51 protein-coding genes are annotated in these 49,089 nt (G+C 66.0%); 29 read left to right on the top strand and 22 right to left on the bottom strand.

Annotated features, from left to right (window positions below; genetic code table 11):
• Positions 1 to 386: 386 nt before the first annotated feature.
• The 3 genes from Q7T26_03350 (at position 387) to Q7T26_03340 (ending at position 3,127) form a co-directional block, all read left to right on the top strand.
• On the top strand, positions 387 to 692 hold the full coding sequence (locus Q7T26_03350; protein MDO8531194.1) for a hypothetical protein: 306 nt from the start codon (positions 387 to 389) through the stop codon (positions 690 to 692).
• A 117-nt stretch (positions 693 to 809) separates the two neighbouring features.
• Positions 810 to 2,102 (top strand): hypothetical protein, encoded by a 1,293-nt coding sequence (locus Q7T26_03345; GenBank protein ID MDO8531193.1) that lies wholly within the window; start codon positions 810 to 812, stop codon positions 2,100 to 2,102.
• An 83-nt stretch (positions 2,103 to 2,185) separates the two neighbouring features.
• Positions 2,186 to 3,127, top strand: a complete 942-nt coding sequence (locus Q7T26_03340; protein MDO8531192.1) for a putative DNA binding domain-containing protein — start codon at positions 2,186 to 2,188, stop codon at positions 3,125 to 3,127.
• Positions 3,128 to 3,254: 127 nt separating this feature from the next.
• Here the strand turns inward: Q7T26_03340 and Q7T26_03335 are convergent, their stop codons facing one another.
• The 4 genes from Q7T26_03335 to rpmB all read right to left on the bottom strand — a co-directional run bounded on the left by Q7T26_03335 (position 3,255) and on the right by rpmB (position 4,953).
• Positions 3,255 to 3,485: a hypothetical protein gene (locus tag Q7T26_03335; protein MDO8531191.1), complete on the bottom strand. Its 231-nt coding sequence runs from the start codon at positions 3,483 to 3,485 to the stop codon at positions 3,255 to 3,257.
• Positions 3,486 to 3,494: 9 nt separating this feature from the next.
• Positions 3,495 to 3,743 (bottom strand): hypothetical protein, encoded by a 249-nt coding sequence (locus tag Q7T26_03330; GenBank protein MDO8531190.1) that lies wholly within the window; start codon positions 3,741 to 3,743, stop codon positions 3,495 to 3,497.
• A gap of 60 nt (positions 3,744 to 3,803) precedes the next feature.
• Complete coding sequence (locus tag Q7T26_03325) at positions 3,804 to 4,505, bottom strand: queuosine precursor transporter (GenBank protein MDO8531189.1); 702 nt, start codon at positions 4,503 to 4,505, stop codon at positions 3,804 to 3,806.
• A gap of 262 nt (positions 4,506 to 4,767) precedes the next feature.
• Entirely contained in the window at positions 4,768 to 4,953 is a 186-nt protein-coding gene (rpmB, locus tag Q7T26_03320; GenBank protein MDO8531188.1) for a 50S ribosomal protein L28, read from the bottom strand.
• A gap of 103 nt (positions 4,954 to 5,056) precedes the next feature.
• Here rpmB and Q7T26_03315 point away from each other — a divergent pair, with 103 nt between their 5' ends.
• The 4 genes from Q7T26_03315 (at position 5,057) to Q7T26_03300 (ending at position 10,989) form a co-directional block, all read left to right on the top strand.
• Positions 5,057 to 6,712 carry a DAK2 domain-containing protein gene (locus Q7T26_03315; protein MDO8531187.1) on the top strand — a complete coding sequence of 552 codons (1,656 nt, stop codon included), beginning with the start codon at positions 5,057 to 5,059 and terminating at the stop codon, positions 6,710 to 6,712.
• A 67-nt stretch (positions 6,713 to 6,779) separates the two neighbouring features.
• Positions 6,780 to 7,619 (top strand): DegV family protein, encoded by an 840-nt coding sequence (locus Q7T26_03310; GenBank protein MDO8531186.1) that lies wholly within the window; start codon positions 6,780 to 6,782, stop codon positions 7,617 to 7,619.
• 14 nt (positions 7,620 to 7,633) lie between these two features.
• Entirely contained in the window at positions 7,634 to 10,288 is a 2,655-nt protein-coding gene (gene recG, locus Q7T26_03305) for an ATP-dependent DNA helicase RecG (protein MDO8531185.1), read from the top strand.
• A gap of 128 nt (positions 10,289 to 10,416) precedes the next feature.
• Entirely contained in the window at positions 10,417 to 10,989 is a 573-nt protein-coding gene (locus tag Q7T26_03300; protein ID MDO8531184.1) for a LemA family protein, read from the top strand.
• 615 nt (positions 10,990 to 11,604) lie between these two features.
• Here Q7T26_03300 and Q7T26_03295 read toward each other — a convergent pair.
• Positions 11,605 to 12,621 (bottom strand): methionine synthase, encoded by a 1,017-nt coding sequence (locus tag Q7T26_03295; protein MDO8531183.1) that lies wholly within the window; start codon positions 12,619 to 12,621, stop codon positions 11,605 to 11,607.
• Complete coding sequence (locus Q7T26_03290) at positions 12,618 to 13,595, bottom strand: methylcobamide--CoM methyltransferase (GenBank protein MDO8531182.1); 978 nt, start codon at positions 13,593 to 13,595, stop codon at positions 12,618 to 12,620. The genes Q7T26_03295 and Q7T26_03290 overlap by 4 nt, the downstream gene beginning before the upstream one ends.
• A 315-nt stretch (positions 13,596 to 13,910) precedes the next feature.
• On the opposite strand from Q7T26_03290, the gene Q7T26_03285 reads away from it, so the two are divergent.
• Both Q7T26_03285 and Q7T26_03280 read left to right on the top strand, forming a co-directional pair.
• On the top strand, positions 13,911 to 14,237 hold the full coding sequence (locus Q7T26_03285; GenBank protein MDO8531181.1) for a hypothetical protein: 327 nt from the start codon (positions 13,911 to 13,913) through the stop codon (positions 14,235 to 14,237).
• A 456-nt stretch (positions 14,238 to 14,693) separates the two neighbouring features.
• Positions 14,694 to 15,116 carry a nuclear transport factor 2 family protein gene (locus Q7T26_03280; GenBank protein MDO8531180.1) on the top strand — a complete coding sequence of 141 codons (423 nt, stop codon included), beginning with the start codon at positions 14,694 to 14,696 and terminating at the stop codon, positions 15,114 to 15,116.
• On the opposite strand, the gene cbiB is transcribed toward Q7T26_03280, so the two are convergent.
• From cbiB to Q7T26_03245, 7 genes are all read right to left on the bottom strand, one after another.
• Positions 15,106 to 16,050: an adenosylcobinamide-phosphate synthase CbiB gene (gene cbiB, locus Q7T26_03275; protein MDO8531179.1), complete on the bottom strand. Its 945-nt coding sequence runs from the start codon at positions 16,048 to 16,050 to the stop codon at positions 15,106 to 15,108. The genes Q7T26_03280 and cbiB overlap by 11 nt on opposite strands.
• Before the next feature lie 62 nt (positions 16,051 to 16,112).
• Positions 16,113 to 17,003, bottom strand: coding sequence for a trypsin-like peptidase domain-containing protein (locus Q7T26_03270; GenBank protein MDO8531178.1), 891 nt, complete (start codon positions 17,001 to 17,003; stop codon positions 16,113 to 16,115).
• Between the two features lie 16 nt (positions 17,004 to 17,019).
• Positions 17,020 to 18,225: a DNA replication/repair protein RecF gene (recF, locus tag Q7T26_03265; protein ID MDO8531177.1), complete on the bottom strand. Its 1,206-nt coding sequence runs from the start codon at positions 18,223 to 18,225 to the stop codon at positions 17,020 to 17,022.
• Between the two features lie 68 nt (positions 18,226 to 18,293).
• Positions 18,294 to 19,028, bottom strand: coding sequence for a twin-arginine translocase subunit TatC (tatC, locus tag Q7T26_03260; protein ID MDO8531176.1), 735 nt, complete (start codon positions 19,026 to 19,028; stop codon positions 18,294 to 18,296).
• 18 nt (positions 19,029 to 19,046) lie between these two features.
• Positions 19,047 to 19,397, bottom strand: a complete 351-nt coding sequence (gene tatB, locus Q7T26_03255; protein MDO8531175.1) for a Sec-independent protein translocase protein TatB — start codon at positions 19,395 to 19,397, stop codon at positions 19,047 to 19,049.
• A gap of 47 nt (positions 19,398 to 19,444) precedes the next feature.
• On the bottom strand, positions 19,445 to 20,146 hold the full coding sequence (locus tag Q7T26_03250; GenBank protein ID MDO8531174.1) for a Maf family protein: 702 nt from the start codon (positions 20,144 to 20,146) through the stop codon (positions 19,445 to 19,447).
• A 119-nt stretch (positions 20,147 to 20,265) separates the two neighbouring features.
• Positions 20,266 to 21,528 carry a pitrilysin family protein gene (locus Q7T26_03245; protein ID MDO8531173.1) on the bottom strand — a complete coding sequence of 421 codons (1,263 nt, stop codon included), beginning with the start codon at positions 21,526 to 21,528 and terminating at the stop codon, positions 20,266 to 20,268.
• Between the two features lie 268 nt (positions 21,529 to 21,796).
• Between Q7T26_03245 and Q7T26_03240 the strand changes: the two genes are divergently transcribed.
• Together Q7T26_03240 and Q7T26_03235 are read left to right on the top strand one after the other, a co-directional pair.
• Positions 21,797 to 22,741, top strand: coding sequence for a carbamate kinase (locus Q7T26_03240; GenBank protein MDO8531172.1), 945 nt, complete (start codon positions 21,797 to 21,799; stop codon positions 22,739 to 22,741).
• Positions 22,719 to 24,113: a cyclic 2,3-diphosphoglycerate synthase gene (locus Q7T26_03235; protein ID MDO8531171.1), complete on the top strand. Its 1,395-nt coding sequence runs from the start codon at positions 22,719 to 22,721 to the stop codon at positions 24,111 to 24,113. The genes Q7T26_03240 and Q7T26_03235 overlap by 23 nt, the downstream gene beginning before the upstream one ends.
• An 18-nt stretch (positions 24,114 to 24,131) precedes the next feature.
• On the opposite strand, the gene Q7T26_03230 is transcribed toward Q7T26_03235, so the two are convergent.
• Together Q7T26_03230 and Q7T26_03225 are read right to left on the bottom strand one after the other, a co-directional pair.
• A complete protein-coding gene (locus Q7T26_03230; protein ID MDO8531170.1) occupies positions 24,132 to 25,298 on the bottom strand; it encodes a MaoC family dehydratase N-terminal domain-containing protein in 1,167 nt (388 codons plus the stop codon).
• A gap of 90 nt (positions 25,299 to 25,388) precedes the next feature.
• Positions 25,389 to 26,615, bottom strand: coding sequence for a MaoC family dehydratase N-terminal domain-containing protein (locus Q7T26_03225; GenBank protein MDO8531169.1), 1,227 nt, complete (start codon positions 26,613 to 26,615; stop codon positions 25,389 to 25,391).
• Positions 26,616 to 27,028: 413 nt separating this feature from the next.
• Between Q7T26_03225 and Q7T26_03220 the strand changes: the two genes are divergently transcribed.
• Both Q7T26_03220 and Q7T26_03215 read left to right on the top strand, forming a co-directional pair.
• Complete coding sequence (locus tag Q7T26_03220; protein MDO8531168.1) at positions 27,029 to 27,676, top strand: MBL fold metallo-hydrolase; 648 nt, start codon at positions 27,029 to 27,031, stop codon at positions 27,674 to 27,676.
• A 236-nt stretch (positions 27,677 to 27,912) separates the two neighbouring features.
• Entirely contained in the window at positions 27,913 to 28,320 is a 408-nt protein-coding gene (locus tag Q7T26_03215) for a PPOX class F420-dependent oxidoreductase (protein ID MDO8531167.1), read from the top strand.
• A gap of 14 nt (positions 28,321 to 28,334) precedes the next feature.
• On the opposite strand, the gene Q7T26_03210 is transcribed toward Q7T26_03215, so the two are convergent.
• The 4 genes from Q7T26_03210 to lysA form a co-directional block, all read right to left on the bottom strand.
• Complete coding sequence (locus Q7T26_03210) at positions 28,335 to 28,967, bottom strand: phosphatase PAP2 family protein (protein ID MDO8531166.1); 633 nt, start codon at positions 28,965 to 28,967, stop codon at positions 28,335 to 28,337.
• Positions 28,968 to 29,008: 41 nt separating this feature from the next.
• On the bottom strand, positions 29,009 to 29,929 hold the full coding sequence (gene ricT / locus Q7T26_03205) for a regulatory iron-sulfur-containing complex subunit RicT (GenBank protein ID MDO8531165.1): 921 nt from the start codon (positions 29,927 to 29,929) through the stop codon (positions 29,009 to 29,011).
• 84 nt (positions 29,930 to 30,013) lie between these two features.
• Complete coding sequence (holB, locus tag Q7T26_03200; protein ID MDO8531164.1) at positions 30,014 to 31,087, bottom strand: DNA polymerase III subunit delta'; 1,074 nt, start codon at positions 31,085 to 31,087, stop codon at positions 30,014 to 30,016.
• Between the two features lie 11 nt (positions 31,088 to 31,098).
• A complete protein-coding gene (gene lysA, locus Q7T26_03195) occupies positions 31,099 to 32,433 on the bottom strand; it encodes a diaminopimelate decarboxylase (protein ID MDO8531163.1) in 1,335 nt (444 codons plus the stop codon).
• Positions 32,434 to 32,640: 207 nt separating this feature from the next.
• On the opposite strand from lysA, the gene Q7T26_03190 reads away from it, so the two are divergent.
• The 3 genes from Q7T26_03190 to Q7T26_03180 all read left to right on the top strand — a co-directional run bounded on the left by Q7T26_03190 (position 32,641) and on the right by Q7T26_03180 (position 34,994).
• Positions 32,641 to 33,639 (top strand): beta-ketoacyl-ACP synthase III, encoded by a 999-nt coding sequence (locus tag Q7T26_03190; GenBank protein ID MDO8531162.1) that lies wholly within the window; start codon positions 32,641 to 32,643, stop codon positions 33,637 to 33,639.
• An 89-nt stretch (positions 33,640 to 33,728) separates the two neighbouring features.
• Complete coding sequence (locus tag Q7T26_03185; protein MDO8531161.1) at positions 33,729 to 34,349, top strand: biotin transporter BioY; 621 nt, start codon at positions 33,729 to 33,731, stop codon at positions 34,347 to 34,349.
• A gap of 6 nt (positions 34,350 to 34,355) precedes the next feature.
• Positions 34,356 to 34,994 carry an MBL fold metallo-hydrolase gene (locus tag Q7T26_03180; GenBank protein ID MDO8531160.1) on the top strand — a complete coding sequence of 213 codons (639 nt, stop codon included), beginning with the start codon at positions 34,356 to 34,358 and terminating at the stop codon, positions 34,992 to 34,994.
• Positions 34,995 to 35,103: 109 nt separating this feature from the next.
• On the opposite strand, the gene Q7T26_03175 is transcribed toward Q7T26_03180, so the two are convergent.
• Positions 35,104 to 36,339 carry a Glu/Leu/Phe/Val dehydrogenase dimerization domain-containing protein gene (locus tag Q7T26_03175; GenBank protein ID MDO8531159.1) on the bottom strand — a complete coding sequence of 412 codons (1,236 nt, stop codon included), beginning with the start codon at positions 36,337 to 36,339 and terminating at the stop codon, positions 35,104 to 35,106.
• A 395-nt stretch (positions 36,340 to 36,734) separates the two neighbouring features.
• Between Q7T26_03175 and Q7T26_03170 the strand changes: the two genes are divergently transcribed.
• The 11 genes from Q7T26_03170 (at position 36,735) to Q7T26_03120 (ending at position 42,872) form a co-directional block, all read left to right on the top strand.
• Positions 36,735 to 37,970, top strand: coding sequence for a YeeE/YedE family protein (locus tag Q7T26_03170; protein ID MDO8531158.1), 1,236 nt, complete (start codon positions 36,735 to 36,737; stop codon positions 37,968 to 37,970).
• A gap of 29 nt (positions 37,971 to 37,999) precedes the next feature.
• Positions 38,000 to 38,221 carry a sulfurtransferase TusA family protein gene (locus tag Q7T26_03165; GenBank protein MDO8531157.1) on the top strand — a complete coding sequence of 74 codons (222 nt, stop codon included), beginning with the start codon at positions 38,000 to 38,002 and terminating at the stop codon, positions 38,219 to 38,221.
• A gap of 51 nt (positions 38,222 to 38,272) precedes the next feature.
• Complete coding sequence (locus tag Q7T26_03160) at positions 38,273 to 39,280, top strand: sulfurtransferase (GenBank protein ID MDO8531156.1); 1,008 nt, start codon at positions 38,273 to 38,275, stop codon at positions 39,278 to 39,280.
• Between the two features lie 21 nt (positions 39,281 to 39,301).
• On the top strand, positions 39,302 to 39,550 hold the full coding sequence (locus tag Q7T26_03155) for a sulfurtransferase TusA family protein (protein MDO8531155.1): 249 nt from the start codon (positions 39,302 to 39,304) through the stop codon (positions 39,548 to 39,550).
• The gene (locus Q7T26_03150) at positions 39,547 to 40,089 is read left to right on the top strand and encodes a DsrE/DsrF/DrsH-like family protein (protein MDO8531154.1); all 543 of its coding nucleotides are present in this window, start codon (positions 39,547 to 39,549) and stop codon (positions 40,087 to 40,089) included. The genes Q7T26_03155 and Q7T26_03150 overlap by 4 nt, the downstream gene beginning before the upstream one ends.
• A gap of 9 nt (positions 40,090 to 40,098) precedes the next feature.
• Positions 40,099 to 40,350: a sulfurtransferase TusA family protein gene (locus tag Q7T26_03145; GenBank protein ID MDO8531153.1), complete on the top strand. Its 252-nt coding sequence runs from the start codon at positions 40,099 to 40,101 to the stop codon at positions 40,348 to 40,350.
• 11 nt (positions 40,351 to 40,361) lie between these two features.
• Entirely contained in the window at positions 40,362 to 40,658 is a 297-nt protein-coding gene (locus Q7T26_03140; protein MDO8531152.1) for a hypothetical protein, read from the top strand.
• A complete protein-coding gene (locus Q7T26_03135) occupies positions 40,651 to 41,019 on the top strand; it encodes a DsrE family protein (protein MDO8531151.1) in 369 nt (122 codons plus the stop codon). The genes Q7T26_03140 and Q7T26_03135 overlap by 8 nt, the downstream gene beginning before the upstream one ends.
• 3 nt (positions 41,020 to 41,022) lie before the next feature.
• Entirely contained in the window at positions 41,023 to 41,280 is a 258-nt protein-coding gene (locus Q7T26_03130; protein ID MDO8531150.1) for a hypothetical protein, read from the top strand.
• Between the two features lie 99 nt (positions 41,281 to 41,379).
• Positions 41,380 to 42,048 carry a response regulator transcription factor gene (locus Q7T26_03125; protein ID MDO8531149.1) on the top strand — a complete coding sequence of 223 codons (669 nt, stop codon included), beginning with the start codon at positions 41,380 to 41,382 and terminating at the stop codon, positions 42,046 to 42,048.
• On the top strand, positions 42,045 to 42,872 hold the full coding sequence (locus Q7T26_03120; GenBank protein MDO8531148.1) for a cobalamin-binding protein: 828 nt from the start codon (positions 42,045 to 42,047) through the stop codon (positions 42,870 to 42,872). The genes Q7T26_03125 and Q7T26_03120 overlap by 4 nt, the downstream gene beginning before the upstream one ends.
• A 398-nt stretch (positions 42,873 to 43,270) precedes the next feature.
• Here Q7T26_03120 and Q7T26_03115 read toward each other — a convergent pair whose 3' ends face one another.
• Both Q7T26_03115 and ffh read right to left on the bottom strand, forming a co-directional pair.
• On the bottom strand, positions 43,271 to 43,912 hold the full coding sequence (locus tag Q7T26_03115; protein MDO8531147.1) for an MBL fold metallo-hydrolase: 642 nt from the start codon (positions 43,910 to 43,912) through the stop codon (positions 43,271 to 43,273).
• Positions 43,913 to 44,170: 258 nt separating this feature from the next.
• On the bottom strand, positions 44,171 to 45,502 hold the full coding sequence (gene ffh / locus Q7T26_03110) for a signal recognition particle protein (protein ID MDO8531146.1): 1,332 nt from the start codon (positions 45,500 to 45,502) through the stop codon (positions 44,171 to 44,173).
• A gap of 148 nt (positions 45,503 to 45,650) precedes the next feature.
• On the opposite strand from ffh, the gene Q7T26_03105 reads away from it, so the two are divergent.
• Together Q7T26_03105 and Q7T26_03100 are read left to right on the top strand one after the other, a co-directional pair.
• On the top strand, positions 45,651 to 47,249 hold the full coding sequence (locus Q7T26_03105) for an MBL fold metallo-hydrolase RNA specificity domain-containing protein (protein ID MDO8531145.1): 1,599 nt from the start codon (positions 45,651 to 45,653) through the stop codon (positions 47,247 to 47,249).
• Positions 47,246 to 49,089 (top strand): SMC family ATPase (locus tag Q7T26_03100; protein MDO8531144.1); only part of this gene is annotated, 1,844 nt, incomplete at its 3' end. The genes Q7T26_03105 and Q7T26_03100, both read left to right, overlap by 4 nt.

Raw genomic sequence — 49,089 nt, 5'->3', positions numbered from 1 at the left:
ACGCTTTTCTGAACCGCTCCTCGCTCTCTCGCAGAGCGTCCTCCGCCCGCTTGCTGACGGTGGCGTCGCGGGATAAACCGCCGCCACTATTGATGCTCCTCTTCCTCTTCGGCACGTCAACCTCTCCTGCTACACCGAGTTACAGTCATGTCTTTCCATGAGGAGCAACGAAAAACCACACAGTCGTCTGAGATTATGCCTGGCCCGCGTATTATACTCCCCAGATACTCCCCCGCCAATTGTCCGGTAGAAAACGCCGCTCGCATTGACTTCCCGCAAGGTGTTAGCTACAATGCCGCTGCGTAATCACCGCAGCGCAGCCGTTGGCGACGTCTGTCCCGTGTCTGCGCGGCTGGATCATCCCCCTGCTCTAAAGGAGGGCAAGCATGTCCGGAGAGCTGAAGACCCAGGCACAGGTTATAGACCTCATGAACCCTATCGCGGAGACAGACCAGCTTGACATCGGGCTGGCGCCGCGTCTGACCACGCTGAACGGCAAGGTGGCCGCCATCGTGGACAACGGCAAGGAGGGCGCGAATGTCTTCCTGGGACAGGTGGAGAAGCGCCTGCTGGAGCGCTACAACTTCTCCAAGGTGCTGCATGCGCGCAAGCGCCGCTCCAGCAGCAAGGCGCCGGGCCTGGAGGAGATAGCGAAGGAGGCGGACTTCGTCATAGACGGCCTGGGCATCTGAGGGGGCTGCACGACATGGACTGTCGTTGACACTACCACCGTCGAGAAGCTGGGCAAGCCCACGGCCACCATATGCTCCACCGGCTTCAACGTCCTGGGCCGCGCCGAGGCCCGTCACATGGGCGTCCCCTCGCTGCCCATCGTCTCCATCCCGCACGAGCTGTTCGGCCTCTCCGACAAGCAGATCGAGGAAGCGGCGGACAAGCTCATTGACGAGATCGTGCGAGTCCTGACCACGCCCCGGGAGAAGCTTATCGAAGAGTTCCGCTCCAAGAACAATATCGAGGAAGTGGAGCAGAAGCTCTCCCGCCCACGGGTGATGCCCACCCAGGAGAAGGTGAAGTCACGGGCCAACGCGCGGGAGGCCACCGCTGCTTTCTACGAGCGCGGATGGACGGACGGTCTGCCCATCATCCCGCCGACGGAGGAACTGGTGGAGGAGATGCTCCAGTTCACCGACCGGAAGCGGGACGAGACAATCGTCAAGCTGGCGCCCCGCTGGGGCAAGGCGACTCCGGAAAAGATCGCGGTGAACGCGGTGATGGCGGGCTGCCTGCCGGAGTACATGCCGGTGCTCGTCGCCGCCGTCGAAGCGCTCGGCGACCCGCAGTTCAACCTCTTCGCGCTGCAGGCGACGACGAATCCGGTGGCGCCCCTGCTCATCGTCAACGGACCGGTGCGCAACGAGCTGAAAGTCAACTACAGCTTCGGCGCGTTCGGCCCCGGATGGCAGGCCAACGCCACCCTCGGCAGGGCGATTCGTCTGATGCTGGTGAACATCGGCGGCGGCATGCCGGGCACGACGGACAAGGCCATTCATGGGCATCCCGCCAAGTTCACATTCTGCGCCGGGGAGAATGAGGAGGAGAGTCCCTGGGAGCCGCTCCACGTGAGCCGCGGCCTCAAGAAGGAGGTCAGCGCCGTCACGGTGGTCGGCGTGCAGGCGGAGCACAACTTCGTGGTATGGGACGGCACGGGCGAGAGCTTCCTGAGCGTGGCCGCCAACGCCATGTCGGCCTTCGCGACGAACAACGCGTTCCACGCGGGCACCGCGGTGCTGGTGATGAACCCCGGCCACGCGCAGATCGTCTCGCGGCTGGGGTACAGCAGGGCGGACGTGCAGAAGTACATGTACGACAACGCGCACATCTCGCTGGGCGATCTCCACAGGCTGGAGGTGCCGCACTACCAACTGCGCCGGCCGAAGTTCGGCTGGGACGTGCACGACGCCTTCATGTCCATCACGGACAAGCCGGACGACATCATGGTGGTGGTCATCGGCGCCGTGGGCGCGCACGGGCAGTTCCTGCCCACCTTCGGCGACCCGACCATTCCGACGACGCGGCCTATCGCGTTCAAGGATGGCACGCCCGCCGCGTCCGTGTACGATTTCAAGAACCGCAAGAAGTAGGGCAAAAGGGAGCGAATACGAGGAGGCTGGACACACGGTCTGGCCTCCTCTGCTTTTAGAATCACGTGTCTGTGGGGGATGAAATGACTCAGGAAGAGTTGCTAGCTCTCATCAAGCAAGGTGAGGGACAGCAATTGGAGTTCAAGGAAAGTCTTAAAGAGACGAAACAAGCTATTGAGGCGCTGTGTGCATTTGTGCATGCGGTCGGCGGGACAGTGCTCATTGGGGTCACAAATGATGGGCACATTTGTGGGGTGCAACTGGGGAAAAAGGGAATCGAAGTTTTTGCTAACACGATCCGTCAGAACACCAAACCACCATTGGCTCCCTTCCTGTTTCAAGTGGAGAGTGGGGGCAATACTGTGCTCGCTGCACAAATAGTACCAGATATGCATAACACGCTATATCAGTCTTATGGGAAGTCTTTCATCAGAATGGGAAAGACAACTCAAGTAATGAGTCCTGAAGAGATACAGTCTCGTCTCCTCGGTTCGCCTGTCGAGTCCTTGTTGAAACAAAAAGGGGTGGTTTTTGAGGCTAGGAGTGACGGGCCGAATAGGTTTGCATGTGATGTAGCTGCAACTCTGAGGAAGGCCTTCTCGATCCCAGCAGAGTGGGGGGTCAAGTTGAAAGGTGTCCCCGATGGCAGTTTTGATGTTATCGCATTATCCGGTTCGAGGCTTTGTTATATTGAATGCATAGAAGATATGTCGGAGGTCATTGACAAGGAGCTTGAAGCATTTCTGAGGCGTGTCAACATTCTGGGAGCCGACATGGCCATCTATCTCGTTAGCACTGATGAAGACCTTGCACCACTGGTTAGCAAATTAGGGACTCTTTTCCAGGCAAACTCCACTAGGATGGATAGAGCGAAACCCGCGGAGCTAGCGTGTCTGGTATCTGCTTCCCACGCCGGTTATCTCTTCGTCAGCAACACCAAACCAACCGTTGCAACTAAACTGCGATCATGTTTTTGGTACATGGGAAAGCCGGTCAGCACCACGCAGTTTCCGCCACTCATATAGCGCGAACTGGGAAGCACTTGCTCGGTCCAACGCCAGCATTCATGGCTTTTCTGGCTTTGGGAGAGTGAGGGGCCAAACTGTGAAGAGTCCGGCCCCTCTGTCCAGCGTTTACGGCAAGATGGCGGCGCTACGACGCGGGAAGCTGTCGCACCGCCCGCGTGACGCCCTCCGTGTCCGGGCCGCTGAAGCGCGCCGTCTCGCGTCCCCGCCCGTCAATGACCAGAAACGTGGGCACCAGCTCCACGTTGCGGGACTGCGCCATCGCCTGGCCCGTGGGGCTGAGGATGTCCAGGCGCAGCACGCGCGCATGGGAGGCCAGGTCTCGCTCCAGCCCATCCACGACGGGCTTGCTCCTCATGCACACCAGTCAGAAGTTCGAGTAGAACTCGACGACGGTCGGCTGGCCGCTCCGCAGCGTCGCCTCCACGGCGGCGGGTGAGTCCGGGGCCGTTGGTGCGGTGCGGAGCGTCAGCGGGATGGCCACCAGCGCGGCGGTCAGCGCCGCCAGCACAGCCACCTTCCACGGCAGAACGCCGTTCTGCAGGAGCGCGTAGCCGACGCCCAGCAGAAGGACGGCGCCGGCGAGCGCGAACGAGTAGTGGTTGAGGAACGACACGAGATACTCCTTGCGTGCTATGGGCTGACTGCCCTGTCGGTGGTTGGATGCGGCGCGCCGCTAGGGGGATTCAGTCCCGCGCCCGCCGGATGCGAACACGGCCAGCGGGTTGAGGTTGGTCCTGTCGTCGTACACGTCCTGCCCCTCGGCCCGCTTCAGCGCTCGGACGACGACGTAGGTCAGGGGAGTGACCGCCGCCTCGTACACGGATTTCAGCAGCCAGTGGGTGACGATGGTGGTCGCCATCTGCGCGCCGGGGAGGACGCCGGAGAACGCCACGGTGATGAATACCAGCGTGTCCAGGCCCTCGCCGACCAGCGTGGAGCCGATGGTCCGCGTCCACAGGAAACGTCCCCTGGTCCAGACCTTCATCTTGGCCATGACCATGGAGTTGGCGAAGGAGCCGACCAGGTAGCCGAGGAAGGACGCGAGCAGCAGTCGCGGGGCGTAGCCCAGGATGCGCTCGTAGGCGGGCTGGGCGTCCGCCCAGAAGCTCGCCGGGGGCAATACCTGGCCGACCATGATGCCCGCTACCGCCAGCAGGTTGCAGAAGAACCCCAGCCAGATGACTATGCGCGCCCGCGAGTACCCGTACACCTCGGTGAGCACGTCGCCGAATATGTAGCTGATGGGGAAGATGATGATGGCCGCCGGAAGGACGAGGCCGAACACGCTGATGAGCTTCACCGCGATGATGTTGGCGGTGATCAGCGTGGTGATGAACACGGAGGTAATGACGACGAACCAGGGTGTGACGCGCATGGCTTCACATGCTACACCGGCGGTGGAGAAACGGCAAGACAACGGAGGGCGCGGTAGTGTCGAAGTCTGACGTGCCAGGGATGGGGGCTTTATCCGTCACACCGGCGGAAGCCGGTGTCCAGAAACCGGCGAGAGGGAGACGCTCTCTGGATTCCGGCCTTCGCCGGAATGACAAGAACCTAACTGATACACCACCGAGGGCGCGGTCAGAAGGCGAGGCCGTTTACGCTCTAACGGGCGGGAACGGAGAACCGGCTAGAGGCTACTTGACGCTCTTGGCGCGCGTGCGGAGGCAGCGTGTGCAGATGTTCACGCGCTGGGGCTGCCCGTCCAGCAGGATGGAGCGCCTCTTCATATTGGGTTCCCACATGCGCCGCGTGTGCCGCTTGGAGTGGCTTATGGCGTTTCCGAAGCGCGGCCCCTTGTTGCAGATCTTACAGACGGCCATAGCTATATCCCTTTGACGCTCCAGGGTAATTTCGTTAGAATGCGGTCAACGTCAAAACAATACGTTATCACATCTTTGGAGAGTTGACAAGGATGCGGTCGCCGTGACCCCGGATGCGATAGCCCGACCCTTCAGGACATTGTCGGGGTGGGATCTGCTGGAAATGGTCAAGGCTGGCTCCGCGTGGGTCGCCGCGTCCGCCTCTGAGATCAACGCTCTGAACGTCTTCCCCGTGCCGGACGGCGACACCGGCACGAACATGACGCTCACGCTGCGCGCCACCACGGAGCAGGCGCTGGCCTGCCCTCAGGGCGCAAGCGCCGGGGCTGTTGCGCGGGCCATGGCCCACGGCGCGCTCATGGGGGCGCGGGGCAACCGCGGAGTTATTCTCTCTCAGCTTTTTCAGGGCCTGGCCCAGGCCCTGGACGGCAAGGAAGCAGCGACGGGGAGCGACATCGCCGATGCGCTCGATCAGGCGACCAGGCTGGCGTACAAGGTGGTCAGCAATCCGGTGGAGGGGACCATCCTCACCGTCATGAAGGATGTCACCGCCGCGGCGCTGGACGCAGCCCGACAAGGCGGGGGCGTCCCGGACGTGCTCAATGTCGCCGCCACCGTTGCCCGTGCGTCCGTCGCCCGCACCCCCGACCTCCTCCCCATTCTGCGCGAGGCGGGTGTGGTGGACGCGGGCGGCCAGGGGCTGGCCGTGTTTCTGGATGGCGGAATGCACTTTCTACGTGGTGAGCGTACGCCTCCACCGGCCCGTGAGTTGGGGGTCGCCGCCCCTCGTCCTTCCGTGGAAGGAGCCACGCGGCCTGGGACGGTCACCTACGGCTACTGCATCGAGTTCATGCTGGAGGGCAAGGGTCTAGACACGGAGCACATACGTCGCCAGGTGCGGGAGTTCGGCGACTCCACTATCGTCGCGGGCGCCGAGGGGCTGGTCAAAGTCCACCTGCACGGCAGCGACCCGGACGCCGTGCTGGCCTTCGCGCGGGGGCTGGGCGTCGTCGTGCACACGAAGGTCGAGAACATTGACCAGCAGCACCGCGAGTTCTCCGGTCGCCGGAGCGCCTCCGAGGCCCACCCTTCCGTGGAAGGGGGCCAGGTGGGGCTGGTCGCCGTAGCGCCGGGCAGAGGCCTCGCCGACGTGATGCGGAGCCTCACGGCGCAGGTCCTGACGCCGGACGAGCGCTCCGGCAAGCCCAGCGTGCAGGACCTGCTGCGCGCCATCGAGATGTGTCACGCGGAGACGGTCGTGCTTCTGCCCAACTCCGGCGACATCCTGCCCGCGGCGGAGCAGGCCGCGCGAATGGCCCCCAAGCAGGTCAAGGTCGTGCCGACGCGCACTGTCCCGCAGGGCATCGCGGCGCTGGTGGCGTTCCGCGCGGAGGTCAGCCTCGATGCGAACTGCGCCGCAATGACGCGGGCGGCGGGCCGCGTCCGCTCGGCGGTGGTGACCACGGCGAGCCGCCCGGCGCACATAGGCGGTCGCGAGGTCGTCGCCGGACAGGTCATCGGCCTGGTGGACGACGAGTTGGCGGCGGTGGAGGCCACGCCGGAGGCTGCGGCCCGCGTCACCATCGAGAGGATGGGCGTCGAGGCAGGGCGACTGCTCACGCTGTACTATGGGGCGGACGCCACGCGGGAGGACGCGGAGGTGCTGGCGCGGTGGGCGCTGGCGCGTTTCCCCGGCTGCGAGGCGGAGGTGGTGATGGGCGGGCAACCGCACTATCATTACCTTATCTCGGTGGAGTAGGGCGAAGGCCTCGTTGGTCTGATATGCTGCGTAGTGTCAAGAACCGGACGGAGTGCGAGAGCCGACCGTGACCGTGCGCGTCGTTACCGATAGCAGCTCTGACCTGCCCGCCAGCCTGGCGCGGGAGCTGGGCATCACCGTCGTGCCCCTGCACGTCCACGTGGGCGACCGCACGTTCACCGAGGGCGTGGACCTGGACGCCGAGACGTTCTATCGCGACATCCTCCCTGGCCCTGTGCTGCCCACGACCTCGCAGCCCTCCGTGGGCGCGTTTGTGGACGTGTACACGGCGCTGGCCCGCGAGACGGACGAGATTATCTCCATCCACATCTCGTCGAAGCTCAGCGGCACCCACCAGGCGGCGCTCCTGGGGCGGGAGAGAGCGCCGAAGGGGTGTCGCATCGAGGTGGTGGACTCCCAGCACCTTTCAATGGCCCTGGGCCTGCAGGTCTTGCTGGCGGCGCGTGCGGCGCGCGACGGCGGGCGGCTGGAGCACGTCTCGCGGCTGGTCCGCGACGCCATTCCCTGCACCCACATTTATGCCGTCCTGGACACCCTGGAGTACCTGCGCAAGGGAGGGCGCATTGGCAACGTGAAGGCGTTCCTGGGTGCCCTGCTGCATATCAAGCCGCTGCTCTCCTTCCGCGACGGCGCGCCCTGGCCGCTGGAGCGGGCGCGCACGCGGGCGCGCGCTCTCGACCGCCTGTGCGAGCTGGCGCAGGGACTGCCCCGCATCCGCGACATGGCGGTCATGTACAACACCACGCCCGACGAGGCCGCCGCCCTGGCCGACCGCCTGGCAACCGGTCACTCGCGGGAGAGCATCGTGATGGCGCGGATGGGGCCTGTGCTCGGCACCCATGTCGGCCCGGGCGCGCTGGCCGTCGCGGCGCTCACCGACGCATAGGCGGCGGGCGTTTCGTGGAGCGGCAAGAGGCACGCGCCTCGCTGGACGGCCCGGTGGTCTCGCTCGGCAAGGTGCTGAAGCAGGAGCTGTCGAAGGGCTGCGCCGACCGAATCGTCTTCGGCGGTCTGGACGCCTTCCTCTCCCGCTGGATGGAGTCCAACGCGGCGAAGCTCCCTCCGGCGCAGGCCTCACGCCTTGACGCGATAGGCCCCGGCAGGCGCTCCTACGCCGCCATGACGCTCGACGAGCGTCGCGCGTTCATCACCGCGCTGCTTGCGTGGGCGAGCGACGTGAGCGGCCCCCGCCCCCCGGCGACCTCTCCCGCGTCGGGAGAGAAGGAGCGACAGAAGGTTCGGGGAACTCCCCCGAGTCCTCCGTCAACGGAGGCCGCCCCCTCGGGACTTCTCCGGAAGGGCGCAGCGCGGCGTCCAGTCGCAAGGGCGGAAGGGCGCGACGCGGCGCAGTCGCCAAAACCGCAGCGGCCACGAGCGCCCGTCGCGGGCAAGTCCCGCGTGCAGCCCGGCCCTTCCACGGAAGGGCAGCCCGCCTCCGGCCTCCTCGACAGGCCCATCGCCGTGCTGGGCGGCGTGCAGTCGGCCACCGTCGCCAAGTTCAACAAGCTGGGCGTGCGGACGGTGGGCGACATGCTCTACTTTTTCCCGCATCGCCATAACGACTTCGCGCATATGAAGAGCGTGGCGGAGCTTGAGTTGGGGAGAGACCAGACCGTGGTCGTCTCGGTCTGGGAGGCGTCCCAGGCGCGCCTCAGGAGTGGCCGGAAGGCGACGGAGGCTGTCGTCGGCGACGCGACGGGCAACATGCGCGTCATCTGGTACAACCAGCCGTACCTTGCGCAGCGGCTGCGGCCCAACACACGGGTCGTCCTCTCCGGCCGCATCACCGTGGACTTCCGGGGCCGCCGCGTCTTCGAGTCGCCGGAATATGAGATCGTTGACCAGGAGACGGACAATCTGATACACACGGGCCGGCTGGTGCCCGTCTATCCGCTGACGGCGGGGCTGCCCGCCCGCACGGCGCGGCGGCTGGTCAAGTCGGCGGTGGACCGCTTTGCGCCCGCTCTGGCCGATTTCCTGCCCGACGCCATCCGCGAGCGCGATGCCTTGCTGCCGCTGCCGGAGGCCGTCCGGCAGGCCCACTATCCCGACAGCGCGGAGGGCAACGACCTCGCGCGTCGCCGTCTGGCCTTCGACGAGCTGTTCCTGATGCAGATAGCCGTCATGGGCCGCAAGCAGCAGTGGCAGATGGAGAAAGGCAACCCCCTACCCGTCAACAGGGAGGTGCTGGACGCGTTCTTGGAGGCATTGCCGTTCCCGTTGACGGGCGCACAGCGGCGCGTGCTGGACGATGTGCTGGCCGACATGGCGCGCGAAAGGCCCATGAGCCGCCTCTTGCAGGGGGATGTGGGCAGCGGCAAAACGGTTGTCGCGCTGGCCGCCCTGCTGACGGCTATCGCGAACGGTTTCCAGGGTGCGCTCATGGCGCCGACCGAGGTGCTGGCGGAGCAGCACTTTCTGACGGTGCGCCGCCTGCTGGGACGCCTGCCGCGCGCGGAGGAGCGGGACAACCTGCTGGTGACCTACTTGGACCCGTGGCCGAATCCCATCGCCGTGGGCCTGCTGACAAGCGCTACCACGAAGAAGCAGAAAGCGGAGCTGTACAAGCGTGTCGCCGCGGGGGCGGTGCAGCTTTTGGTGGGCACGCATGCGCTCATTCAGGAAGGGGTGGCCTTCGAGCGGCTCGGCCTGGCGGTGGTGGACGAGCAGCACCGTTTCGGCGTGGAGCAACGCTCGGCGCTGCGACAGAAGGGCTACAATCCGCACCTGCTCGCCATGACGGCCACGCCCATTCCGCGCACGCTGGCGCTTACGGTCTACGGCGACCTGGACCTGTCGGTCATTGACGAGATGCCGCCGGGACGGCAGCGCGTCCGCACGCGGGCCATCGGCCCGGACAAGCGCGAGGCGGCCTACCGCTTCATCCGCGAGCAGGTGTCCCAGGGGCGGCAGGCGTTCACCATTTGCCCGCTCATCGAGGAGTCGGAGGCCATCGAGGCGAAGGCGGCGGTCAAGGAGTTCCAGCGTCTCTCCGTGGACGTGTTCCCGGACCTCCGTGTGGGGCTGCTCCACGGCCGCATGAGCTCACGGGACAAGGAGGAGGTCATGCGGCGCTTCCGGGAGGGAGAGCTGCACATCCTGGTCTCGACCGCCGTTGTGGAGGTGGGCATTGACGTGCCCAACGCCACGGTCATGCTCATCGAGGGAGCGGACCGCTTCGGTCTCGCTCAACTCCACCAGTTCCGCGGCCGCGTCGGTCGGGGTGAGTACGCCAGCTACTGCATCCTGGTGTCCGATTCGCCGTCCGAGGAGGCGCGCGAGCGCCTGGCCGTGATGGAGACGACGCACGACGGGTTCAAACTCGCGGAGGAGGACCTGCGGCTGCGCGGCCCTGGCGAGTTCTTCGGCACGCGGCAGAGCGGTCTCCCTGACCTGCGCATGGCCCGCCTTTCGGACCTGCCGCTGCTGGAAACGGCGCGCAAAGAGGCGCAACGGCTCTTCGACGCGGACCCGCGCCTGGCGCGAGCGGAGCATCGCCTGCTCCGGGACGAGATGGCGCGGCGCATGCCCGGCGGGGCTACGGAGGCCAGCTAGCGGCGCGACTGCTCATGTGAGGGGAGTCCAGTCCTTCCCTGGAAAGGCGTCGCGCGGAATGACAGGGCATCATGACCTCGGCGTGCCCTATAATGGAGTCAATACGGCGCAAGGAGGTATCCACTCTGATGAAGACGCTTCTCCCTGTTCTCATCACCGTCGGCGTTATCCTGGCCATCGTCCTCATCGGCGTGGCCATTGTCTCGGGCACCTACAACTCGATGGTGTCACAGTCGCAGGCCGTGGACGCCCAGTGGGCGCAGGTGGAGACCCAGTACCAGCGCCGCTACGACCTCATCCCGAACCTGGTGAACGCGGTGAAGGGCGGCATGGCGCAGGAGCGCGCCGTCTTCGACGCCATCGCCGAGGCGCGCACGCGCTACGCCGGCGCGCCGACGCCGGACGCCAAGGCCGCCGCGGCGAGCCAGGTTGAAGGCTCGCTGGCGCGCCTGCTGGTGGTGATGGAGAACTACCCGCAGATACGGTCGCTGGAGGCGGTGCAGGGGCTGATGGCGGAGCTGGCGGGCACCGAGAACCGCATCTCCGTGGAGCGCCGCCGCTTCAACGAGACTGTGCAGCGGTACAACACGTCCATCAAGACGTTCCCGACGGTCGCGTTCGCGGGCATGTTCGGGTTCAAGGAGCGCGCGTACTTCCAGTCCGTGACCGGCGCCGCGACGGCCCCCAAGGTGGAGTTTTAGAGCAGGGGCTTGGTCTTTCACCTGCGCGGGACCATCCCCCTCGCTCCCCCTTCCTCGCAGGAAGGGGGAGCGAGAAATCTGGGGGACGCCCCCATTGCTCCGTCAAAGGGAGCTTGCTCCGTCTGAACTCCCTGGTGCCGGAAGTTCAGACGGGGTCTCACGGCAAGGCTTTGGAGGCGCGACCTCCTCCATGAGCAGGCGCAGCGGCTCCAGCGTGTCCGCGTCCGGGAAGCCGAAGATCAGGTAGTCCGCGCCCGCCTCCAGCAGCCTGGCGCACTGCTCCACGCACTGCACAGGCGTCCCCACCCGTGTGGCCAGTCTGCATCATGTGGTCCATGAGCCAGAAGGAGTCGAAGCCCGCGCGCTCGGCATCGACGGCGATGCGCTCAATCGCGGGGTACATGCCTTGCGGGTCGCCTCCGGTGATACCGACGTGACGGTTCAACGAGCGGTCCCCATGGTTCGGGACGAGGCGGACGTCATTGTGTCCCAGGGTTCTCGAACCAAGAGCGGCCCGCTCGCTCGTCCTGATCGTGTCGAAGGACGAGCGGAAGACTATTCCCCGCTCATGGTGAGCTTGTCGAATCCATGAGCGGGCCTTCTCGCGGGGCGGGCCTATCGGCGGGCGGCCTCCGGCAGCTTGCCGGGCAGCGGGCCGTCGCTGATGCCCATCTCTTTCTTGACCTCGCGCACCGCCTGCGCGATCAGTTTGAGCTTGGCCTTGGCCTCGTCCACCTGGCGCGTCTTCAGCCCGCAGTCCGGGTCCACGAAGATGCGCTCCGGCGGAATGACCTCCATCGTCAGCTTGATGCCGCGCTTGACCTCCTCCACCGTCTCCAGCTTGTGCGTGTGCACGTCCACGACGCCCAGGCCGATGTACTTGGTGAAGGGCTGCTTCTTGAAGTAGGCCAGGAGGTCGTAGTTGCTGTTGGCCATCTCCAGGTCAATCTGGTCCACCGCCAGGCGCAGGATGCCGGGATAGACCAGGTCGAAGTTGCCGTAGCACATGTGCGTGAGGGTGTGGGCCTTCAGCCCTTTGGTCACGACGGCCATAGCCTTGACCGCTATCTCCATCTCCTCAGGCCGCACGCTGACAGCCGGCTCGTCTATCTGGATAAATTGGGCGCCCGCCTTCTCCAGGTCGGCGGCCTCGTCATGGATGGCCCGCGCCAGGTCCATGATGAACGCCTCGCGAGTGGAGTAATGCTCATCGAACGACCAGTCGGCGATGGTGTACGGGCCGGTGAGCATGCCCTTGACCGGCCGGGACGTGAGGCTTTGCGCGTAGCGCCACCACTCGACGGTGATAGGCCCCTTGCGGCCCACGGCCCCCTTGGCGATGGGCTTGCGGTAGTAGCGATTGCCGTAGGAGCGCACCAGGCCGCTGGTGGTGAAGCCCTCCATGTTCTCGGCGAAGTAGGCGGCCATGTCGCCGCGATACATCTCGCCGTCCACGGGCAGGTCCATGCTTAGCTCGTCCTGGAAGCGCATCCACATCTCGGTGGCCTGGCGCTCCAGCTTGTTCAGCTCGGCGGGGGTGATCTCCTTGCGCGCGGCCTTGTTGCGTGCCTGGAGCAGATAATCGGGCTTGGGGTAGCTTCCGACAGCCGTCGTCCAGAGTCCCGTGGTCATGCCAACACCTCCTGGGCCTTGCGCGCGCCCTCCACCAGCCGATTCAGCTTCTGACGGGCGCTCACACGGGGCAGGAACTCCAGCCCGCAGCTTGGGTTGACGGAAAGGCGGGACAGCGGCATGATTTTGGAGAGCCGCCGCACCGACTCCGCGACCTCGTCCACCGTCTCCATGCGCGTGTTGCGGGCGTCCATGATGCCGGCTGCCAGCTCTTTGTCTTGCGGGAAGTCGCGCAGCACGGCCCAGTTCGCCGCGCCTCCCACGAAGTCCAGGCCGAGGATGTTGAACGGCAGCTTCAGGAAGTCCGAAGCGATGCTCTGGATGTCGCCGTAGTAGGTGTACAGGGCGGTCCGGGCCGTGAGTCCCGCCGTCAGCGCGGTCATGGCCTCCTTGAACAGCCCGATGTCTCCCTTGTTCCGTACGATGGCCGGCTCGTCGAATTGGATGAGCTTGGCGCCCGCCTTCTCCAGCGCCTTGGCCTCCCGGTTCAGGACCTGGGCCAGGGCCAGCGTAAAGGCGCGCAAGTCCTTGTAGCAGGTGTCCACCGAGAGCTTCGCCAGGGTGTACGGTCCCGTCAGGACGGCCTTCACGGGCCGGGGGCTGTGCCCCGCCGCGAACGTGTAGTCGCGGACGGTGATGGGGCCCTTCCACGTCAGCTTGCCCTGGCAGACGGGCTGGCGGTAGTAGGTGTTCGAGTCGAACCAGCGGACCAGGCCGGTGAGCGCGAAGCCGTCTATCGCGCCCGCGAGGTAGGTCATGGGGTCGTCCCACCGCACATGGCCGTCCGTGACCAGGTCAATGCCGGCCTGGACGTGCTCGTTGATGACGTCAACGGTGTTCTGTTCCTGGACCGCCCGAAGCTGGGCCTGGGTAAGCTTGCCCTGGTCGAGCAACTGGATGCTCGCGCGCAGGCTGGGGACTCCCTGCCCGGACGGGGGTATCTTGGGGTAGTTGCCGACGACGGTGGTGATCACACCCGGGGCTCCTTTCACAGTGGTGAAGGCGACGCGCTCCTTCCGCGGAAGGACGCGGGCCAGCCAAACGACTATTCTACGCCATAGGGTGTGGGTTCCGCAACGGCGGGACGAGGCAGGCGGAGGATAGTGGGTCGGTTTGTATTTGCACCACTTTGGGAGGTGGTACGCAAGTCATGCAAGTGCAACGTTTGGATGCAATAGAGTACGTTTTGCAAAGTAACCTGTTGGCAATGAACACATAGTGTATAATATCTGGCATGACATTTTGATCCTGTAACGTTGATTAGTTCCACTATTATGGAGGGTGCGCCAATGCGAGCGACGTTTTCGGTCATTCGGTTCAAGGGCGGCGGCAAGTCTATAGAACAGATCATCCTTACTGCTGAATTCAGAGAGGAGGCAGGGGAGTGGCTAGCCGAATGTCTTGAATTGGGCACGGCGACATATGGCAGCACCTTGAAAGTAGTGCGTAAAGAGCTTACCGGCGCGGTACTGCTTCAATTGAACCAAGTAGAGCAGATGGGTTTCAGCAAGGAGTTTCTTGCGGACCACGGAGTCCATCCAAGCGTTATTCGTCCACCAAAATCATCGTCCTCACGCAAGGCCTCTTGGGCAGCGCCAGTGGCTGCGGCTGTGTAATCTGCGTGCATGAACATTAGCGGCAAGGGTCTGATACAGCTTCTCAAAAAGGACAAATGGCAACGCCGTGGGCAAGCTACCCACGGCGTTTTTCTTTTCAAACAGTTTCCAGGCGAGAGATATCCACGCACTACTGTGATACCAGATAAGAACGACGGCCTTCCTAACGGCACACTTGCAGCCATCCTGAGCGTCAAACAGACTGGCTTGGGCAGGTCCGGGCTACAAGAATTGATATCCAAATACAAGCGTTAGGGCGAGATTGCATTTGCTTTGTTGCAATCCGTCTTGAGAGATTGATAGCTTGTGGCGCACGTGTCATGCTTACTATGTGCCTAAGCGTTCGAGTAAGACAAAGCCACAAGACAGTAATCGACTGGCGGCCTTCCCCGCGCTCCCTTGCCTGCGGTGCGCCTATCCCCCATAATGGCGGCACATCGGCGCGGGAGGCAGCGTATGAGCGACTATCCGTACCTGGACGTACTCAAGCGCTACTACCAGGGATGCAGCGCGGGCGACGTGGTCCTGATGAAGAGCGCGTTCGCGCCGAACGTCGTCCACTACTTCCCCCTGCGTGACCCCGTCCGCGGCGCCGACGCCCTCGCGGCCCACTGGCTCGATCTGCACCAGCGCCTCGGCGCTACGTGGGCCATTGACCGCACCGTGGTACAGGGCAACGAGGCGGTCATGGAGTGGACCATGCGCTTCATACCTCGCGGGGCCAGCCATGCGGTGCTTTGGCGCGGCGTGGACTGGTGCGTCTTCCACGAGGGGCGCATCAGCGAGATCCGCGCCTTCTACCATCACCCCATCGAGCCGCGCATCACATCGGAACTGAAGGATTTCCCGTACCGCCAGCGGGGCTATCCTACCCTGTAGCCAGCGCTCGCAGCGCGGCGGCCATCCCCAGCGCAATGAGCAGGCCGAGCGTTGCCGCCACCCACATGATGCGCGTCGCGGAGCGGATGTCGTCGGGCCGCGGCGGGCGCCCTTCCACGGAAGGGCCGAGCGCGTAGTGGCCGACTTTCTCCAGTCGCACGCCGAGCGCGCCCGCCATCGCGCTCATGGTCCAGCCCGCGTTGGGACTGGCGGTCACGCCGTGGTCGCGCCACATGACGCGCCATGCGCCCCGGCCGTCGCAACCCGCCACGACGCTGGCGGCGACGATGAGCAGGCCGGTCAGCCGGGCCGGAACGAGGTTCGCCGCCGTGTCCAGCATGGCCGACGCCTTGCCCAGCCACTCGTACCTTCCCCGATGTCCCACCATGCTGTCCAGCGTATTGATGGCGCGGTAGATGACGGCGCCGGGCACGCCGAACAGGGCGAAGTAGAGCCACGGGCCGATGAACGCGTCCGTGCTGTTTTCCGCCACCGACTCGACCGCAGCCGACGCCACCATCTCCGGCGCAAGCTGCGCCGTCTCCCGTCCGACGATGGCCCTGACGGCGTTGCGCGCGCCCTCAAGGTCGCCCGCGGCCAGCGACGCGCGCACCCGCTCCGCGGAGGCCGCCAGCTCCCGCACGGCGGAGACGCCTTTCAGGAGCAGCGCGCCAACGATCACGTAGGCGACCGCGCTCACGCCGCGCGCCGCCGCCACGGCGACAGCGGCCACGCCGCCCGCCACGACGGTCACGATGATGGCCATGCCCAGCCCGTACACGAACTCTCGCGGTGGGCTGGCGCGCGGGGCCAGCCGCTCCAGCAGGGAGATGGCCTTGCCCATCCATACGACTGGGTGCAGCGGGCGCGGCGGCTCGCCGAAGGCCGCGTCCAGCGCGGCGGCCAGTCCCAGGATGAGCAGGTCGGTCAGCATGGGGGTCTACCTACGCGCAGGCGAGGATGGGGCGCGCCATTGAAGGGGGATGACCGTGGGGGCTAGTTCCCGCGCAGCAGGTCGGGCAACACCGCGCGGATGCCGTCTATGGCCGTCGCGAAGTTCAGCCCCTCCGCGGTCTGGGCGGTTCCCGGCGGCGCGAGGACTCGCTGCGTGATGATGCCGATGACTTCGCCGTCCAGGTTCACCAGGGGGCCGCCGCTGCTCCCCGGGTTGGCCGCGGCGTCTGTCTGGATATAGGTCAGGTTCGGAGTCCGCTGCACGCGGATGGCCGAGACAACGCCGTAGGAGACCGTGGGCGGGCCCGCGATGCCCAGGGCGTAGCCCACCGCGACGACCTCCTCGCCGGGCCGCACCGGCGCGGACAAGCCCAGCACCGCGGGCGTGAGGCCGCCCGCGGGAATCTTCACGATAGCCAGGTCCCTGACCGTGTCTCTTGCTATCACCTGTCCCGTCACCGGCGGCGCGTCCTCCATCACGATCGTGACAACGCTGGCCGAGACGACCACATGATTGTTGGTCAGGATATGTCCGGCCCCGTCCAGCACGATGCCTGAGCCGGTGACGCGCGCCTGGTTGTTGATTATCCGCACCACGGACGGGCGGACCTTCACGATGGTCTTCTCCAGAACGTTTCCCAGCGTCACGGGCCGCGGCGTCGGGAGCGGCGTAGGAGTTGGAATGGGAGTCGGTGTCGGGGTGGGCACGGGTGTGGGTGTGGGTATGGGAGTGGGGGTTGGGATGGGAGTGGCGGTGGGAGTCGGTGTCGGGGCGGTCACGGTGGCCATGACAGCCTCTATCCGTGCCAACTGCTCGTTCTGAAGCGTCAGTTGCTTCTGCATGTCGGCCAGGCGGTCGTCGGCGCAGCCAGCCAGAAGCGCTACCGCGCTGATGAGCGCCGCAACTTCCAGAGGCAGCCGCAGAGCCGTCAAACTTTCCCCTCCCGCATCACGGCGACCGCTCGCGCACCTCGGCGGGGAGGCGTTGCGCCTCCACACGGCCATCCTGCACCCAGTATACAGTAGCGCGCTCCAGGAACGCATCATCGAAGGGGTCCATATCCGTACATGTAATGAGCACCTGCTCAAATCGGCCCATCGCGCTCATCAACTGCCGGCGGCGTGGCGTGTCCAACTCCGAGAAGACGTCGTCCAGAATGAGCACCGGCTTGTCGCTGCGGCGCGCCTCCATGAACGCAGCCTCCGCCAGCTTCATGCTCAGGGCGATGGTCCGCTGTTGGCCCCGGGAGCCGTACATGGCCATGTCCACGCCCTCCACAAGAAAGGAGAGATCGTCCCTGTGCGGCCCGACGAGCGACATGCCCGCCGCGATGTCCCGCGCCACGCCTTCCGCCAGGGCGCGACGGAAGGCCGCTGCCACGGACGCTGCGCTGGGTACAGTGGGCAGCGGAAGGGCGGGCCGGTACTCCGCGTCCAGGTCTTCCCGCCCCTCGGTCAGATGCGCGTGGACCTCCCGCGCCCGGGGGCTGACCTCGGCTACGAGGTCGCGGCGCATCAGCATCAGGGCCGCTCCCTGCTGCACCATCTCGTCGTCCCAGAAAGCAAGCTCCTCGCGCCGGGCGCGTCCCTCCTGCACCGCCTTCAGCAGGCTGTTGCGCTGCGCGACCACCTGGCTGTAGCGGGCCAGTACCTGCCGGTAGCGCCGGTCAACCTGGCTCGCCGCCGTGTCCAGATAGCGGCGCCTGTCGGATGGCGAGCCGTCCACCAGATGTATCTCCGTGGCGCTGAACAGCACGGCGATGAGCTCGCCGACGGCGTCGCTGGCGCGTTTGGTCAGGCCGTTCACGCGGACGCGCTTCTGCACCAGTGGCCGCTGGCCTTCCGCCGGTGCTGGGGGCGCCTCCCGTCGGGCCGCGTGCAGCACCACCTCGATGGTGGTAGGGCCGCGAGTCGTTGCTATCTGTCCCATGATGCGCCCCGCGGGAATGGGGTCGGTCCACGCATCCCATCGCACCACCTCGCGCTCCGCCTCGGCCCGAAAGGAGCGGGTGGTCGCCAGGAAGTAGGCGGCTTCCAGGAGGTTCGTCTTGCCCTGCCCGTTGCCGCCCCAGAAGATGCAGACGCCCGGAGGCAGCCCAATCTCCAGGTCCGCGTAGTTACGGAAGTTGGATAGAGACAGAAGTCGGATATACATGGGTTTTGCCCATAGCCTTCCCCGCGTCCGGCCTATTGTAGCTGGCGCTCGCTTGAGCGGTCAAAGCGCTAGGAGGCGGACTCGCTGGCGCGTCGGCGCTGCCGCGCCGCCAGGCGGGCCAGCAGCACCCCGACTTCGTAGAGCGCAATCATCGCCACGGCGACCAGCGTCTGGGTGATGGGGTCCGGCGTGGGCGTGATGACGGCGGCTATGATGAACGCAAGCACGATGAAGAACTTGCGGAAGCGCCCAAGCGCCTGGGGCGTCACGATGCCCAGACGGGCCAGGAAGTACATGACCAGCGGAGTCTCAAATACAATCCCCACCCATAACATCATGCCTAGGACAAGGTCAACATAGTTGCTTATTCGTATCTGGGGAGTGACAAGGTCGGCGCCAAAAGAGAGCAGGAATTTGAGGGCGGCGGGCAGCATGAGGAAGTAGCAAAAGAGGGCGCCTATCACGAACGAGACGACCGCCGCGGGCAGGAAGATGTACAACCACCTGCGCTCCTGAGGCCTCAGGCCGGGCGCGACGAACATGACCACCTGGTACAGGATGAAAGGCAAAGCGAGGACGAAGCCAGAAAGCAGGGCTACCTTGAAGTAGGTGCCCAGCATTTCGGTGACTTCAATGAAAACGAGCTTGATGTCGCCCGCGGGCACAAGGAGCAAGCGGAATATCCGGTCGGTGAAGATCAAGGCGAGGAGAGTGGCCACACCCAGGGCGATGACGACCTTGATGAGGCGGGAGCGCAGTTCGCGGAGGTGCTCCGTCAGTGTCAGGCTTCTGTCTTCGGGCACGGCTTAAATCATCTCCGCCTAGCGAGGGGTCTGCTGCGGCCTGGGCTCGCCCTGGCTGACGGGCTGCGGCTGCTGCGCCTGGGCTGTCCCGGGGGCTGCCGGCGGCGCCTGTCCCTCGGCGGGCCTGGCGTTGGCGACGGGCGCGGCCGGGAGCTGGGCGCTCTGGCGCTGCGCGGCTATGGTCTCTCGCGTCTTGCGGGCATCCTCCGGCTCCTCCTCCGTGAGAACGCGGGTCGTCTCACGAAGCGCCTGCTGCACCTCACGCACCGACTTGCCGACGTTTCGGGCGACATCCGGCAGCTTATCGGGGCCCAGCACGAGGAGCGCCACCACGAGGATGACGAGGACCTCCATCCACCCGATGCCCATGAAGTCCACGATCGTGCCCCTTCAACCGTTCGTTGGCGCTCAACCCATTATAGCGAGGACGGGCGCCGTATGTCAGACCGGAAGCCCGTTGTTGCGCCAGCCGCGTCCGTGCAGCGGGCACACGCGCGTGGGAGAGCGGCCGGGCTGGCCTGGGGAAGCGCGAACCCCGCCTGCCGCAGCAACGCGCACAGGTGCAATAAAGGGAGGCCCACCACGTTGCAGTAGCAGCCCACTACGGCGGACGCGGGGGCGAAGATCGGGTGTTGAATGGCATACGCGCCCGCCTTGTCCAGCGGGTCGCCGGACGCGACGTACGCCGCAATCTCGGCGTCGGTGTAGGCGCGCATGGTCACATGGCTCACGGCGTGGTTGACCACGTCCAGCCTGGGGTGCAGTCGCACCAGCGCGACCCCTGTGATGACCCGATGACGGCGTGCCCGCAGACGCCGCAGCATTCGGCGCGCGTCGTCGGCGGAGCGGGGCTTGCCCAGCATGCCCCAGCGGTCCGCCACGATTGTGTCCGCCCCTATGACCAGCGCGTGCGGATGACGCTCCGCTACCGCGCGGGCCTTGGCGTGGGCGATGCGGCATGCCGTCTCTTCAGGCGTGGCGCCCGGCGGGACGGCCTCCTCATCCACATGCGGCGCGACGACGTGGAACGGCACGCCCCAGTGCGCCAGCAGCTCCTTGCGCCGGGGTGACGCCGAGGCGAGGACGAGCGTTTGCCCTGTCTCTTTTGCTGTGGGCATATCCCTGCCTGGCAAAATAAAAGAGCGGCGGACCCGCCGCTCTTTTGCCGCACACCAGCGTTCCGCTTGCAGCGGGGGCTGGTGTCTTGCTCCCGTGGGGCTGGCGCCGACGCGATGCCCTACATCTTGAGGAGGGGGAGGAACCGCTTGTCGCTCTTGTACGGGCCGACGACGGCCAGATTGAGCTTGTCCTGGACCAGGAGTTGTCGGGCTACCCGTTGGACATCCTCCAACGGAACAGCATCCACCTGCTGCACCGCCTCGTCCACCGTCTTGACGCGACCCAACAGGGCCTCCTGCGAACCCAGCCATGAGGAGACGCTTCGCGTATCCTCCATCCGCAGGAGCATGCGGCCCTTCGTCAGGTCTTTCGCCTTTTGGACCTCCTCCTCACGCACGTCGTCGCGGATGCGGGCCAGCTCCTGCAGAATGGCCTGCAGGGCGTCTCCGATGCGCTTGGGGTCAACGCCCGCGAAGACGGCGAAGGCCCCCGTGTCCAGGAGGTGGTTGTTGTAGCTATAGACGTCGTAGGCCAGGCCGCGCTTCTCCCGTATCTCCATGAACAGGCGGCTGCTCATGCCGCCACCCAGAATGATGTTTAGGATGTTCAGGGCATACTGGTCCGGGTGGGACAGGTAGACTCCCGGAACGGCCAGTATCAGGTAGGCCTGCTCGGTGCGGCGGTACTCCACCTTCACCCGAGGGCCGTGCTGCCCGTTCAGCGCGGGGAAGAAAGGCCGCGGCGTTGCGGGACGCCAGTCGCCCAGGGCCTTGCTCACGGCGTCCACCACCTCGTCGTGGCTGATGTTGCCGGCCACGCTGACGACGGTGTTGCCCGAGCCGTACTGCTGGGCCAGGTAGTTCACGGCATGTGCGCGCTCAAACGAGCTGACGGTCTCCCGGCTGCCGCCTATCTCACGGCCCAGGGGCTGGCCCGGCCAGACCACCTCGTCAATGAGAACGTCCACCCGCTGGTGGGGGGAGTCGTTCACCATGTTGATTTCTTCGATGACGACCTGGCGTTCCTTGACCACGTCCGCGGCGTCAAACTTGGAGTTGCGGAGCATGTCCACCAGAACATCCAGAGCCAGAGGGAAGTGGGGCCGGGGCACCTTGCTCCAGTAGATGGTCAGCTCCCGGTCGGTCCCGCCGTTCAGGACGCCGCCCACGCTCTCGATGGCCTCGCTGACCTCTTTCGACGTAGGCCTGCGCTGCGTCCCTTTGAACATCAGGTGCTCGATGAAGTGCGAGATGCCTGCCTCGCGGTCCTCTTCGTAGCGTGATCCCGCGCCTGTATAGAAGCTAAGGCTGACCGAGCGGGTGTGGGGCATGGACGAGGTGAGGATGCGTAACCCGTTGTCCAGGGTGGTCTTCTGGTACATAGTATCCTTCATCCTGCGGGCGATGCGATGGGGGAATGCGAACGCGACATAAACTGTGAGTACCCTTCATTTTACGGGAGCCGCCCCGCGCCGTCAACCGGGCAGTGCTCTCTCTAGGGGGTTCTGTGATTCGGAGCTTGTACCGCGGAGTCCGCCGTGTCATAGTGACCACATACCGCGCGCGATGGTCCCGATTGCTTGGGGGCTGACCAGACAGGGCCATTGAGAGCGTACACTTGAAAGGGAGACCCAGGGGGTAAGGTACGCGATGATCCCCACGCGTCCCATGGCCGTCGTCGCGCTGGGCGGACACGCGCTGCTGCCGAAGGGCGAGAAGCCGACTGTCGCTGGGCAGTTCCGCGCGTGCCAGCGCGCCATGCGCCACATGATGGTCCTCTTCCGCCGCGGCTGGGATGTGGTGCTCACGCACGGCAACGGCCCGCAGGTGGGCAACATCCTGCTGCGCTCTGAGATCGCCGCGAAGAAGGCGTACCCCATCCCGCTCTCCGTGGCCGTCGCCGAGTCCGGCGGCGAGATCGGCTACATCATCCAGCAGTCGCTGCACAACGAGCTGCGGCGCTCCCGCCTCCCGCACGCCGTCGTCACCGTGCTGACGCAGGTGCTTGTTGACCTGAACGACCCCGCGTTCCACATGCCGACGAAGCCTATCGGCCCGTTCTACACGGAGCGCCAGGCGAGGCCGCTGCGGAAGCGCGGCGTCCCGCTCGCGTTCGCGGACGGGTATGGCTGGCGGCGCGTGGTCGCCTCGCCGAGGCCGCTGCGTATCGTGGAGGCTGACACCGTTCGACGCCTCGCGGCGCAGGATGTGGTGGTCATCACCGCGGGCGGTGGTGGCATCCCTGTCGTCGAGCGCGGCGGCAGGCTGGAGGGCGTGGACGCGGTGATAGACAAGGACCTGGCGTCGGCGTGCCTGGCGGTGACGTTGAGGGCGAAGCTGCTCATTATGCTGACGGACGTGCGGAAAGCGGCGCTGTGGTACAACACGCCCAGGCGGAAAGACATTGACCGCATGACCGCCGCACAGGCGCGCCGCTACCTGGCTGAGGGTCACTTCCCGCCCGGCAGCATGGGGCCCAAGGTGGAGGCCGCCGCCGACTTTGCGGAGCGCACGGGCTGTCCCGCGCTCATCACCACGCCGGAGGCGTTAAAGGCGGCGCTGGAGGAGAGAGATGGCACGCGTATCGTCCCCTGAAGTTGAGCTTCCGCTACCGTTCGTCCCGACGAAGCGCCGGCCGTTGCGCGTCATCATCCTGGGCGCGGCGGGCCGCGACTTCCACAACTTCAACGTCGCCTTCCGCGACAAGCCGGAGTGGCGCGTGGTGGCGTTCACGGCGGCGCAGATACCGGACATCGCCGGGCGGGTGTACCCGCCGTCGCTGGCGGGCGCGCTCTACCCGAAGGGAGTGCCGATTCTTCCGGAGGATGACCTGTCGAATCTGGTGCGCCGCCTCCGCGCGGACCTGGTTATTCTGGCGTACAGCGACCTGCCGCATACGGAGGTTATGCACAAGGCGTCCATCGCGCAGGCGGCGGGCGCGAGCTTCGCGTTGCTGGGGCCGGCGCATACCATGTTGCGTTCGGCGTTGCCTGTCGTGGCCGTGTGCGCCGTGCGGACGGGCGTAGGCAAGAGCCCGGCGTCGCGGCGCATTGTGCAATGGGCGCTGGAGCGTGGCCTGCGCCCCGCGGTCATCCGCCACCCGATGCCGTACGGCGACCTGGAGCGGCAGGCGGTGCAGCGCTTCGTCTCGCTGCGCGACATCGACGCCGCCGACTGCACCATCGAGGAACGTGAGGAGTACGAGCCATACGTGAAGCTGGGCGTGCCCATCTACGCGGGCGTGGACTACGCGCGCATTCTGGCGCTTGTCCAGAAGGGCGCCGACTTCATCCTGTGGGACGGTGGCAACAACGACTTCCCGTTCGTGCGGCCCGACCTGCTGATCACGCTCGTTGACCCGCACCGGCCCGGCCACGAGTTGGCCTACCACCCGGGCGAGGTGAACTTCCGCATGGCGGACCTGCTCGTGGTCACGAAGGCGGACAGCGCCCCGCGCGAGGGGCTGCGGCAGGTGCTCGCCAACATCCGCGCGCTGCGGCCTCGGCGGCCCCACACGCTCGCCGACCTCGCGACCACGGTGAACAGGCCCGACCTCGTGCGTGGCAAGCGCGTTCTGGTGGTGGAGGACGGCCCCACGCTCACGCACGGCGGCGCGCCGTCCGGCGCGGGCGCGCTGGTGGCGCGGCGGCTTGGCGCGCGGGCGGTGGACCCGCGCCCGTACGCGCAGGGTTCGCTGCGGGAGGTGTTCGCGAAGTTTCCGCACATCGACGCGGCGCTGCCCGCGATGGGCTACTCGCCGGCGCAGGTGCGGGAGCTTGAGGCGACCATTCGCGCCACGCCGTGCGACACGGTGATTGACGCGACGCCTGTCACGCTATCGCGGCTGGTGAAGCTGAACAAGCCGCTGGCGGAGGTGGACTACGAGCTGCGGGAGCGCGGCCCCGTGCTGGAGCACGCTCTCAATCGCTTCGTGGAGCGCGCGGGGCTTAAGGACAAACGGCGGTAGCTTGCGCGCGCCACTCCGCTAGTCGGCGGCTCCGGGCGGCAGCTTGGGCAGCGGCGGCAGCATGACCGGCCCGCGCTCACGTGAGGGCAGGCTGGCGGTGGTCGTGCCGGGCATCAGAAGCTCGCCGCGCTGATTTTTTATCCAGAGCTCGCAGTCCACGAGGTTCTCATCACCCGCTCTGCGTTTCCCGACCACCTTTCCTCGTATCCAGCAGGTGTCGCCGTGCAGGTTGAAGCGCCGCGACTCGCCTTTCACGCGGCGGAGGAACCCGTCGTCCCCAATCCAGTTGGTCATCATGTGGGTTAGCCATGCGACCCGCTGAGCGCCCACGTCGAAGAGGTCGGGCGCGCCGAACGCCCGGCCCATTGTCGTTTCCCAGTGGATGCGCTCGGGCACGTCAGGAGTGTTGGTTTCCGGGTCCGGTATGTTGGCGCCCGGGTGATCCTTGAAATACTTCCACCGCAACCGGCTCGCCAGCGCCAGCGGCGCTCCCGCCCCGCAGTACCAGGCGATCACTTCCGTCACCGTGAACGGGCCTTTGACCATCGGCGGAAGCTCCTCGCCGATCTGCGTGTCCTCCCAGTACCGCGGCTCGCGTCCGCGCTGCACCTCCGCGGCGTACCCTTCGTCAATGTGGCGCAGGTCGTCCGGGCTGTAAACCCACCGTTTCCAGCCCTCGTACCGTCGCCCTCCTGACGAGCCTTTCGTCTTCCCCTTTTCGAACCGGCGGACCGCGCCCAGGTGGACGGCGATAACCTCTCCGCGCTGGTTGATATGCGGAGACTCGTTGATCTGGTCGAAGGCGCGTCCCGCGTGCTCGCTGGAGCGCTCGATGAAGTCCTTCAGGCCAGCCTTCCGGACGATGACGTCGCCCGCGCGCACCGGCCGGAACCACTCGTAGTCGTCCCATATCTGCACGCCCGCCACGCCCGGCAGGCCCATGGGCAGTCCGCCGCCGCGACGGGTCGTCTCCAGGTAGGCCGGCGGCGCGACGATGCCCCCCCAGCGCGTCCCCGCGGCGTACGCGGGGTCGTTCCACAGGGGATTGTCATCGCCGATGGCCCGGGAGAAGTGCCGGATGGCGTCTTCGCTGGCGACCTTGTTCCACGGAGCGATGGCCCTGTACTTGCCTTTCCTCTTCAGCAGGTGCGCAATGGCCTCGTCGGTGAGCCGTGATTCAGGCATGGTGATACACTCCTTCGGTCAGGCGTGAGGGGCCGCATCCCGCCAGCCTGTCACAGGCTGGCGGGACTCCACTGTGTTTTAGGGAACGGGCTAGGCATAAGGTGAGACATCGCTTGGGATGCGCGTAGGAATTTTGACCGGCCCGGCGGTCCGCGAGGGCAGCAGCACCTTCGCCTTGCCTGGCGCGGTCAACTCGCCGCGCTGGTTCTCCGCCCAGAGGTCAAGCTCGACGACGTGCTCCCCCTCCTCGACGTACTTGTTCGCGACGCGCCCCTTTATCCACATCGTGTCGCCGTAGAAGCAGAAACGGCGGAGTTCAACGTGCAGCCATCGCAAAAAGCCGTCGTCTCCCATCCAGTCGGTCACAGCGTGGGATAGCCATGCAATCCGCTCACCGCCGTAGTCGTAGTACGCCGGCAGGCCGGTCTCCCGCGCCATCTCATGCTCCCAGTGCACGCGCATGATGACGTCAGGGAAACCGTACTTGGTCAGCGGGAAGGCGTTCGGGTGGCGCTTGCGGTACTGGTAGGCGCTGCTGTGTGCCCTGTGGAACTCGTTGCGGTGTCCGGTGCCTTCGCAGAACACGATGTACGCCGTCGCCGTCCACGGCCCCTTCACCACGGGCGTCAGCTCCTGTCCCACCGTCACGTCCTCCCAATAGCGGGGGTTGGCGCCGCGGATCTCCTCTTTGGCGTAGTCGGCGTCAATACGCGCCATGTCCTCGGGGGTGTATGTCTGGGTCTGGATGTCCTTGTATTTCCCCGCCTCTCGCGCGTTGTGACGCTCCACCCGGATCTGCAGCGTGTGGCGCGCGCCGACAAGCTCGCCGTTCTGGTTGTGGTATACGCGGTCGGTGGTCATATGAACAGAGCGCGTGCCGGTCATCCGGCTGCCCTTTGGCTCCACCTTCGCCATGCCGCCGCGCACCGTGAGGCGGTCGCCGCGACGGACCGGGCGGAACCACTCGATATCATCTCCCGAGTAGAACGAGTGCACGCCGGCGAGGCCGCCGCCCTGTCCGCGCTCCCGTTCCTCAGGCGTGAGCTTCTTCTTGTTGGCAATGCCCATCTGCGTCATCATGGTCGGGTGCGCGATGAGGTCTCCCCATCGCGTCTTCCGGGCGTACTCCACGTCCCGGTACAGCGGGTTGAGGTCGCCGATTCCCTCCGAGTAGTTGCGGATGGGGTCTATGTCCGCATACTCCCAGCCAGGCCGGTCCTGGGGCATCTCAATGCCGATGCGCCGCCTCGCCGCCTCAATGGCTTCGTCGGTGATGAGGCCCTCTACTCCCTTGGGCTGCGACACCTTCTGCTGCATGTCAAATCCTCCTTTGAGGTCTGTTTTCTTCCGTCACTCAGAGCAGGGCTGCGCCAGAGCGGCGTAGCAAGAGCGGGGAGCGTTGACGATGATGACCAGTCTCCAGAACACACGAGTCGCTATGCCCATGCTTCCGCATCAATAGAGGTCCAGAACGCTGGGTGTCAACTCCGGGAGACCACGAAGATGCCGGCAAACAGGAAGTTAGCCGAATTATACAATGTAAGTCAAGGGCTGAGCAGCGGGGGTTCCGCTTGATTGTCGCTGATGTTGCGTTTGGACTTACCTTTAGCGCCAATCAGGAAGGAACAGGCCTTGCACAAGTGTTCTCTTGGCTGGCCGCTTTCAGCGTGCTATAGTCGTGGCGTGACCGCCAGGCTTCCGCCTGAATCACGCGCCAGGAGGTGTCGCCGATGAAACTCAGATGGCTGGGGCATGCGTCCTTTCTCATCACCGCCGCCGATGGAACACGGATTATCACGGACCCCTACATGTCGGGCGGCCCGCTGACCTATGCGCCCATCGCGGAGTCGGCGGACATCGTGACGGTCAGCCACGAGCACGGGGATCACAACAACGCGAGCGGGATAAAGGGCAATCCCCAGGTCGTCAGAGGGCCGGGCAGCAAGACGATCCGAGGTGTGGTCATCAAAGGTGTCGCCGCGTTTCACGATACCGTTCAGGGCAGGCAGAGAGGCCCCGTCACCATCTTTTGCATCACGGTGGACGGCGTGCGCATCGCTCACCTTGGTGACCTGGGCCATGCGTTGGATGAGAAACAGCGCCAGGAGGTCGGCGCGGTGGACATCCTGCTGACGCCCGTGGGCGGCACCTACACCATCGAGGGGCATACCGCGTCCCAGGTGGCTGACGCGCTGAAGGCCAGGGTGACTGTGCCCATGCATTTCCGCACCGCCCGCTGCGGCTATCCCATCAGCGACGCCGGAGCCTTTTTGAAAGCACGCTCGAACGTCCGAACGGTGGACGGCAGCGAGGTTGAGTTCACGAAGGAGCGCCTGCCCGGAGCGGCGGAGACGGTCGTCCTGAAGCCCGCCCTGTAAGCGGCGAAGGCCGCTCGCAGGATAACCGACGAATTCAGTCTCCCGTGGTGGGGCGTGTGCGCCGCGGCATGAGCGGGCAAGTCTGCCACTGTTTCTCTTCTGTCTCCAGGAACGCCACGCTTTGGACCTTGTCCGCAGCATTGCTTTATGCTATCTTTAGAATAGTCTTAGCGTTGGTGGACGTGTTCGCCCCGGTGGCGGACACCATTCAAACAGCCCAAAGGAGGCCTGACACCGTGGCAACCACACTCTCAAAAAAGGCGATTGATCTGCTGAAGAAACCCGTACTGGCCCACGTGGTGACGCTGATGAAGGACGGCTTGCCCCAAGTTACCCCCGTGTGGGTGGACACGGACGGCGAGTACGTCTTGGTCAACACCGCGGAGGGTAGGCTCAAGACCAGGAACGTGCGGCGCAATCCGCATGTCGCGCTCTCCGTGGTGGACGCCGCCGACAACTACGTCACTTTGCAGGTCCGGGGCAAGGTCGTGGATATCATCACTGCGGGCGCGGACGCCCACATTGACAAGATGGCCAAGAAGTACCTGGGCAAGGACACTTACCCATTCCGCCGGTCCAGCGAGGTGAGGCTCATTCTCAAAATCAAGCCGGAGAGGGTCGGGGGGTCGGTTGCACAAGCGTAGCCCCGAGCGGCGCTCTAACTGACGCGCGAACCAGCTATCCGCTGGCGCAATGCCAGCAGCCCGCCCAGCGCCAGCGCGCCCAGGAGAAAGCCGCCCGCCACGTCGCTGGGCCAGTGCGCGCCCAGGTACACCCGTGAGAGTCCGGTCAGGGCAATGAGCAGGACCAGCGCCACCTGCGCGCCGCGACGCCAGGCTATGCTGCCCGGCAACGCCGCGACGACGAAAAACAGGAAGCCGTAAAAGGCGAAGGCGTGCGTGGCGTGGCCGCTGGGGAAGCTGAAGGGCAGCAGCTTGTCGTAGTCCTGCACGAGAGCCGTCTCAGGGCGCGGACGGGCAATGACCATCTTGACGACGACGCCCGCCGCGTCCGCCAGAAGGGTAGCCGCGGCGAACACGGCGTCCCAGCGGCGTCCGACCACGTACAGGCCCCCCGCCACCAGGAGCGTAATCGCCAGCGCCACAGGCCCGTACCCGATGAGGCTGACGCTACGGAGGACTCCATCAAGGGCTGACGGGCGCCAGCCCTGCGCCAGGTGCGTCAGCGCCACGTCGCCGGGGAGCGCGGGCGAGGCATACGCCATCACGGACAGGGCCACGAATGCAACGGCGCCCGCGAGCGCCAGGGCCGCCTTAATCTTGGGACTCACGCGTCTTAGCGTATCACGGCGACGTCTCCGCCGCCAGAATGCTACTCCGGTTTGCCCTGCTCAGGGGCCTTGGCGCAAGGCCCTCCACCGCCGCAGGGCCGGAGCGGCCGGTCGTCCCGCTCGACCACCATGTTGCTCCGCTTGATCTGGCCCAGGGGTACCTCAACGACAGTGTCTTTGTCCTGTTCATGGAAACGGACGGAGACGGTCTCTTTGACAGGGTGCCCCACCACGACGACGCCCACGCCCTGCGGCGTCGTCACCCGCTCGCCCATCTTGGGGAACTGCTGATTGATCTGCCGGTAGGTCTCGTACTCGTAGCGCAGGCAGCAGCGCAGCCTGCCGCAGGCGCCCGCCAGATTGCCCGGATTCAGAGGCAGGCCCTGCTCCTTGGCCATCTTCATCGAGACGGGATTGAAATCGATCAGCCAGGATGAGCAGCAGAGCTCCCGCCCGCAGACGCCGACGCCCCCGATGACTTTCGTGCAGTCCCGTGCGCCCACCTGCCGGAGGTCCACCCGGGACGTAAAACGGGTGTTGATCTCCTTGAGAAGACTGCGGAAGTCCACACGGGTATCGGACGTGAAATAGAATGTCAGCCGCGACTCGTCAAGGGTGTACTCAGCCCCCAGCATCTTCATCGGCAGGCCCATCTCCGAGGCCTTTGACTTGCAGATGCCAAAGGCCTCGGATGCTTTTTTTTGCAGTTCGTCCCGCCGGGCCAGGTCTTCAGCGGTCGCCTTGCGCGCGACCGGCTTCAGCAGCTCCTTCAGCTCGCTGAACAACACCTGGTCAGGGAGGATGGCCACCCACCCCACCTCCAGACCGCGAGCCGTCTCCGCCACGACCATGTCCCCCGCGCGAAGGTCCAGGCCCGCCGGGTCGAAATAGGCCATCTTGGCCGCTTTCTTGAAGCGGACGCCCACAACCTTCTGCTGAGTGCCCGCGGATGGTTGGGTCACAGGTCTACCGTCCCTTTCTGGCTACTATGAACGCAGCCTCGGACGTTTCCATCAGTATATCGCCCACGCACCGCCGCAAGCTCATCAGGCCTCGCTCTGGACTGTCTCGGGGGCGCGCACCTGCTGGCCCGCAGTCCCGGCGTCCACGCGGGGCATGGCTAGCATCAGCACGTCCAGGGCCAGGCGGGGCGTCACGTTGGCCTCAAGCGCGGCGGCTGTCTCGTCAAGCCGTCGCAACGTCGCGGCGATCTCGCCCAACTCCAGACGCGCAGCCTGGGCCTCTGCCGCCGTGTGCCTGTCCAGGTTTGTCGCCCACTCGCCCATGCCCGTTTTCCACAGCAACAGGTCCCTCCACCACTCCCGCCACAGCTCCAGGACTGCCCGTCCCTCCTCCCGGTTGCGCCTGAACAGAGTCTCCATCTCGGTTGCGAAGGCGAACCGTTGCTCTCTATCCGCCTCCGTCAGCCCGAACACCTGGTCCAGCCGCTCCTCCCGCTTCTGGAGCAGCGCCCCGTCGGCGGCGACCGCGAGCGCCCAGCCGATGCGTCCCTGAGCCAGCCGCGCGACGCGCCGGGCCTCCTCGTCCGCCATGCCCCGCTCCCGCAGCGCCGCCTGCACGTCCGCCTCCGCCAGCGCCCGCAGCCGGATAGGCTGGCAGCGGGAGAAGAGCGTGGGCAGAAGCTCCCGCTCGTTCGCCGTCAGCAAGATGAGCAGCACCTGGGGCGGCGGCTCCTCCAGCGTCTTCAGCAGACGGTTCGCCGCTGGCGCCGACAAGCGCTCCGCGCCGTCCACGATGAATACCCTGTATGTGCCCTCGAAGGGCCGCAAGGCGGCCAGGCGCTGCAACTCCTCCACCTGCTCAAAACCGATCTCTGTGCGCTCTTTGCGTTCCGCGCGCTCCTTGACATCCTTCACCCCTATGGCCAGGACGCGCACGTCGGCGTGCTTGCCCGCGCCAATGCGCCTGCACGACGCGCACTCGCCGCAGGGCGGCTCCGCGGCGGAGCAGTTCACGGCCTGGGCCAGAGCGCGGGCCAGCGTACCCTTGCCCACGCCTTTCGGCCCCACGAAGAGGTAGGCGTGCGCCAGGCGTCCCGTCGCCAGCGCGCGGCTGAGCTGGACAACAGCCTCCCGATGGCCCACCAGGCCCCACCCCACGATAGCTCCTCCTAGTACACGTCGCAGCGCAGGAGGTCGTCAAAGGTCTCCCGCCTGCGGATAAGCCTGGCCTGGCCGTCCTTCACCAGCACGATGGCCGGCTTGAGGCTCGCGTTATAGTTGCTGGCCATGGACAGACAGTACGCCCCGGACGCGGGCACCGCCAGCACGTCGCCCGGCTCCAGCGGTGGCAGCACGATATCTTTTAGCAGGATGTCGCCGGACTCGCAGTACTTCCCCGCGATGGTGACCTTCTCCGCGGGGGCCGCTCCCGCCTTGTTCGCCACCAGCGCCTCGTACTCGGAGCTGTAGATGGCGGGTCGGATGTTGTCGCCCATGCCGCCGTCCACGGACACGTAGGTGCGTACGCCGGGAATGTCCTTTCGCGCGCCCACCGTGTACAGGGCTACGCCCGCCCGCCCGACGATGGCCCGCCCCGGCTCTAGCACCAGGCGCGGCAACGGCAGGTTGTGGGCGTCGCAGCCCTGGCGCAGCGCGCTGACGATGGTTTCCGCGTACTGCCCCACGGCGGGTGGCGCCTGGCGCGTGTACTGGACGGCGAAGCCGCCGCCGGGACTCAGCTCCCTCATCTCCAGCCCGTGGCGCTGGCGCATGGCTGCGGCGAACTCCAGCACGACCTTCATCCCCTGGGCGTAAGGCTCCAGCTCAAAGATGGGAGAACCCAGGTGGTAGTGCAGGCCCATCAGACGAAGCCCCTTCGCCTTCCGCGCCCGCGCGACGGCCTCCTCCGCCTGGCCAGTCTGGATGGACATCCCGAACTTACTGTCCAGGATGCCCGTCGTGGTGTGCGCGTGCGTATGCGGGTCAACGCCAGGGGAGACGCGGACGAGCACGTCCTGCACCTTGCCCGCTTCCCGCGCCAGGCGGTCAAGCAGGTCAAGCTCATGGAAATTGTCCACCACCACGCGTCCTATCCCCCACTCCAGGGCCAGCTTCAACTCCTCCGGGCCTTTGTTGTTGCCGTGGAAGTACACGCGCTCCAGCGGAAAGCCGGCCGCCCGCGCGATGGCCATCTCTCCGGCGGACACTACGTCCAGCCCCAGGCCCTCCTCCTGAAAGATGCGGGCCAGCGCCGGATTGATGTACGCCTTGCTGGCGTAGAGCACCTGGCTCTGAGGATGACGCCGCCCGAACTCGCCGACGAAGGCGCGGCACATGCCGCGCAGTGTCCGCTCGTCGAAGACGTACAGGGGCGTGCCGAAGCGCCGCGCCATCTCCACGGTGTCACAGCCGCCGATGACCAGATGGCCGGAGGGAGCTACCGAGGTGGCCTCGGGGAACACATCCAGGGCGTCGGTGCGCATACTGACATATCTCAAGCCCATAGGAAACTCCTATGGGGTCGTTTGGCCCATCATAGGCCAGCGCCTTGGGAGTGTCAAGCGGAGCGGCCCAGGATGCCCGCACGCTTTTGGCGAGGCGATGCGCGTGGGAACAACGCAGGTTGACCGTGTGAGCGACTCTTGCTATACTGAAAATCGTTTGTCGCAAGGGAGAAACGGCTGCGCGCGACTATGGACAACGGAGGAAGAATGGGGCCACGCATCATTGGCTGGGGGAAGGCTGTTCCCGCCAGAGGCCTCACCAACGCCGACATGGAGCGGATGGTGGAGACCACCAGTGAGTGGATTGTGGAGCGGACGGGCATTCGCAAACGGTACTGGGCCGGCCCCGACGAGTCCGCATCCGTCCTCGGCGCGGAGGCCGCGCGTATGGCCATCAAGCGCGCGGGCATCTCCCCCGAAGACATAGACCTCATCATTCTGGCCACGATGACCCCGGACAAGACCAGCCCCGCAACTGCATCCATCGTCCAGCGCAAGATTGGTGCGAAGCGCGCCGCGACGTTTGACCTGCAGGCTGCCTGCCCGGGCTTCGTTTACGGCCTCGCCACGGCCTATAACTTCATCAAGAGCGGCGCCTTCCGGACCATCCTGGTCATCGGCAGCGAGATACTGAGCCGCGTCATTGACCAGACGGACCGGCGGGTGTGCGTCCTCTTCGGCGACGGCGCGGGGGCGGTGATCGTCCAGGCGTCACCCGAGGCGAAGGACGGCCCTTTCAACTTTGTCCTCGGCTGCGACAGCGATCACGCCGACGTCCTCTTCGTCAGAGGGCCGTTCGACGTGGCCGAGCAGGCGGGGCCGCCCGGCGAGTACTTCACCGTGATGCAGGGGCCGGAGGTCTTCAAAAACGCGGTCCGTGTCATGGCCAAGGCGGGACAGGAGCTGATGGGGAAGATGAACTGGACGCTCTCGGATGTCCAGCTTGTCATCCCGCACCAGGCCAACAAGCGCATTCTGGATGCGACCGGCAGGGCGCTGGGAGCGCCTCCGGAGAAGGTCTATTGCAACATTGAGCGGTACGGCAACACCTCTTCGGCCACCATTCCCATCGCTATCTGCGACGCGGTGGACGAGGGACGCCTGAAGCCCGGCGACAACGTGCTGTTCCTCGCCTTCGGAGCGGGCCTGACGTACGCCGCCATGGGGATCCGGTGGAACCCGCCGCCCGCGCCGTCGTCAACATGAGCGTTAAAGCGGCGACGCCCCGCCGTCAATCTACCGGTCACGTCACGCGCACGGGCGAATTCTAGACCGACTGTGCACAGGAGGAACTCATGCAGAACCAACTCCGCCCGGCCACCCTTGTCGAGGCGCTGGTCCCGGGGCGCAACCTCACCATCTCCCGGGCGTTGCTCCGGGACGTGCTCCTGGTCGTTGGCTTCAGCGCGCTGATTGCCCTTTCCGCCAGAATCGCCGTCTTCCTGCCGTTCACGCCCGTCCCCATCACCGCGCAGACCCTGGCCGTGCTCCTGACCGGCGCCGTCCTGGGCAGCAAGCGCGGGGCCTTGGCGCTCCTCGCGTACATCGCCGAGGGCGCCGCGGGCCTGCCGGTCTTCTCCGCGGGACGGGCCGGCCTGCCCATCCTGCTGGGGCCCTCCGGCGGCTACATCTGGGGCTTCCTGGCCGCCGCCTTCCTGGTGGGCTTCCTCACTGAGCGCGGCTGGGACCGCACGGTGTGGACCGCGGCCCTCGCCATGCTCATCGGCACCGCCATCATCTACCTCTTCGGCGTGCCGCAGCTCGCCTTCGTGCTCAGCCCGACCAGCGGCGCGGCTCTGGGCCTGGACAAGGCCCTGGCGCTCGGCGTGCTGCCCTTCCTCCCCGGTGACGCCATCAAGCTGCTCATCGCGGCGGGCGTCCTGCCTTCCGCGTGGGCGCTCCTGGGCCACAAGTAAAACAATATGGAGATTACGTGGCTGGGACACTCCTGCTTCCGCCTGAAGGGGAAGGAAGCGTCCGTCATCACCGACCCGTACGCGGACACTCTGGGCCGGTCGTTGGGCAAGATCGAGGCGACCCTCGTGACGGTCAGCAACGACCATCCCCACCATAACAACGTGGCGGCGGTGGCTGGCGCGGTGCGCACCATTCGCGGGCCGGGCGAGTATGAGGTCGCCCACGTTCTGGTGATGGGTATCCCCACCTACCACGACGCAGTCAAAGGGAAGGATCTGGGCAAGAACATCGTCTATCTCATTGAGATGGACGATGTTCGGGTGTGCCACCTGGGCGACCTGGGCCACACGCTCTCGTCCAAGGAGATCGCCGACCTTGGCGCCATTGACGTGTTGCTCGTGCCTGTCGGCGGCGTCTGCACCATCAACGCGTCCACGGCCGCGGAGGTCATCGGCGCGCTGGAGCCCAAGCTGGTGGTGCCGATGCACTATCCGACCACCGACACGAAGGTCAACCTGGAGCCGCTGGAGCGGTTCCTGAAGGCGATGGGACTCGCGAACGTGCAACCTCTGGCCCGTCTCTCCGTCACCGCCAGCAACGTGCCTCAGCAGACCCAGGTGGTCGTGCTGGAGCCGGTCCGGTAGCTGTCGCGAAACCCTCACCCCTTGTCTCCCCTCTCCATTGCGAAGGGAGTGGGGAGAGCCTGCTCAGGCTCTCCCCAAACAGGCCTCTGCAAACGGCTCCAGAAGCCCCTTACACGACGAAGCCGCGCAGCTCGATGGCGCGTGCGACGCGCTCCACGCCCACCATGAAGGCCGCCAACCGCAGCGGCACATGGGCGAACTGCGCCCTCTCCCAGACGTTCCAGAAGGCCCTGCTCATCACCTTCTGCAGTTCGTGGTTGACCCTGTCCTCTTCCCAGCGGAACTCCTGGATATTCTGCGTCCACTCAAAGTAGGAGACCGTCACTCCGCCCGCGTTGACCAGGATGTCCGGCAGCACCATGACGCCCCGGTCCTCGAGAATGTCGTCCGCGTCATGGGTCGTGGGATGGTTGGCGCCCTCCACCACGACCTTGGCCTGCACCTTTCCCGCGTTGCCCGCGTGCAGGACGTTGCCAATGGCCGCGGGAATGAGCAAGTCGCAGTTCAGGGCCAGAAGCTCATCGTTGGTGAGCGCTTCGCCCCCGCGGAAGCCCGCGAGAGTCCCCGCCTGCTTGTTGTGGTCCATGAGGCGCGATATGTCCAGCCCGCGCTCGTTCACCACGCCGCTCTTCACATCACTGACCGCGATGACCTTGCAGCCCAGCTCGCCGATGAGCCGCGCCGTCCACGAGCCGACGTTGCCGAAGCCTTGGACTGCCACCCTGGCGCCCTTGAGGTCCATCTTGAGCGCGTGCGCCGCCTCAGCCAGCACGTAGACCAGGCCGCGGCCCGTCGCCGCGTCCCGACCGTAGGAGCCGCCCAGCTCGACCGGCTTGCCCGTGACGACCGCGGGGGTGTACCCGTGGAGCTGGCCGTAGGCGTCCATCATCCAGGCCATGACCTGCGCGTTCGTTCCCAGGTCAGGAGCGGGAATGTCCCGGCTCGGCCCCAGGATGTGGGCGATGCTCTGAGTGTACCGGCGCGTCAGCTTGTTCAGCTCCATCTGGCTCAGCGACGCGGGATCACATTGGACGCCGCCCTTGGAGCCGCCGTAGGGCAGGCCGACGACGGCCGTCTTCCAGGTCATCAGCGCGGCCAGGGCGCGCACCTCGTCCAGGTCCGCCTCCGGATGATAGCGCAATCCCCCTTTGTACGGTCCCCGCGCGCCGTTGTGCTGGATGCGGTAGCCCACGAAGACCTTGATGGAGCCATCGTCCATGCGAACGGGCAACTGCACGCGCACCTCGCGGTACGAGCTGCGCATGATGTCCCGCAGTTCGTCCTTGATATTCAGTTGGTCAGCGGCCTGGTCAAAGAAGTGGGAGACCTCCTCAAAGGACGTCATCTCGCGCTTTTTCCGCTGCGGCATCGGCAACCCCTTTCACATAGTCACTTGCGCCTGACGCCAGGCGGGGCGTCGCTTGCACTCCGCTTGACATTGCGCCCGATTTCAACCTATACTACCAGAAGTTATGATATGTGTGATGTGCGCCTGTACGTGGCACATAGGGGCTGAGCGGTAGCGCGGCGTCCCGTGCCGGGGCGTACGCCCCGCGGATACAGAGCAATGCGCCCCACGAGCTTTGAGCCGTGGGGTTTTTTATTCGGCGGAGGAAAAATCAGGAGGGACATCGGGCTGGTGCAATACGATTAGTTGCCTAGCGCGATTTCCTTATTGACGATAATGATAGCATGACTAGATGATGCAAATCTAATTAGTTGATACAGAGGCAGACAACGTTGACGACGGTAACAGTGGGCCAGGCGAAACAGGCGGTCCCGGACCTGCGCGGGGTTGTTGCTCGTGCGCTGGTGGTAGCCTTACTCATCGCCATTGGCTTGGCCATGGCGGCGGTTGACTCGCGTCTGGCCGTGTTCTGGGCTTTCGGCGTGACCTTCGGGTTCATACTCCAGCGGAGCCGGTTCTGCTTCGCCTCAGCCTTCCGCGACCTCTTTCTCCTGCAGGACGGCCGGGTGATGAAGGCCGTCCTGGGCGGGCTGGCTATTGCCACCGTCGGCTTCGCGCTGGTTCAGTACAACCTCACGCCCAGCCTGGCGGCGGGCCGCCTGCCGTTCAACGCGGGCGTGGTGCCCCTGGGCCTGCACCTGCTGCTGGGCGGCGTGCTGTTTGGCGTCGGCATGGTGGTGGCTGGCGGGTGCACCTCCGGCAGCCTTTACCGCATAGGCGAGGGATACGTTGGCTCGCTGGTGGCGGTCGGCGGCATGATGGTCGGCCTGGCCTTCATCCACTTCACCTGGAACTGGTGGTGGGAGAACTACATCTCCCGTCAGCCGCTGGTCTGGCTTCCGCCCACCCTGGGCTGGGGCGGCGCCGTGGTCCTTGTCTTGCTCGTGCTGGCGGCTGCCGCCAGCTTCATCATATGGATAGAGTCTCGCGCCAGCGCCTTCGCCATCGTGCGCCCAGCGTCCCCACAGGAGGACGCCGCTGGCTTCTCCGCGAAGCTGCGCTCGCTGCTGCGCTCCGTGTTCGTCAAGGGCTGGCCGGCCATCGTGGGCGGCGTCGCCCTGGGCGGCCTGAACGTCATGTTTTACCTGTTTGAGCGGCCCGTGGGCGTGGTGAACGAGGTGGGCCGGTGGAGCGAGGGGGTCCTGAACCTGATCGGCCTGCCGCCTCCGGCGCACGCGGGAGGCGTGGGACCCTGCGCCGTCACCGACGCGTCGCCGACCTTGCTGACCTGGGGGCTGATGATCAACGGGGGCATCATCCTCGGGTCGTTCGCGGCCTCCGTCCTGGCGGGTGAGTTCCGGCTGCGCGTGCCCCGGCAGGCGCGCCGCTACGGGCAGTCCTTCGGTGGAGGCATCCTCATGGGCTACGGCGCGGGCCTGGCGGCGGGGTGCACCCTGGGCGGCTTTTTCTCCGCTATTCCATCCCTCGGACTCAACGGCTGGTTCTTCGGCGCCAGCCTGGCCGTGGGAGCATTGATCGGCATACAGGTTATCCGCCGCATCAGCTAGCGGTAGGAGATGGCAGGAGGCATAGGCGCATGAAGATTGACGTGCGGGGCGAAATCTGCCCGTACCCGCAAATCAAGGCGGTGGAGGCGATGCGGAAAGCGAAGAGCGGTGAGAGCATAGAGCTCATCACCGATCATCCGCCTTCGCTGGAGACGGTTCCCACCCAGGCGGCGCGGCTCGGGTGGACCGCGCGCATCCAGGAGACCCGACCGGGCGAGTGGTGTATTCACCTGGCCCGGCAGGCGTCCTAGACAAAAGTCGAACGCTACATAAAGAGAATGGATAACAGGAGGAACAACACCATGAGAATGCTGCCTATCTGGCTTTCACATAGGGCCCTGGTCGTGGTTGGCCTGGCCGCTACGCTGCTGGTCGCGGCGTGCTCGCCCGCGCCCGCTCAGCCCGCCGCTCCTGCCGCCGTTGCGCCCGCGAAGCCTGCCCCGGCCGCCGCGCCCGCGGCTGACCCGGAGATAGCGGCGCTGGGCTACGCCCGCCCTGAGTTGCTGCTGAGCACCGGCTGGCTGGCGCAGCACGTGAACGACGCTGACCTGCGCATCGTGGACGTGCGCCCGGCGGACAAGTACGCGGCGGGCCACCTGCCCAACGCTATCAGCATCCCCAGCGGAACCATGAACGTGACAGTCGGCAAGCTGACCAACGAGCTGCCTCCCCAAGACAAGCTGGAGGAGCTGCTGGGCAGCGCCGGCATCGGCAACGACGCCCGCATCGTGTTGTACGACGACCAGCGCAGCCTGTCGGCGGCCCGCGCCTACTTCGTGCTAGACTACTATGGGCACAAGAAGATCAGCATCCTCAATGGCGGCAATCCCAAGTGGGAGAAGGAAAATCGCGATGTCACCCGGCAGGTGCCGAAGCTGACGCCGGTGAAGTACACCGCCACGGCTGACAGCTCCAAGCTCGCCACTAAGGAGTACATCCTGGCGAACCTGAAGAACCTGGCCATAGGCGTCTGCGACACCCGCACACCCGACGAGTACGCGGGCAAGGACGTGCGCGCCGCCCGTGGCGGACATATCCCGGACTCCAAGAACGTGAACTGGGAGACAGCCATGACCAACTCGGACCCGGGCGCGGTCTTCAAGCCCGCCGCCGAGATTGCGAAGCTCTACGAGGCCCAGGGCTTGACCAAAGACAAGGAGATCATTACGCTCTGCCAGAGCGGCGTCCGGGCGGCCCACGGCTATTTCACCCATCAACTGCTCGGCTACACCAAGGTGCGCAACTTCGACGGCTCCTGGGAGGACTGGGGCAACGACCAGGCCACGCCCATTGAGAAGCCCGCGGCCTAGCATAATCGGGGGAGGGTAACTATGGCGACAACCTATCAGGAGGCCCAAGTCCTGGACGTGACGGGCGAGCTGTGCCCGATGCCGGTGATTAAGACGCGCCTGGCCCTGGACAAGCTCAGCCTGGGCCAGATCATCAAGGTGATTGCAACGGACGTCGCGTCGTGCGACGACATGCCCGCCTTCGCGCGGGCGCAGGGGCACAAGCTGCTGGAGGCGCGGAGCGAGAAGGGTACGTACACGTACTGGCTTCAAAAAGGGGAGGGAGCATGACCACACTCGCGGAGAAGGTAGTCCTGGACGCGCAGACCTTCAACCGGCTGCACGCGGAGTCGCACAAAGCGACGGATGTCAAACGTCTGGCAATAGTCGCGTCCAAGGGGACGCTGGACATGGCCTACCCGCCGCTCATCCTGGCGACGACGGCGGCGGCCATGGGGATGGAGGCCGGGGTCTTCTTCACCTTCTACGGCCTGGACATCCTGAAGAAGAGCAAGCACAACAGGCTGCAGGTGGCGCCCCTGGGCAACCCGGCGGCGCCCCTGCCCGTGCCCAACATCCTGGGCGCCATCCCCGGCGCGACCGCCGCGGCCACGTGGGTGATGAACAGCATGATGCGAAAGCAGAAGATACCCACCATCGGCGAGTTCCTGGCGCTGTCGCGGCAGCTCAACGTCCGGCTCATCGCGTGCACTACGACCATGGGCATCATGGGAGTCAAGAAGGAAGAGTTGCTGGACGGCGTGGAGATGCAAGGGGCAGCCGCCTTCCTGGAGTACGCCTCCAAGGCGCAGGTGACACTCTTCGTCTAGGAGAAGCACATGGCCCAGACAAAAACAGACGTGAAAATTGACCAGGAGATTGACCTGAAGGGCGAGGTGTGCCCGTACACCTTCGTCAAGTCCAAGCTCGCCATCGAGGACCTGGAGTCGGGCCAGGTGCTCCGTGTCATCCTGGACCACCTGCCCGCTGTTGAAAACGTCCCGCGAAGCCTCTCCGGTGAGGGCCATGAGGTGCTGGGCGTCAAGCAGGTCAACGCCACCGACTGGACGGTGACGGTCCGCAAGGCGTAGCGTCAGCACCCATGAAGCTGGGCATAGAGATTACCAGCGGCGCCGGCTCCGAGGACTTGCGCACCCTGCGCAAGCTGGTGGAGGCTGCGCGCCGCCAGGGGCACGAGGTCAGAATCTTCGCCATGGACCACGCTGTCTTCCAGCTTGCCCAGCTCAAAGACCTCTCCGTGCCTGACCGCCCCGTAGCCATCTGCGCCTACAACGCGCACTCATGGGGCGTGCCTCGGACGGAGGGAATCCTCTTCGGCGGCCAGAACGACTGGGCGGAAACGGTCTATTGGGCGGACCGGGTGATCGTCCTTGGCTGACAAGAAGCCGCACAAGCGGGTGGCCGTCGTGGTGCGGCGCACTCCCTTGAACTCCGTCATGGCTTCGGAAGGCCTGCGTCAGAGCGTCGGGCTGGTCCTCGCACCGTTGGACATCACCGTGCTCCTGCTGGACCAGGCGGCGTGGCTGAGCGTCCCTCTGGCGCCGGAGGCTATTGAGGCCCCCACCATCAAGAAGCACATCGAGATGCTGCGGTTCCTGAAGCACCGGGTGCTGGTGGAGCGCGAGTCCCTGGAGCGCTACGGCATCCCCGCCGCCGACATCCTTCCTGGCGTGCAGGTGATTCCCGCGCGGCAGGTGGCCGAGGAAGTCGCCGCAGCCGACGCCGTGATTGTGTTCTAGGCCATGCGCATTCTGCACATCCTCCGCTCTCTGGACGACGCCCGCGCTGTTGAGACCGCGTGCGCCCAGCGGGAGCAGGGCCATGATGTGGCGCTGATGCTCCTCCACGACGCCGTGCTGGCCCGGCCCGCGTTTCCCGGCCCCGTCTCCGCCTGCGCCGACGACGTCCGCGCCAGGGGCGGGCATTGCGCCTACCCCACCGTGGACTACGACGCTATTGTCCGGATGATGTTCGAGCACGACCGCGTCGTTTCCTGGTAGCCTGCCGCTTGCGCTTTTCTTCACAACCTGTCCGCGCATTTCCGTGTGTTCTGCTATACTACTAGCTCGTTAGCAGAGGGCGGAGAGACAGCACATAACATGGGCAAGATATTCATTGTCGCGGCAGAGCCGCACCCCCTCACGGAGGCCATCCGCATGGCCGGCCACGTGGCTCTGGAGGCGACTGACCTCAGTCAGGTGATCGAGACGCTCTCGCAAGAGGAGCCGGACCTCGTTCTGCTGGACCTGGGCCTCGCCGATGAGCGGCGCGCGAGGGCGTTCATCGGAGAGGTGAAGGAGGCGAGCGGCGTCCCTGTCATCGCCCTGGTGCCCGCGGAGCAAGCCAACAGCTACGACATCACGATTGGCGCCGACGACTTTGTCCTCGCTCCCTTCAAGACCCCTGAAGTGCTGGCCCGCATCCGTAAGAACCTCTGGCAGACTGGCACGACTGGCGGGCAGGACACGATTCGCGCGGGGGACCTGGTCATTGACCTGGCGCGCTACGAGGTCGCGGTGAACACGCGACGCATTATCCTCACGTTCAAGGAGTACCAGCTCCTGAAGTTCCTGTCCACCCACCCGGGCAAGGTGTTCACCCGTGATGTCCTGCTCAACAAGGTGTGGGGCTACGACTACTACGGCGGCACCCGGACGGTGGACGTGCATGTCCGGCGGCTGCGCAGCAAAATCGAGGACCGGGGCCACGTCTTCATCGAGACGGTGCGCAACGTGGGCTACCGCTTTCGGGAAGAGGGCCGGGCGTGACGAAGAGCGCGGCGGCCCTTCCGTCCTTTCGCGACACGGGCCTCCCCCAACGCATCGTCTGCCTGACCGGTGAGACCGCCGAGTTCCTGTACCGCATGGGCGCGGGCGACCTTGTGGTGGGCGTGTCCGGCGTCGCCAAGCGGCCTCCCGAGGTGCGTCAGAAGCCGACGGTGGGCGGGTTCACCAGCGTCAACGTGGAGAAGGTGCTGGCCCTGGGGCCGGACCTGGTCATATCGTTCTCAGACCTCCAGGCCGAGCCCGCCAAAGAGCTTATTGCACGGGGCATCCAGGTGCTGGCCCTCAACCAGCGCAGCCTGCGGGACATCCTGAACATCTGCCTGCTTCTGGGCGCCGTCGTGGGCCGCGAGGCGGAGGCCCGCCGCCTGGCCGAGGAGATGCGTCTCGCATTCGAGGCCGCCGCGGATGAGGCCTCCCGCCTGTCGTTTCACCCCGGGGTCTACTTCGAGGAGTGGCACCAACCCCTCATCAGTGGCATAAGCTGGGTGAGCGAGCTTATCGAGCTTGCGGGAGGCCGGGACGTCTTCCCAGAGATGCGCGCGTGCAGCCTCGCCGCGCAGCGGGTGGTGGACCCTCAGGAGGTCGTGCGCCGCAACCCGGACGTGATACTCGCCTCCTGGTGCAGCAAGAAGGTGGTGTGGAGCGTCATCACGGAGCGCCCCGGGTGGGACCAGGTTGCCGCCGTGCGGAACGGGCAACTGTACGAGATACCCTCGCCCGACATCCTCCAGCCCGGCCCCGCCATCCTGGAGGGCCTGCGCCAGGTGCGGGACTGCGTCCGCAAGGGCGCGGCGCGCCGCGTCTAGCTCCCTCGCCTTGATAGAGTGCCTCCGCAAGCTCGTTACCCGCAAGGCTCGGCAGTGTATCAGTTAGGTCGTCGTCATTCCGGCGAAAGCCGGAATCCATCAGAGCGTCTCCCCACGCACGTCTCTGGACACCGACATTCGCCGGTGTGACGGGTAGAGTCCCATTCCCTACCACGGCAAACTGATACACTACCCAAGGCTCTGCAATATTGATTCCCCTCTAGCGTCCTGGTCCTTCACCCACGGGACCATTCCCATGGCCCCCTTCCTGTCCAGGGGAAGAAAATACTGGGGGACGCCCCCAGCGCCCCGGTCAAAGGGGGTGACTCCCCCTCTGGACTCCCCCCTGTCGAAAACTCCGGACAGGAACCCTGTAACGAAGCGTTAGAGGCGCTGCACTAGCTCTTAAGCCAGAGTACGTCGCCGCAGAGGTCCGGTTTGTGCGGTCTGCCGTCGAAGGCGCGCACCTCTTCCCGCGCCTGCGCGATGGTGGTGTTGTCGCCGTGGCCGGGGTACACCACGGTCTCCGGCGGCAGCGGCAGGAGGCGCTCCTTGATGGAGCGGCACGACTGGCGGAATGCCTCCGGCGTGGCGGTCCGGCCCGGCCCGCCGGGGAACAGCGTATCGCCGACGAACAGGTGCCGCTCGTAGAGGAGGCAGACCTCTTCCGGAGTATGGCCGGGGGTGTGGATGACCCGCAGCGTCACGTCGCCGAAAGCGAAGGAGTCGCCGTGGACATACGTGTGGTCGGGGGGCGCCGGTAGCTTGTCGGCGCCCGCGGGATGGACATACACGGGCGCGCGTGTGGCCGCCTTGAGCTTCGGCAGCCCCAGGAGGTGGTCGGCGTGGCAGTGGGTGATGAGGATGGCGCGGATGGTGGTGCCGGCGGCTTCGGCCAGGAACTTCTCCGGCTCGGCGGGCGCGTCAATGAGCACGCTCTCTCGCGTGCGGGGCGACACGACGACGTAGGCGTTGTTGGCGTACGGCCCCAGGACGAGCTTGCGGACCTCCAGGTCGGGCCCTGTGTAGATGACGGTCATGGCGCCCTCCCGCTGTGAAGTTTGGCCATTCCCCTGTGTCTCCCTTCCCGGCGAGAAGGGGGACGGCAGAAAACACTGGGGGTCACCCCCAAGGAACCGATGATTGCGGCGTCCCCGGTCATTCTGAGTGAAGCGAAGAATTTAGGTCTGTTGAAACTGACCTGGACCCTTCACCGCGTTCAGGGTGACCCAATACTGATGTCATTCCTCATCCTTCCGGGGAAGGACGAGGAATCTCCCGCGGGCGGACGGCGCGCTCTACCGTCTGCCAAACGGAAGGCCGGGCATCTTCTTGCCGGAGGCCATGTCCTTCATCAGCTTCTGTATCTGGCGGAACTGGTTCAGTATCTGGTTGACATCCTGGACGGTCGTCCCGCTGCCCTTCGCGATGCGCCGCCGCCGCGAGCCGTCAATGACGTCGGGGTTGTGGCGTTCATTCGGCGTCATGGACAGGATGACCGCCTCCACCTTCGCCAACTGCTTGTCGCCCGTCTCGTCCGTGGGCAGGCGCTTGCTCACCGCGGAAAAGCCGGGGATCATGCCCAGCACCTGGGAGAGAGGCCCCATCTTGCGGACCTGCCGCATCTGGTCCAGGAAGTCCTCCAGGTCCATTTTGGCCTTGGCCATTTTCTTCTGGAGTTCCTGGGTCTTCTTCGTGTCCATGACTTCCTGGGCCTTCTCGATGAGGGTGAGCATGTCGCCCATGCCCAGGATGCGCGAGGCCATGCGGTCGGGGTGGAAAGGCTCCAGGGCGTCGGCCTTTTCGCCCACACCGATGAACTTGAGCGGCACGCCCGTGACCGCCGTGATGGAGAGGGCCGCGCCGCCGCGGGCGTCGCCGTCCAGCTTGGTCAGGATGAGTCCCGTAAGGCCGACCTTCTTGTGGAACTCCTCGGCGACGCGCACGGCGTCCTGGCCGGTCATGGCGTCCACCACGAGCAGCGCCTCCTGGGGCTGGACATCCCGCCGGATGTCCGCCACCTCCTGCATCAGCTCGTCGTCAATGTGCAGGCGCCCGCCCGTGTCCAGGATGACCCACGTGGCTGCTATCTCTCTGGCCCGCGCAAGGCCGTTCCGCGCGATGGCGATGGGCTGGGAGCGCGTCCCTTCCTCGTACACGGGCAGGTCGAGCTGCTTACCCAGCGCGACAAGTTGCTCCACGGCTGCGGGGCGTCGCGTGTCGGCGGCGACGAGCAGGGGCTTGCCGCCCTGGCGCTTCAGGTGGAGCGCCAGCTTCGCGGCGGTGGTCGTCTTGCCGGAGCCTTGCAGGCCGAGCAGCATGACCACCGTGGGAGGCTGGCTGGCCGCCACCATCCGGCGGTCGCCGCCGGAGAGCATGGCGATCATCTGCTCGTGGACAGCCTTGATGACGTGCTGGGCCGGGTTCAGACCCGCCAGGACGTCCACGCCCACGCACCGCTCGCGCACCTTCGCCACGAAGTCGCGCACCACCTTGAAGTTGACGTCGGCCTCCAGGAGGGCCATGCGGACCTCTCGGAGCGCCTCGTCCACGTCCTTTTCGGTGAGGCGGCCTCGGTTCGTCAGCTTTTTGAAGACGGCGGTCAGCTTGTCTGTCAGTGTGTCAAACATGAGTCCTCGATGAAGTCCCAGACTGCGCCATCATTGTAGCATGGGAGGCGCGTCTGCTTCAGGCCGTGCGGTACACTACCATGCGTCATCTTCTCAGGCCCGCTATGCTACAATAGCGCCAGATTCGAGTGAGAGGCCAGGGACGGACGTGCGCATCACGGTGTACGACGGCGCGGGCGTGGTGGGCGGCAACAAGATCATGCTGGAGGCGGACGGCGCCCGCCTCTTCTTCGACTTCGGCACGAACTATCACCTCCTGTCGCAGTACTTCGAGGAGTATATGCAGCCGCGCTCTCCTCGCGGCCTCTTGGACTTCCTCGCGCTGGACATCCTGCCCCCCCTGCGCGGCATCTACCGCGAGGACATGGCGCTGGACAGCGACGACGTCTGGAGTTGGACTCCGTCCCACGCGCGCAGCGACGCCAACGTGGACGCCGTGCTCCTCTCTCACGCGCACCTGGACCACAGCGGACACATCTCCTTCCTGCGCCCGGACATCCCGGTCGTCGCGCGGCCGCTAGCCATCGCCATCGCCAAGGCGGTGCAGGACTCCGCACCGGGGGGATTCGACAAGGAGACGTGCTATGCCACACAACGCGCGGTGAGCGCTAAAACGGGGCTGCTCACCACCACGGGCGGAGAGGTCGTGCAGCGCCCCTTCCTCGTGCCGCGCGGCGAGGAGATCTCGCCCGCGCTGACGAGCTTCTGGGGCGGCATCCCGTCCGACAGGAAGACGTTCCGCTCCCGGCCTCTCGGCGTCGCCGAAAGCGTCGGCGGCCTGCCGCTGCGCTACTTCCCCGTGGACCACTCCATCTTCGGTTCCGCCGCCTACGCCGTCGAGACCGGCATAGGCTGGGTCGTGTACACGGGCGACATCCGCCTGCACGGCACGAAGAGCCACCTGACCCAGCGCTTCGCGGAGGCGGTCGCGGCGCTGCGGCCCGCCGTCCTCGTCTGCGAGGGCACGCGCATTGACAGGCCCGCGGACGACGTGACCGAGGAGGTGGTGCACCAGCGCGCCCTGGAGCGCGTGCGGGCTGCGCACGGGCGGCTCGTCATCGCCGACTTCGGCCCGCGCAACCTGGAGCGCCTGCTGGCCTTCCGCCAGATCGCGCGCGACTGCGGGCGCAGGCTCGTCGTGCTGTCGCGGGACGCCTACGTGCTGGACGCGGTGAGCCGCGTCATCCCGAGCGATGTCGCCGATCCCATCGAGGACGATGCGCTGCTGGTGTACGACGAGTCGAAAGGCAGCAAGCTGCTGTGGGAGCGCAATCTGGTCGAAGCGTACGCCGCGCGCGGCAGGATGGTCACGCCGCGACAGATTCACGACGCGCAGCACGACTACATCCTGTGCTTCAGCTACTTCGATATGAACAACCTGATTGACATCAAGCCCGCGCCGGGCGGACTGTACATCTACTCGTCCAGCGAGGCGTACTCCGAGGAGATGGTCATGGACATCACGCGCCTGAAGGCGTGGCTGGAGCGCTTCGGGCTGACGCACGCGGGCGTGCCGGACCCGGTCACGCGCAAGCCGCGCCCGGAGGACGAGGGCCTGCACGCCTCCGGCCACATCTCCGGCGACGAGCTGGTGCGGCTCATCAACATCATGGACCCGAAGCTAGTCATCCCCGTCCATACAGAGCAGCCCAAGCTGTTCCAGGACAAGCTGCATGGGCGGAAGGTTATCGTGCCGGAGCGCGGCAAGGCCATCACGCTGGAAAAGCCCGACCTGTCTGTCCTATGATTCCCCTGCGCCTCACCCTGCGCAACTTCATGTGCTACACCAACCCGCCGGAGCCGCTCAGCTTCGAGGGGCTGCATGTCGCCTGCCTGTGCGGGCCGAACGGGCACGGCAAGTCCGCCATTCTGGACGCCATCACCTGGGCGCTCTGGGGCGAGTGCCGCGCCAAGTCCGACGACGACCTTGTTCACATGGGTGAGACGGACATGGAGGTGGACCTGGAGTTCGAGGCGCGCGGCGACCGCCACCGGGTCGTCCGCAAGCGCAGCAAGTCCAGGCCGGGCCGCCGGTCAGGCGCGACCTTGCTCGACCTTCAGGCAGCGTCCGACGGCTCCGCATGGCGGAGCACGGGTGGCAATACCGTGGCGGAGACGCAGCGCAAGATACTGGAGCTGGTGGGGCTGGACTACACCACGTTTATCAACAGCGCCTACCTTGCCCAGGGCCGGGCCGACGAGTTCACCCGCCAGCGGCCCGCCGAGCGCAAGGATGTGCTCGCGGACATCCTGGGCCTGGCCTACTACGACACGCTCGCCAAGCGCGCCAGCGAGCGCGCCCGCCAGCGCGAGGCCGATGCCCGCAGCCGCGAGTCCGCCCTGTCCCAGATGGAGAGCGATCTGGCGCAGCGGCCAACCCACCAGTCGGAGGCGGAGCAGGCCGCCGCATCCCTGGCCGCCGCCGAGGCGACCGCGCAGCAGGCACAGGCGCAGGTAACGGCCCTCCACACCCAGGTCGGCAGCCTCCAGTCGAGGAAGGGCCAGGTGGAGGACGCCCGCCGCCGCCGTCGGCAGGCGCTGGACGAGCAGGCGCGCGCCGAGAAGGATGCCGCGGAGCGTACGCGGCACGTCGGCGCGTACGATGCGCTGCTCGCGCGGCAGGACGCGGTCCAGCAAGGCTATCAGGAGATGATGGACGTCCGCGTCGCCGTGGAGGCCCTCGTGCGGGCGCGCCAGCAGCATGACGCGCTGGACAAGGACCGCATACGCCTGGAAGGACAGATCGAGGCGGCGCGGCAGAAGCTTCTGGCGGAGCAGCAGCAGGCGGAGCGGGACATCGCGCGACTGGGGCCTCTGGCCGAGGCCGTGCCCCAACTGGAGGCGCAGGCCGCCCATGGCCAGCAGCAGCTTGTCGCGTTGCAGCCCGCGGAACGGGAGGTCGTCGCCCGGCGGGATGAGTCTCAGGCGGCGTTGGAGCAGGCGGCGCGCTTGCAGCAGGACAACGAGCAGCTCAAGCGGGAGATGCAGGAACTGCGGGACAGGATAGACCGCTTGCAGGGCAAGGCGGAGTGCCTCGTGTGCGGCACGCACCTGGGGGAAGACCGCTGCGCGCATATCGTGGAGGACTACGCCGCCCAGGGACAGGAGAAGAAGGCCCGCTTCCGCGTCAACGAGCAGGAGATAGCCCTGCTCCGCCAGCGCGCGGACGCGCTGAAGCGGGAGAGCGCGCAGGCCGAGGCTAAGTGGTCGCAGGAGCGCCGCGCCCTCGACGGGCGTCTCGCCGCCATCCAGCGCGACATCCAAGAGGGCAAACGCAGCGCCGACGAGCTGGCCCAGGCCCGCCCGCGTCGGGAGAGCACCCTTACCCGTCTCCAGGCGGGCGACTTCGCTCCGGACGAGCGCCGGCGGCTGACGCAGGCGGCGCAGGCCCGCGACGCGCTGGGCTACGACCCGGCCCGGCACGAGGCGGCGCAGCGCAGGCTCGCCGATCTGGCGTCCTTCGACGAGGAGCACCGGAAGCTGGAGGAGGCCCGTCAGCGCGTGGAAGAGGAGCGCAACGCCCTCCGGCAGGCGCGGGAAGCAGTCGCGCGCTGGCGCGCGGAGGAGGAGGCCGTTGGGCAGGCCCT

Source organism: Dehalococcoidia bacterium (assembly GCA_030648205.1).
GTDB lineage: Bacteria > Chloroflexota > Dehalococcoidia > JAUSIH01 > JAUSIH01 > JAUSIH01.
Note: the sequence above shows the minus strand (reverse complement) of the source record. Positions and strands in the feature narration are given on the sequence as shown.

What these genes read in the sequence shown, in the direction of transcription:
- Q7T26_03350 (MDO8531194.1), top strand. Translation starts at nt 387, where the DNA reads ATGTCCGGAGAGCTGAAGACCCAGGCACAGGTTATAGACCTCATGAAC.
- Q7T26_03345 (MDO8531193.1), top strand. Translation starts at nt 810, where the DNA reads ATGGGCGTCCCCTCGCTGCCCATCGTCTCCATCCCGCACGAGCTGTTC.
- Q7T26_03340 (MDO8531192.1), top strand. Translation starts at nt 2,186, where the DNA reads ATGACTCAGGAAGAGTTGCTAGCTCTCATCAAGCAAGGTGAGGGACAG.
- Q7T26_03335 (MDO8531191.1), bottom strand. Translation starts at nt 3,485, where the DNA reads ATGAGGAGCAAGCCCGTCGTGGATGGGCTGGAGCGAGACCTGGCCTCC.
- Q7T26_03325 (MDO8531189.1), bottom strand. Translation starts at nt 4,505, where the DNA reads ATGCGCGTCACACCCTGGTTCGTCGTCATTACCTCCGTGTTCATCACC.
- rpmB (MDO8531188.1), bottom strand. Translation starts at nt 4,953, where the DNA reads ATGGCCGTCTGTAAGATCTGCAACAAGGGGCCGCGCTTCGGAAACGCC.
- Q7T26_03300 (MDO8531184.1), top strand. Translation starts at nt 10,417, where the DNA reads ATGAAGACGCTTCTCCCTGTTCTCATCACCGTCGGCGTTATCCTGGCC.
- Q7T26_03295 (MDO8531183.1), bottom strand. Translation starts at nt 12,621, where the DNA reads ATGACCACGGGACTCTGGACGACGGCTGTCGGAAGCTACCCCAAGCCC.
- Q7T26_03285 (MDO8531181.1), top strand. Translation starts at nt 13,911, where the DNA reads ATGCGAGCGACGTTTTCGGTCATTCGGTTCAAGGGCGGCGGCAAGTCT.
- Q7T26_03280 (MDO8531180.1), top strand. Translation starts at nt 14,694, where the DNA reads ATGAGCGACTATCCGTACCTGGACGTACTCAAGCGCTACTACCAGGGA.
- cbiB (MDO8531179.1), bottom strand. Translation starts at nt 16,050, where the DNA reads ATGCTGACCGACCTGCTCATCCTGGGACTGGCCGCCGCGCTGGACGCG.
- recF (MDO8531177.1), bottom strand. Translation starts at nt 18,225, where the DNA reads ATGTATATCCGACTTCTGTCTCTATCCAACTTCCGTAACTACGCGGAC.
- tatB (MDO8531175.1), bottom strand. Translation starts at nt 19,397, where the DNA reads ATGGGCATCGGGTGGATGGAGGTCCTCGTCATCCTCGTGGTGGCGCTC.
- Q7T26_03250 (MDO8531174.1), bottom strand. Translation starts at nt 20,146, where the DNA reads ATGCCCACAGCAAAAGAGACAGGGCAAACGCTCGTCCTCGCCTCGGCG.
- Q7T26_03245 (MDO8531173.1), bottom strand. Translation starts at nt 21,528, where the DNA reads ATGTACCAGAAGACCACCCTGGACAACGGGTTACGCATCCTCACCTCG.
- Q7T26_03240 (MDO8531172.1), top strand. Translation starts at nt 21,797, where the DNA reads ATGATCCCCACGCGTCCCATGGCCGTCGTCGCGCTGGGCGGACACGCG.
- Q7T26_03235 (MDO8531171.1), top strand. Translation starts at nt 22,719, where the DNA reads ATGGCACGCGTATCGTCCCCTGAAGTTGAGCTTCCGCTACCGTTCGTC.
- Q7T26_03230 (MDO8531170.1), bottom strand. Translation starts at nt 25,298, where the DNA reads ATGCCTGAATCACGGCTCACCGACGAGGCCATTGCGCACCTGCTGAAG.
- Q7T26_03225 (MDO8531169.1), bottom strand. Translation starts at nt 26,615, where the DNA reads ATGCAGCAGAAGGTGTCGCAGCCCAAGGGAGTAGAGGGCCTCATCACC.
- Q7T26_03220 (MDO8531168.1), top strand. Translation starts at nt 27,029, where the DNA reads ATGAAACTCAGATGGCTGGGGCATGCGTCCTTTCTCATCACCGCCGCC.
- lysA (MDO8531163.1), bottom strand. Translation starts at nt 32,433, where the DNA reads ATGGGCTTGAGATATGTCAGTATGCGCACCGACGCCCTGGATGTGTTC.
- Q7T26_03190 (MDO8531162.1), top strand. Translation starts at nt 32,641, where the DNA reads ATGGGGCCACGCATCATTGGCTGGGGGAAGGCTGTTCCCGCCAGAGGC.
- Q7T26_03185 (MDO8531161.1), top strand. Translation starts at nt 33,729, where the DNA reads ATGCAGAACCAACTCCGCCCGGCCACCCTTGTCGAGGCGCTGGTCCCG.
- Q7T26_03180 (MDO8531160.1), top strand. Translation starts at nt 34,356, where the DNA reads ATGGAGATTACGTGGCTGGGACACTCCTGCTTCCGCCTGAAGGGGAAG.
- Q7T26_03175 (MDO8531159.1), bottom strand. Translation starts at nt 36,339, where the DNA reads ATGACGTCCTTTGAGGAGGTCTCCCACTTCTTTGACCAGGCCGCTGAC.
- Q7T26_03165 (MDO8531157.1), top strand. Translation starts at nt 38,000, where the DNA reads ATGAAGATTGACGTGCGGGGCGAAATCTGCCCGTACCCGCAAATCAAG.
- Q7T26_03160 (MDO8531156.1), top strand. Translation starts at nt 38,273, where the DNA reads ATGAGAATGCTGCCTATCTGGCTTTCACATAGGGCCCTGGTCGTGGTT.
- Q7T26_03155 (MDO8531155.1), top strand. Translation starts at nt 39,302, where the DNA reads ATGGCGACAACCTATCAGGAGGCCCAAGTCCTGGACGTGACGGGCGAG.
- Q7T26_03150 (MDO8531154.1), top strand. Translation starts at nt 39,547, where the DNA reads ATGACCACACTCGCGGAGAAGGTAGTCCTGGACGCGCAGACCTTCAAC.
- Q7T26_03145 (MDO8531153.1), top strand. Translation starts at nt 40,099, where the DNA reads ATGGCCCAGACAAAAACAGACGTGAAAATTGACCAGGAGATTGACCTG.
- Q7T26_03140 (MDO8531152.1), top strand. Translation starts at nt 40,362, where the DNA reads ATGAAGCTGGGCATAGAGATTACCAGCGGCGCCGGCTCCGAGGACTTG.
- Q7T26_03130 (MDO8531150.1), top strand. Translation starts at nt 41,023, where the DNA reads ATGCGCATTCTGCACATCCTCCGCTCTCTGGACGACGCCCGCGCTGTT.
- Q7T26_03125 (MDO8531149.1), top strand. Translation starts at nt 41,380, where the DNA reads ATGGGCAAGATATTCATTGTCGCGGCAGAGCCGCACCCCCTCACGGAG.
- Q7T26_03115 (MDO8531147.1), bottom strand. Translation starts at nt 43,912, where the DNA reads ATGACCGTCATCTACACAGGGCCCGACCTGGAGGTCCGCAAGCTCGTC.
- ffh (MDO8531146.1), bottom strand. Translation starts at nt 45,502, where the DNA reads ATGTTTGACACACTGACAGACAAGCTGACCGCCGTCTTCAAAAAGCTG.